This window comes from Xanthomonas sp. WHRI 1810A (assembly GCF_040202885.1).
Taxonomy (GTDB): domain Bacteria; phylum Pseudomonadota; class Gammaproteobacteria; order Pseudomonadales; family Pseudomonadaceae; genus Aquipseudomonas.
This window is the reverse complement of record NZ_JBEGED010000002.1, coordinates 1-57671: the sequence shown is the minus strand read 5'-3', so window position 1 is coordinate 57671 and position 57671 is coordinate 1. Positions and strand designations below refer to the sequence as shown.

Genomic DNA, 57671 nt, shown 5'->3' with positions numbered 1-57671 from the left:
TCAGCCGAGCGTGCGATCACGCAGCCATCGTTGTTGCTCAACACGACAATCGGCGTGTGGCGAAGGTCGGGCCGGAAGACTCTCTCGCAGCTGGCATAGAAGCTGTTGCAGTCAATCAGCGCGAAGGCGGGCTCAAGCCTTTTCATGACTGCGCACGCTGAATGTCACGACGCCCCAGATTTGCAGCTCTTCGCCTTCCATAAGGTACCTGGACGGGTAACGGGGGTTCTCGGATTTCAGAATGACCTGGCCGCATTCTTTGCCCAGCCGTTTGCACACTGGCTCAGAATCCACGGCGGCAATGACGATGTGGCCGGGCTCCGCCTCCAGCGAGCGATCCACGATGGCGAGGTCGCCAGGGAAAATACCCACCCCCGTCATGCTGTCGCCTTCGATCCGGACGAGGTAGATATGCGGGGCCCTCATGCCGAGCAGCTCATCCAGTGAAATCTTTTGCTCAAGATGATCAGCGGCAGGATTGGGAAACCCGGCAGGCACGCGGTAGGAATAAAGCGGTAGCTCGAAGTCGCTGCTGGCAAGCGGGCCAAGGAACGTGATCATGAGGATAATGCCGGATACTGTATATGCGTACAGTTAACCGGCAAATGGTGTGTCGGTCAATCTCCGGCTGGCGTAGAGTCGACGGGGGGTATCTGGCCGAAGTGGGCAAACGGGCGCCGGTTGGGCAGGATGCCGGCCAGCCCGGTCTCGACGAGCACACAGTGACCCACACACCTGACCCCGGAATGGTCGGCCACTGGCCGAATCCGCCGCGCAACATTTAGGGGCATCCCAGGAGGCCTGATGAGTCTGGACACACACCTGAAAGATGAAACGGGGTCGCCGCCCCAGGAAGGCTGGTTTTCGGCTGAGCATCGCGCTCGCCTGGAGACGCTCATCGCCAAGCTTAAAACGAGCGATACCCGAGAAGGTGTCTCGCGGTACCACGCGATGGCCGAAGGCTATTTGCTTGGGCTTCTCGACTGTTACCACGTGAATGAGGCCCATCACGATGCGGTCAGGCAATACCTTCACACCCTGGTCGTTGCGCGCTTGAAGACCGTAAAACCAAGCGCCCGCAGATAGCCCGGAACGCCACGACACTGTGGGAGGGAGCTTGCTCGCGAAGCATTCCCGCCAGCGAAAACGCTCGGCATGCTCAGGGCAATCGCTCCTGAAGCAACGCGTTCTTGATGATCACCAGCATCGATTCGATGTCCTGGGTCCAGTCGGCCGTGCCGCTGATGCGCAGGTGTTGTTGGTGCAGGCCGCGCACGCTGAACAGTTCACCGGGCGCCACCACGATGCGCCGTTCCAGCAGGCGCTCGAAGACCCGCGCCATGTCCACCCGGTGCATGCTGTGCAGCCAGATCGTGGCGCCGCCCTGCGGTTTATCGAAGCTCACCTCCTCGCCCAGAAAGTGCTCGACCATCGCCCCGAGGTTTTCCATTCGCAGCGCCAGGGCCCGGCGCAACAGCTGCAAATGGCTGTCCAGTTGCCCGCCGCTGCACAGGCGCGCGATAGCCTTCTGACGGATGAAGGGCAGACGGAAGGAGCGCAACAGAAACTGCTGATGCCACATGTCCCGGGAGTGACGGCTGAGCAGGTAACCGAACGGCGCTTCCAGGCCGATCAACCGGTCGAAGGTGCCGATGATCAACAGCCGCTCGGGGTCGATCAGGTCACGCAAACGGCCGTGCGTGGGTTCAAAACACAGCTCACTGTGGCTGTCGTTTTCCAGCACCCACAGCCGGTGGCTGTTGAGCAGGCCTGCGAGGGTCTGGCGATGCCCGTCGGCCTGAATCTGGCCGCGCACCGGGTCCAGCTGCGAGGACAGGATCGCCAGCTTGATGTCTTCGGTCAGCAGCACGTCCTGCAACCGGTCCAGGTCCATGTGGCCGTCGGCCCCAGCGGCGATTTCGACCACGCGGATGTTGAACGCCTGCAAGGTGCGCAAGATGCTCCAGCCACAGGGCGACTCCACCAGCACTGCGCTGCCTGCCAGTTGCAGCGCTTCGAGCACGGTTTTCAGGATGCCGGTCTTGTCCGGGCCGAGGAAGACGTTGTCCGGGTGCCAGCAATGCTGCGTGGAACAGGTGTAGCGCGCCGCCAGTGCGGTGCGCAGTTCGATGTCGCCAAACGGCTGGAAGCGCGGGTCCGGCTGGCACGGGTATTGGCGCATCAGCTCGCGTTCCAGATTCAGCAACGGGCCATCCAGCGACTGCAACAACGTTGGCTCATCGGCGCCGAACACAAACATGTCGGGGCGCCGGGCGCTGGCGTGGTAGCGGCCGAGCAGATCGTCACCTTCGCAGGCCACGTCATGACACGGGCTGGGCAAGGCGTAATAGCCGGACTTGGGCACCGAACAGATCCGGCCCTCTTTTTCGAGTAATGAATAGGCGCTCTGCACCGTCGAGATCGACACCCGCAGCCGTCGCGCCAGCAGCCGCAGGGACGGCAGGCGCACGGCCGGGCCGGTGTGGTGTTCATTGATCAGGCGCAGCAGGTAGCGGTACACCAACTGGTAGGCGAAATCGGTCTTGTTATGGTTCATGCAGGTCACCCGTTCATGCGCCAGGCGCAAGGTCCATGGGAAGGCGTTGAAAGCGCGGCCGCACACATCCTTCGCTGCAGCGCCGTGGGGCTCAGCGTCGGGAAACGAGATCGCCGAGGCCGTGGTCGGTTTCCGGGTCCAGGGTCAGAATCTGGCGTTTGTCCGGGTCGCTGGCGCGCACATGGGCGATGATCGACTGGTCATCGTTGAAGTCCACGCGCTGCTTGCGATACAGGTTTTGCAGGCCCTTGAGGCTCAGGCCGCTGATCTCCACCAGCCACTGCACCACCTGCTCCGGCGCGGCCCGCCCGGACAAGGCTTTGTGCAGATCGCCGAGCGCCACCAGCATGCCGGGGTGCCAACGCCGCAGGAACGGCTCAAGCCGGGCGCCGCCATCGACAAAGGGCGCGAACAGCAGGCACACCAGCTGCGCCTCGCTCAGACCGAATGCTTCCTGCGCGTAGTCCGCCGCCAAAGTGCGGCGTACCGCCAGCTTCTCAGGGTCGTCATAGGCAGCCATCGCCAGGTCGATCAGGCGGCGCGGCAAGCGCTTGCGCCGCATCAGGGTTTTCGCCAGTTCCAGATATTCGGCGATGCCCTGCGCGTAGTCCCGCCCCTGCACGTACTCGGCCTTGAGGCCATGCATGTGCGCCATGAGCATAGGGTTGGCGCAATCGGACTCGGTGAAGCTGAACGCCAGGTCGTCGAAGCGAAAGCCGAGGAAATCGGTCAGCATCGCCCAGTGGTCATGCGCGCGGCTGTCCACCAGGTCGGCCACGGACACCAGCGTCGGGGTGATGGCTTTGTTGGGGTAGCCCAGGGGGCGCGCCATGAAACCCGGCGGCTGCACATCCTCGCCATACAGCTCGCGGTAATAGGCGCGGCTGACGTTGTCGATGGTTTTCAGGGCACCGTTGAACGTCTGCCTTTTCCAGTCGAAGATGGGCTGGCCGGTGCGTTGCGCCAGACGCATGATCCAGGTCGCGTAGTGCTTCTGTTCCCTGAGCGAGTCACCGTTGAGCACGGCGTCCACGCCCTCACCCCAGCACGCCGCGCGCCCGAGGAATTCGGCCATGCCCAGGTAGCAGCTGTTGCAAAATGTGGTGCGCCCGTCCCCTGCGGTAAGGTGGCCGCTGAGCAGCATGTCGGAGCGGTTCTGCTCGCGCCCGGCGGTGGAGAACGGCAAGTCGCGCTCGAAAGGCTGGACGTATTGATGATCCACCACCAGCAGTTCGACCCGGGGGTCGTCGTGCATGAACAGCGCCGAGTAACAGCGGTGGATGTTGTCCATCACCGCCGCAGTCATCCCGGCATGGCGCATATTGGCAACCCTCAGCTTGAACGTGTGCGGCGATCGGCCGGCGATGCTCAGTTGTGCGGCGCGCAGAAAGGCCAGGGTGTAGGCGCTGTCCTTGCCGCCACTGAAAGCGATCAACACGGTGAAATGGCCGATCCGCTCGATGCCGCCGGCGGCCACGATCAAGTGCTGGATCAGTAACTGAAGCGCGGTGCGTTCTGCGCGATCAAGAAACCCGAGCAGGCGCTGCAGGACTTGTTGGTAGACATAACTCATTGCCTGATCATGAATGGAACTCATAGCTTCATACCTGCATAACAAACATCAGCGTTGGGTATCGACGCAGCGAGTTGCTTATGGCAATCCCTGACGGTGAGAGACACAGTCGACACCGAGCCATACCGGTGATATCGGTAAGTTGTTGGGGAGTTACTAGCGATCATTGACCGGAGTATTGGAAAGGGCTGTTTTCGAACCGGTCGGTGGAGGTATCCACCACGCCAGATACAGACGCCCTGCCCCGCAACGCCTGAGCGCGCGGCGTCGCGTATGCCGTTCAAGCGCAACCGAGTGTGAAAGCAATACGAGCATGACTCATTCCTTGAGCGTTGATCTGCGAACTATTATCGGTGCCGGCCAGACAAATACAAGGTACAGACTGGCGATACAACACCACTCAGCTTTCGCAATAATTGCCGGCGTTATAAACAGTGTTTTAAACAATAGGGGGTTAAACGCCGACGTATTAAACGCGTGCATCTACTAATAAAGGCAAATGTTTAATCATTTTAAACACGCAAACAAAAAAGCCTTCCTGTAACAGCGGGAAGGCTTTGAGGGGGTTGGCCTGGGGGTGACGGGTCAATGTCGGGAAACTGACACTGGGTCCTCAACGTCGATGCCTGGCCGGAGACATCGATGAACATGCAATCAAACCAGCGCGATGAAGTGCGCTCAGACAGGCTCGACTTCGAGCACTGCACGGCCGCCTACGGGGCAGCCATCCATGTAACGGTGCGCTTGAACGATGTCGGCAAACGCAAAGACCCGCGTGATTTGCGGTACAAGCACCCGGTCGCCGGTCATCTGGTTGATATCGCGCAAAGCACGTTGCAGCGCTTCTTCATCCTGGCAGATACCCAGTTCCGGTTTACCCGTGAAGTTACCCACGCAGTGAACGAAAAACTGAATGTTCTTCTGGAACGCGGCGCAGGCCGGGAACGGCGTCTGGTTGCCACCTTGCAGACCGTACAGCACCAGGCTGCCCCGGGGTGCAAGCACATCGCCCAGAATCGACATCTGCGGACCGCCCAGACCGTCGAACACCACGTCCACACCCCGATTGCCGGTGTATTTGTTGATCGCCATCAACAGGTCCTGGTCTTCAGTGACCACGACTTTGTCGGCGCCCAGGGACATCAGGTATTCACGGTTGCTTTCAGTCTTGGTGGCCGCGATGACCTTGACGCCCAGCGCCTTGCCCAGTTGCACGAAGGCAGGGCCGACACAGCGGCTGGCATCGGTCACCAGCGCGGTTTGACCGGGCTTGACCTTGGCCAGATCGACGTAGGCAAAGTAGGCGATCAGAAACGGCGTGTAGTGAACGCTGGCCTCGATGGGCGACAGCACGTCCGGGTAACGGGTGACCGACGTGCGGGGCAGCACGATGGATTCGCCGTAGACCGGGTGAGTATTGGGATCGGCCGATGGAAAGCTGGCGACCTTGTCGCCCACCTTCAGGTCGTTGACGCCTTCACCGAGGGCGGTAACGACGCCTGCCATTTCAGAACCGAGGCCGGCGGGTAAACGCGCCTGAGAAGAAGCCAGGTTCTGGCGCCACAGTACGTCGTACCATGAAACGCCGATGGCCTGCACCCGCACCTGGACTTCGCCGGGTGCAGGCGTCGCGGCAGGATGCTCTTCGACTTTGAGCACCTCGGCCGGGCCAAATTGGTGGAAACGGATCGTGCGGGACATTTCGAACCTCGCCTTATGGACCTTGATGCCATGAACTCTATAGGGGCTTTGCCGGGAAGACCATCAGTGGCTATTAATAGTCGACATGCCTGTCATCGATTCTGTTACGAAATGTCATTGATGTTTAATCAAAAGCCAATATCCACCCGTACCGCCCGGTCATTGTTGGCATCTGAGCAGCACATTGCAAGCCGCCGTCCGATATCCGGGACGGCGTCGGATGGACTGGACCGGAACACGCTGTAGGTCCGACAGGGCTGGATTGTCCCTGTCATATCAATTTGTCGATGCAGCGACCCGGTGTTTGCTCGTACTATTGATAACTGAGCTCACGTACCCGCGCTGATACACGGCGCAGACGGATCACTGCATCGCCCCACGGCCCGAGACTTCCCGTAATGAATCGTAACGACCTGCGTCGCGTCGACCTCAATTTGCTCATCGTCTTCGAAACCCTCATGCACGAACGCAGCGTCACCCGCGCGGCGGAAAAACTGTTCCTCGGCCAGCCGGCCATCAGCGCTGCGCTCTCGCGTCTGCGCGGTCTGTTCGATGACCCCTTGTTCGTGCGCACCGGGCGCAGCATGGAACCGACCGCGCGGGCGATCGAGATTTTCGGCCTGCTGTCCCCTGCCCTCGACTCGATTTCCACCGCCGTCAGCCGCGCCGCCGACTTCGACCCCGCCACCAGCACCACGGTGTTCCGCATCGGCTTGTCCGACGATGCCGAATTCGCGTTGCTGCCCGCACTGCTCAAGCGCCTTCGCTCCGAAGCACCGGGGATCGTGCTGGTGGTGCGTCGGGTCAACTACATCCTGATGCCGGCGCTGCTCTCGTCGGGGGAGATCTCCATCGGCGTCAGCTACACCAACGACCTGCCCGCCAACGCCAAACGCAAAGTCCTGCGCCGCAGCCGGCCCATGCTCCTGCGCGCCGACAGCATGCCGGGGGCCATGTCCCTGGACGACTTCTGCGAGCGCCCCCACGCGCTGGTGTCCTTCGCCGGCGACCTGGGCGGCTTCATCGATGAATACCTGGAAAAACTCGGTCGCAAGCGCCACGTCGTACTGGCCGTGCCGCAATTCAATGGCCTGGCAACTCTGCTCGCCGGCACCGACATCATCGCCACCGTGCCGGACTACGCCGCCGCCGTACTCACCGCCGCAGGCGGCGTCCGCGCCGAAGAAGTCCCTGTCGAATCCCGCACCTTCGAGCTGCACATGGCCTGGCGCGGCTCGCAGGACAACGACCCGGGTGAGCGCTGGTTGCGCTCGCGTATTCAGATGTTTTTTGGCGATCCGGACAGCCTCTAAACCTCAGCGCAACAACCCGACATTCTCATCAATGCGCTGCTGGATGGTCTGCAGCGTTTCCTGGGTAATCGCTTGCGGGTACATCCGTTGAGCCAGCGAGGCAAACCGACTGGCTTCGTCGCAGATCCGGTCAATGATGCCACCGGCAATCGCTTCGGACACTTCCGCTTCGTTCGCCAGGCGCAGCAGGCTCTCTCGATTGATCGCCAACGCCTCGCCCATCACGTCCATCTGGTGGTATCCGCCGGGCCCCTCGCAGAAGGTCACGTCGTAAGCGGGTGCCAGCTTCCAGGCGCCGGACGCGGACATGACATAAGCGAAGTTCTTGGGATGGTCGTCGCGGTTGTTGAAGGCGACGTTGAACACCGCGCGTTCAAAGGCGAGCCTCTTCTCTCGCACATCATTGGTACACAGCTGGGTCGCCCGCAGGAAATTGACGTAGTCCAGAACTCCCGGTGATTTGAAATCGGCGCCGGTGAACGCCGCCAGGCTCTGCATCGGTATGCGCAGACCGTCGTGGCGGTCAAAGCGTTGCGTGGCGAAGGCCGTCATGCCGCCCGGTAGACTGAAATACTGGGTGTTTGCCGTCTGTATGCCGCACGCCCGCAAACACTCGGCGTAGACCATCTCGATAGCGCATACCTCGGGATGCTCGTCTCTGGCGGGAAACTTGACCAGCCAAGCTTCGAAACCCGGCGTAACAACGGTGGTAAACGCTGCGCTCTGCGGATCGCGATAAAGCAAAACCTTGGGCCTGGCGCCTTGCGGGGAGCCGCCGACCAGCAACAACTGCTGCAGGAATTCGCCACCTTCGCCTTTTTGAACGTCCTGAACTTCGGCGGCGAGCACATCAAGGCTCACAGGCCCGTGGGACGCCAACCCTTCCGGGGCCACAGGCTCGAATGACATAGCCCCCATGGAGTTGCTGCCCAGAAAAGCCAGCCGGTCCAAAGGGCCTGTCCGGGCCACATTGAGCCCACGGCGCCTGAACAGCCGGTCCATCAACAGCATGCCCCATCCGTCTGGCAATGCGTCATACACAGGGCCCGGCAAACCCAGCTGATGGGCCGGGAACCCTCTGCGTAAAACGTCTCCCGCCAACGGCAGGGTATAGGACGACAACTCCAGGCCCCGGCGTTTTGCCTCGGTGCTGTACTCGAACATGATCTGCGGGCGGCCGGTGATGGCTGTCGTTGAAACCAGCGTGCCCCAGAGCCAGTGCTCGCCCCAACCGTCGTAATACACATTTACCTGCTCAAGCATTGTCGGGCTTCCCCTTTTTAATACGGTGCCGCGTGGCCGCGTGCTCATAGCGGCGGATGTCATCGAGGCTGTCCAGCGTCGGCAGGAACAGCCCTTCCAGCTCCTTGGTCCGTCCCAGCACCATCGCCACGCGCACCACGGCCTCGAAACCGACATTGCGCCCTGCTTCAAGATTCGACACGGTATTGATACCGAGGCCCGCGCGTCCGGCGACCTCCGCTTGCGTCATCTGCAGCGCCAGGCGCTCCGAGCGCAAGCGTTCGCACAGTCGCTTGAGAATTTCATCCGGTTTACTGAAGCTCAAATCCAACATGGGGTCTGCTCTGCTGGCATTTGTCGAATGCCGATTATAGTCAAGCAGGCTTCACTGGCGAATATAAATCCCATATATCCAATATAAAACCAGATATTTGCCTTTAAACCACTTTTTAATGGATTTATAGAAGGGACCTCCCAGGATCAGGTCTGCTTGCGTTTGCGCCCGGGAGCCAGTTGCCTGCGACTATCGATGCTTGTGCAACGACCCAGACACATCCATATTGAACGCCGCAAACCCGACGGAGTCTGAACCTGCATTCAGGTCTAGACGACCTTGTCACCGGCCATATCATTAAGACTGATAGTTACCTTCGGTTTATTCGATTCGTGCAATACCAGACGCCAGAACAGAATCCGCCCATCTCAACAAATGTCGGCGGATTTTTTCATGGTTCAGTCACTTACTCCTTTGCGCTATCCCCTTGCCGCGTTGGCCTTGGTTGTCATCAGTGCCTGCGGCAAGACGCCCGAGGCAACGGTGGCGCCAGCAGCCGCGAAAGTCAGCGTCGCCAAGGTGCTGGAACAGCCCATCAACGAGTGGGACGAAGTGACCGCTCGGCTGGAGGCACCGGAGACCGTTCAGGTCCGGCCGCGGGTTTCCGGTCAGATCGACGCCGTCGCATTTACCGACGGTGAACTGGTGAAGAAAGGCGATCTGCTGTTCCAGATCGATCCGCGCCCTTTCCAGGCAGATGTCGACCGCCTGCAGGCGCAACTGCAACAAGCCCGGGCAACGGCGTCCAACAGCGCCAACGAAGCCCAACGCGGCGAGCGTTTGCGCAGCAACAATGCGATCTCGGCGGAACTCGCGGACTCGCGCAACACCAACGCGCAGGAATCCAAGGCCGCCGTTGCCGCCATTCAGGCGCAACTAGATCTGGCCAGACTCAACCTCAGCTTCACCCGCGTGACCGCGCCCATCTCTGGCCGCGTCAGCCGTGCGGAAATCACCGCCGGTAACATCGTCACCGCCGACACCACTCCGCTGACCAGCCTGGTCTCCACCGACAGGGTCTACGCCTACTTCGACGCCGACGAGCGCGTGTTCCTCAAGTACAACCAGCTGGCACGCGATGGCAAGCGCGGGCAGACCACGCCGGTGTACATGGGCCTGTCCAACGAAAGTGACAACCCGCACCTGGGTCAGATGAACTTCGTCGACAACCAGGTCAACCCGAAGACCGGCACCATCCGCGGCCGCGCCGTCTTCGACAACAGCAAGGGCGACTACACCCCAGGCCTGTATGCGCGCCTGAAGCTGGTGGGCAGCGGCACGTACTCGGCGATGCTGATCAAGGACGAAGCGGTCGGCACCGACCTGGGCAAGAAATTCGTGCTGGTGGTCGACAAGGACAACAAGGCCATTTACCGCACCGTTGACCTGGGGCCGAAGCTCGAAGGCCTGCGCATCGTACGCAGCGGCCTGGCCAAGGATGACCGCATCGTCGTCAACGGCCTGCAGCGCGTGCGTCCGGGCACTCCGATTGACCCGCAGGACACGCCGATGGCCAGCGACCAGACCCTCGCCGCCCTGCAACAACAACGTCAAGCATTCGAAGCCAGCAATCAGCCCAAGGCGCAATCCAAGTCGGATGCCAAGGTCGCTACTGCTACGCCACGCGGCTAAGGGACATTTCCGATGAATTTTTCCAGATTCTTTATCACACGGCCGATCTTCGCAGCGGTGCTCTCGCTGTTGATCCTGATCGCCGGTGCGATCTCGCTGTTCCAGCTGCCCATCAGTGAATACCCGGAAGTCGTGCCGCCCACCGTAGTGGTACGCGCCAACTTCCCGGGGGCCAACCCGAAAGTGATCGGCGAAACCGTGGCCGCGCCGCTTGAACAGGCCATCACCGGCGTCGAGAAGATGCTGTACATGTCTTCGCAGGCGACGTCCGATGGCAAGCTGACGCTGACCATCACCTTCGCCCTGGGCACCGACCTGGACAATGCCCAGGTGCAGGTGCAGAACCGCGTGACGCGGACCGAGCCCAAGCTTCCCGAGGAAGTGACGCGCATCGGTATCACCGTCGACAAGGCCTCGCCGGACCTGACCATGGTGGTCCACCTGACCTCCCCGGACAAACGCTACGACATGCTGTACCTGTCCAACTACGCGGTGCTCAACATCAAGGATGAGCTGGCGCGACTGGGCGGTGTAGGTGACGTGCAGCTGTTCGGCATGGGCGATTACTCGCTGCGTGTCTGGCTCGATCCGAACAAGACCGCTTCGCGTAACCTGACCGCCACCGACGTGGTCAACGCCATTCGCGAGCAGAACCGTCAAGTGGCCGCCGGCCAGTTGGGCGCGCCGCCCTCGCCTTCGGCCACCAGTTTCCAGATGTCGATCAACACCCAGGGCCGTCTGGTCAATGAGGAAGAGTTCGAGAACATCGTGGTCCGCGCAGGCCCTGACGGCGAGATCACCCGCGTCAAAGACATCGCCCGCGTCGAGCTGGGCTCCAACCAGTACGCCCTGCGCTCGCTGCTGAACAACCAGCCGGCGGTGGCCATTCCGATCTTCCAGCGCCCCGGCTCCAACGCCATCGACATCTCCAACGATGTGCGCGCTGAGATGGAGGTGCTCAAGAAGAGCTTCCCGGAAGGCATGGACTACAGCATCGTCTATGACCCGACGATCTTCGTGCGCGGTTCCATCGAAGCGGTGGTTCACACCCTGTTCGAAGCGCTGATCCTCGTGGTGCTGGTGGTGATCCTGTTCCTGCAGACCTGGCGCGCCTCGATCATCCCGTTGGTGGCGGTGCCGGTGTCGTTGATCGGTACCTTCGCGGTCATGCACCTGTTCGGCTTCTCCCTCAACGCCCTGTCGCTGTTCGGACTGGTGCTGGCGATCGGGATCGTGGTCGACGACGCCATCGTGGTGGTGGAAAACGTCGAGCGAAACATAGAGCTGGGGCATGAGCCCATGGAGGCCACGCAGATCGCCATGCGGGAGGTGACGGGTCCGATCATCGCCACGGCGCTGGTGCTGTGTGCGGTGTTCGTGCCGGCAGCATTCATTTCCGGGCTGACCGGGCAGTTCTATAAGCAGTTCGCCCTGACCATTGCGATCTCTACGGTGATCTCGGCGTTTAACTCGCTGACCCTGTCACCCGCACTGGCCGCGGTCCTGCTGCGCAGTCACGACGCACCCAAAGACCGTTTCTCGCGCTTCCTCGATAAAGTGCTGGGCGGCTGGTTGTTCCGTCCGTTCAACCGCTTCTTCGTCAAAGCCAGCCATGGCTATGTGAGCTCGGTGGCCCGGGTGATCCGGGTCAGCGGCGTGGCCCTGGTGGTCTACGCAGGTCTGATCGTCCTGACCTGGATGGGGTTCTCTTCCACGCCGACCGGTTTCGTGCCGGCGCAGGACAAACAGTACCTGGTGGCGTTTGCCCAGCTGCCGGATGCCGCGAGCCTGGACCGCACCGAAGACGTGATCAAGCAGATGTCCGAGATCGCCCTCAAGCAACCGGGCGTGGAAAACGCCATTGCGTTCCCCGGCCTGTCGATCAACGGCTTCACCAACAGCCCCAATTCCGGCATCGTCTTCGTCGCCCTCAAACCGTTCGAAGACCGCAAGCTGGCCAGTGAATCGGCCGGCGCCATTGCCGGCGCTTTGAACGGAAAATACGGCGCGATCCAGGAAGCCTACATGGCGATCTTCCCGCCGCCGCCGGTACAGGGGCTCGGCACCATCGGTGGTTTCCGCCTGCAGATCGAGGACCGGGGCAACCTGGGTTACGACGAGCTTTATAAAGAGACGATGAACATCATCACCAAGAGCCGCAGCGTGCCGGAACTGGCGGGACTGTTCACCAGCTACACGGTGAACGTGCCCCAGGTCGATGCAGCCATCGACCGTGAAAAGGCCAAGACCCACGGCGTGCCGATCAGCGACATCTTCGACACCCTGCAGGTCTATCTGGGCTCGCTGTATGCCAACGACTTCAACCGTTTTGGCCGCACCTATCAGGTCAACGTTCAGGCCGAGCAACAGTTCCGCCAGGACGCCGAGCAGATCGGTCAGTTGAAAGTGCGCAACAACCTGGGCGAGATGATCCCCCTGGCCACGTTGCTCAAAGTCACCGACACCTCCGGTCCCGACCGCGTGATGCACTACAACGGCTTCATCACGGCCGAGATCAACGGTGCCGCAGGTCCGGGCTACAGCTCCGGCCAGGCGCAGGTCGCCGTGGAAAAACTGCTCAAGGAAGAATTGCCCAACGGCATGACGTACGAGTGGACCGACCTGACGTACCAACAGATCCTGTCGGGCAACACCGCGTTGCTGGTCTTCCCGCTCTGCGTGCTGCTGGCGTTCCTGGTACTGGCTGCCCTGTATGAAAGCTGGAGCCTGCCACTGGCGGTGATCCTGATCGTACCGATGACCCTGCTCTCGGCCATCGCCGGGGTGATCATTGCCGGCAGTGACAACAACATCTTCACCCAGATCGGACTGATCGTACTGGTGGGTCTGGCGTGTAAAAACGCGATCCTCATCGTCGAGTTCGCCAAGGATGAACAGGACAAGGGCAAGACCCCACTGGAGGCCGTGCTGGAAGCGTGCCGTCTGCGTCTGCGGCCGATCCTGATGACCTCGTTCGCCTTCATCATGGGTGTCGTGCCGCTGGTGTTGTCCAGCGGTGCCGGTGCCGAGATGCGTCATGCCATGGGCGTGGCGGTGTTCTCCGGGATGCTCGGGGTGACCTTCTTCGGCCTGCTGCTCACGCCAGTGTTCTATGTCCTGATCCGTAACTACGTGGAACGCAAAGAGGCACGCAAAGCGGCCCGGGCTCAACGCGTTCAGACCATCTCGCCGGAGGCGCATTAATGAAGGCTGTCAAACTCTTCCTGCCGAGCCTGCTGGTCCTGGCGCTGGCGGCGTGCACCGTCGGCCCTGACTACAAGACGCCGGAACCCGCCGCGGCCAATATCAAGGCCGCCGCGATGAGCAAGTACGATCGCGATCACACCGAGATCCTCTGGTGGCGGCAGTTCGACGACCCGACCCTGAACAAGCTGGTGGCTGAATCGCTGCAAGGCAACCGCGAACTGCGCGTCGCCTTCGCCCGCCTGAAAGCGTCCCGCGCCATCCGTGATGACATCAGCAACGATGCCATGCCGGTGGTCACCAGCCGCGCCAGCAGTGAGATCGGTCGCGGCCAGGTGCCCGGTCAGACCGAGAACCGGATCAACCAGGAGCGCTATGACCTGGGGCTGGACATGGCCTGGGAAATTGACCTGTTCGGGCGCATCCAGCGTGAACTGGAAGCCAGCGAGGCCGATCAGCAGGCAGCCGAAGCCAATCTGTATCAGCTGCAGGTGTCGATGATCGCCGAGCTGGTGGACGCTTATGGTCAGCTGCGTGGCGCTCAACTGCGTGAGCGCATTGCCCGGGACAACCTGAAAAACCAGCAGGATTCGCAAGGCGTGACCACGCAACTGCGTGACGAAGGCGTGGGCAACGAGCTGGACGTGGTGCGTGCCGATGCGCGGCTGGCGGCGGTAGAAGCCACCATCCCGCAACTGCAGGCGGAACAGGTGCGCGAGAAAAACCGCATCGCCACGCTGCTGGGCGAGCGGGCTGACACCATGAGCATTGACCTGAGCCCGACCCGGCTGCCGGCAATCGCCAAGGCGCTGCCCATCGGCGACCCGACCAAGTTGCTGCACAACCGGCCGGACGTGCTGAATGCCGAACGGCAACTGGCGGCGCAAACCGCACGGATTGGCGTGCAGACGGCCGATCTGTTCCCCCGGGTCAGCCTGACCGGGTTCCTGGGCTTCACCGCCGGGCGCGGTTCGCAACTGGGCTCCAGCGCGGCGCAAGCCTGGGGCCTGGGCCCGAGCATCACCTGGGCGGCATTTGACCTGGGCAGCGTCCGGGCGCGGATTCGTGGCGCCAATGCCGATGCCGAAGGCGCACTGGCAAATTACGAACAGCAAGTGCTGCTGGCGCTGGAAGAGACCGAAAACGCGTTCAGCGACTACGACAAGCGCCAGCAACGCCTCGTGTCGCTGGTGCGTCAGAGCGAGTCGAGCCGTTCGGCCGCCAATCTGGCGAGCATCCAGTACAAGGAAGGGGTCGCTGACTTCCTCGTCCTGCTGGACGCCGAACGCGAGCGCCTAGCCGCCGAAGACACCCAGGCCCAGGCCGAAATCGAGGTCTACCGCGGCATCGTCGCCATCTACAAAGCGTTGGGCGGCGGCTGGCAGCCAAACGCCTGACCACTCCACCCCGCCGCACCCCGCCCCGCGCCCACACAGCGCGGGGCTTTTTTTTTGCGCCGCAGAAACCTGTAGGAGCGCGTGTGGCCGCAAATCACGTGGGAGCGGACCTGTCCGCGAAGGGGCCGGGGCATTCCACATATCTCCTTGGTCTGTACCATTGCATTCGCGGACAGGTCCGCTCCCACCTTGCGAACTCGGTTCAACTCTGTTTGACACCCGACGGTGACTCCCCGAAGCTGCTGGGCCACAGAGAGGGGAATCAACATGTCTAAAACGCCGACCCCAGGCCCGTTGTCTGCGCTTACACGCCGCCCTCAGTGGCGCATTGCGCTGGCGGTCGCGTTGCTGCTGGCCCTGTTGATCGGGGGGTGGTTGATTCATCGGGCCTGGAATGCCGCGCCGACCGTCGCGCCCCCCAGTCACAACTACGCCGAAGCACTGGAACTGGCGCACAACGGCAAACCGGGGGCTGCCCGGGTCTTGTATCAGCAGTTGGGCCGTACCGACCTGTCGGACATCCGCCGCGCAGGCCTGCTCACCGAGCTGGCCAATTACCCCAGCCCGCAGGCCCTCAAGCTGCTCAAGGCAGAGCTCAGGCAACCGCAAGCCCTGAGCCAGCAAGCGGCCATCGACGCCGTCAGCGCCATGGTGCCCGCCTCGCAACTGAGCCTGTTGTTCGGCCCCCTGCTGGAAGACCCGGATCAGACCGTGCGTTTCAGTGCGGCCAAAGCGCTGCTGGGCCTGACCCCGGACGACGTCGGCCTGTACTTCGGTCCGTTGCAGGTGGTGGCGGAAGAATTGGAGACAGCGCTTGCGGCCCAGCCCCCCAACGGGGAAAGCCAGATTCAGCTGGCACGGCTGTACATGATCACCGGCGCCCGGCAAAAGGCGGTGGACGCCCTGGCGCTGGCGCTCACCCTGGAACCCGACAACCTGCAGGCCGGCCTGGCGCAGGTGGACCTGCTGGACCAACAGGGCCAAGCCGACCGCTCACGCCAGCAATTGGCGCAACTGCTGCAGAAGCACCCGCACGCCTCGTTGCTCCAGCACGCACTGGGCCAGTGGCTGCTGCGCCACGGCCAGCACGAGTACGCCCTCCTCGCGTTGGCCAAGGCGGTGGAGCTTGAACCCGAAAACACCGACTACCGCTACGACCTGGCCGTGGCGCTTCACGACCTGGAGCAACTGGAACCGGCGCAGCGCCAGCTCGAAGACATCCTGCAACGGCAACCCGCCAACCGACGGGCACGGGTGCTGCTGATTCATTACTGGAAAGAAAGCGGTCAGTTGCAAAAAGTGCAGGTATTGCTGGCGGAGCTCGAGCAGCAGAACCCCGATGACCCTGTGCTGCAACAAGGTCTGTAGCGAGCAGCCGGTGAACACACGCCGTCGTTAGTTTCCAAATACAGCCTAGTTTCGGAAATTACTTACAACTCGCTTCTGCATTCAGCTCGTTTTTTGTCAGGGGACCCTTACTATTAATGCGATCTTCATAGAATGAAATTGCAGAAAGAGTGTTTTCTAACTGAAAAAAAACGTGCATGATTTGCCCGCAGCCCAACAACTACCCTTCCCCACTGACATGCAGCTGACAGTCCATCGTTAGTTTCCTTGCCTGATCAACCAGTCGGGTCCCGGGGTAGAAAACACAATGAGCGCAATACCGTTCACAGAGTTCAGGTCCTTGCGCCGGGCTGACAACAGCCATTCACCGCGGAGTAAATTATTTGTCCAGACTTGCCGAGTTTCGTGCAGCAGAAAAAGCCCTTCAGGAGCAGCTTGCCCAGCTGGAAAACCTGAAGAATGACGCCGGACTGAAAAAGGAGATCGAATTCGAGCACAAACTGCAGAACTTGATGACCACCTACAACAAAAGCCTGCGTGACATCATCGCGATCCTCGACCCGTATTCAGCGGCGTCCGCGCCAGCGCCGACAGGCCCGAAACGCCGACGCGCCCGGGTCGTCAAGGTTTACCAGAACCCGCACACCGGTGAGCTGATCGAAACCAAGGGCGGCAATCACCGCGGCCTGAAATCCTGGAAAGAGCAATACGGCGTCGCCACCGTCGATTCCTGGTTGCGTGGTTGATTTTATTGTCTACATTGACGCCATATAAAAGTCCCGCGCGCCGGGGCTTTTTATTGACGCTGTTAATACATCACTTCGCCAACGACAGCTTCATACCCGGCAACAGCGCACACTAACATCGGCGTTCCGTTCAAGTTCGTTCAAGTGTTAATTGCGCGTACATCCAAACAAATGCAAAGCGGTTAGTGGATGCCGTATTCAAATGATTGGCGCTTGATCGATTCACAGAGATGTGGCGGTTGATACTTTGCAGGTGTCTGCGTACATGTGGTTGGCAACATCCTGCACCAACGGTCGCCATTCAACACAATACCTGCACTTTCTTCACGTATTTTTCACACGCGGTCTTACATGATGGCTACAGCTAAAGGATTAGCACCCCATGCCCGCTTCGGCGGGCCTCTTTTTGCCTGCGATTTGACAACTAGCGGCGTGTTTCAGGGCGCTGTGTTCAACTGCAGACTGTCCCGGATACGCATGACTTCATCCTTATGGGTGGCATAACCCGTCGCAGACCCCGCATAGGAAAGCGCCCATGCTTTCTCTTTGCTGGCGGCCGCGACCAGCGTCTGTGTCATCACATGCACCCCGCTTTGCGTGATGGTGCAGGTGGTCTCCATGGCGGGCATGCCGCTGAGCGTGCCTGATTTCATCTGCGTGCAGACGCTCTGAAAGCCACTCCGGGCGAAGTTGACCTGCACCGCCTTGCGCATCTCCAGCAAGACACCCTGCACATTCACCGCATGCCCCGTTTGCAACGGCGACTGGGTCAGCTCGACGACCATCGCCGGATCTCCGTTTTCATCGTTCTTCACGGCACGCTGGCGAACCTGTCCCGTGGCTGGACTCCCTGCAGCATTCGATTGAGCGTCCGCCGACGGCAAGGGCTCGACCTCCCACCCGGCGGGCCAGACAATCAGCGCATCGTCTGCCTGGGCGCAGGTCATGCCAATCAGCAGAAAAACAGCTGCCAACGAAATATTGCAGTGCAGAGAAGCCATGGTCGGTACCTGGGCGGCGGGCCGGAAAGTGTGAGGCAGCCAAACCGGCGGAACAAGGGCAAAGCGACGGTTTATCGGGATAAGCGTTTGGCGCGTCGCCTTCGGGCCCGTATCATTTGCGTCTGTTCCCCTCTCTCTAATGTCCACCTGGAGCCATCCATGAGCTTGACCGACCTCAACACCCTGGCCGGCGTCACCGCAGCGCCGGAAGCCGCCACCCAGCAATTCGTGTTCAACCACACCATGCTGCGTGTCAAAGACGCCACCGCTTCCCTAGACTTCTACACCCGCGTGCTGGGCTTCAGCCTCGTTGAAAAACGCGACTTTCCGGAAGCCGAATTCAGCCTGTACTTCCTGGCGCTAGTGGACAAGCAGCAGATCCCTGAAGACGACGCGGCGCGCAACGTGTGGATGAAAGGCATTCCGGGGATCCTGGAACTGACCCACAACCACGGCACCGAAAAAGACCCATCGTTCAGCTACCACAACGGCAACACCGACCCGCGCGGCTTCGGCCACATCTGCATCTCCGTGCCGGACGTGCATGTGGCGTGCGAACGCTTTGAAACCCTGGGCGTGGATTTCCAGAAACGCCTGGCCGACGGCCGCATGAACAGCCTGGCGTTCATCAAGGACCCGGACGGCTACTGGGTCGAGATCATTCAGCCAACGCCGGTTAAGTAACAAGCGCCTGTTGGAGCGAGGCTTGCCCGCGAAGTGGACAACGCGGTCTTTACTGCATTGATCGTTCCTCACGCTCCGCGTGGGAATGCATCCTTTGACGCTCCGCGTCACACGGGCGCGGAGCGCCGTGATCGGCTTTACCACGAAGAGCGTGGGAACGATCATCAAGCTCTCTCCCACGGTGCAGCACAAAAAAAACCTCATGATCGCTCATGAGGTTTTTTTGTGGCTGAGGCCGTTCGGGTTTACCAGTTCATAAGGATCACGCCGGTGCGCTGGTGCGGATCAGGTGGTCGAAGGCGCTCAGCGACGCTTTGGCGCCCTCGCCCACGGCAATCACGATCTGCTTGTACGGCACCGTGGTCACGTCACCGGCGGCGAAGATGCCCGGGATCGAGGTTTCACCGCGCTGATCGATCACGATCTCGCCGCGTGGAGACAGTTCGATCGTGCCCTTGAGCCACTCAGTGTTGGGCAACAGACCGATCTGGACGAAGATCCCTTCCAGCTCGACCATGATCTCTTCGCCAGTGATGCGGTTCTGATAGCGCAGGCCGTTGACCTTCTGACCGTCGCCGGTGACTTCGGTGGTCAGCGCGCTGGTCAGGACGGTTACGTTCGGCAGGCTGTGCAGCTTGCGTTGCAGTACGGCATCGGCGCGCAGGCTGCTGTCGAACTCGAGCAACGTCACGTGGGACACGATACCCGCCAGGTCGATGGCCGCTTCCACGCCGGAGTTACCGCCGCCGATCACCGAAACGCGCTTGCCCTTGAACAACGGACCGTCGCAGTGCGGGCAGTACGCCACGCCCTTGTTGCGGTATTGCTGCTCACCCGGCACGTTCATTTCTCTCCAGCGTGCGCCAGTGGCGAGAATGACCGTCTTGGATTTCAGGATCGCGCCGCTGGCGAATTTGACCTGATGCAGTTCACCCACCTTGCCGGGGATCAGTTGATCGCCGCGCTGCAGGTTCATGATGTCGACTTCGTATTCTTTGACGTGCTCTTCCAGCGCGACGGCCAGTTTCGGCCCTTCGGTGTGCTGAACGGAGATGAAGTTCTCGATGGCCATGGTGTCCAGCACCTGACCGCCGAAACGCTCGGCTGCGACGCCGGTGCGGATGCCTTTACGGGCGGCGTAGATCGCTGCGGACGAACCGGCTGGACCACCGCCGACCACCAGCACGTCGAAGGCTTCCTTGGCGTTGAGTTTTTCAGCCTGGCGGTCACCGGCGCTGGTGTCGATCTTCGCCAGGATTTCTTCCAGGTTCATACGGCCCTGGGCAAACAGTTCGCCGTTCAGGTAGATGCTCGGTACCGACATGATCTGGCGTTCAGTCACTTCGGCCTGGAACAGGCTGCCTTCTACCGCCACGTGCTGCACGTTCGGGTTGAGGACTGCCAGCAGGTTCAGCGCCTGGACCACGTCCGGGCAGTTCTGGCAGCTCAGGGAGAAGTAGGTTTCGAACTTGAACTCGCCGGTCAGGGAGCGCGCTTGCTCGATCGTGTCTTCAGTGGCTTTGGACGGGTAACCGCCCACTTGCAGCAGCGCCAGCACCAGGGAGGTGAATTCGTGACCCATGGGCAGGCCGGCAAAGCGCAGGCTGATATTTTCGCCCGGGCTGTTGAGGGCGAACGATGGCGTACGTGCGTCAGTGCCATCGGTTTTCAGGGTAATGCGATTGGAGCTGGCAACGATGTCGTTGAGCAGCGACAGCATTTCCTGGGATTTGGCCCCGTCGTCAAGGGACGCGACGATATCGATGGGGCGAGTGATGCGCTCCAGGTACGATTTCATTTGTGCTTTGAGATTGGCGTCCAACATGAGGCGGCTTCCTTTTCAAAGAAAATTAAAAAATAAAAAGATTTCAGTGTTCAAAAAAAAACGCCCGAACGGAGACCGCCCGGGCGTTTTGGGGGCGATGCAGATTACGTGCTCAAGAGCTCATCGCTCCCAGTCCGATAGACAAGGACTTAGATCTTGCCGATCAGGTCAAGGGACGGTGCCAGAGTGGCCTCGCCTTCTTGCCATTTGGCAGGGCAGACTTCGCCCGGGTGAGCAGCAACGTACTGAGCGGCCTTGATCTTGCGCAGCAGCTCGGAAGCGTCACGGCCAACGCCGCCATCGTTCAGTTCAACGATTTTGATCTGGCCTTCGGGGTTGATCACGAAGGTGCCACGGTCAGCCAGACCAGCTTCTTCGATCAGTACGTCGAAGTTGCGGGAGATGGTCAGGGTCGGGTCACCGATCATGGTGTATTTGATTTTGCCGATAGCAGGCGAGGTGTTGTGCCATGCAGCGTGGGCAAAGTGGGTGTCGGTGGAAACGCTGTAGATTTCAACGCCCAGCTTCTGGAAAGCTTCGTAGCTGTCAGCCAGGTCTTCCAGTTCGGTAGGGCAAACAAAGGTGAAGTCAGCCGGGTAGAAGAACACTACAGACCATTTGCCTTTCAAGTCTGCGTCCGACACTTCTACGAAGTCGCCGTTACGATAAGCAGTTGCCTGAAACGGTTTTACTTGGCTGTTAATGATAGGCATCGGATGAATCTCCTTAGGGGTTATGAATTCGATGGGAAGGATACTACGCAAAAGCGTGCGCATGGGCTCATTGGCAAAGCTGATGCGCACGATTGGTTTTGACTATAAAAGATGTTTATTAATAGAAGAAAACTGTCTGAGCCCTTGGCAACGTTTTTTCCAGGCGGTCTGGCGTGCAGGATGGCTGACACCGCCCCGGTCATTCCTCCTCGATCAACCCCCGCACGCGCTGGGCCAGATCATCGATGCTGAACGGTTTGGTCAGCAGCGCCATGCCTTCGGCGAGGACGTCGGCCCGCACCTGAGAGGTCCGCGCGTAGCCGGTGACGAACAGCACCTTGAGCCCCGGACGCTGCTGGCGGGCGAGTTCGGCCAGCTCCCGGCCATCCATGCCCGGCAACCCGACGTCGCTCACCAGCAAGTCGATACGTCCCTCACCCTGCAGGTGCGCCAGTGCGGATGGTCCATCCGCGGCAGCCAGTACCACATACCCCAATTCACTCAGCACATCGACCACCAGCATGCGCACGTCAGGTTCGTCTTCCACCACGAGAATCCGCTCACCCTGGCTGGCCCGACAGGGCGCCGGCCGCGCTTCCGCGACCGCGAGGGGCAGGTCCGGCTCAGCGTGGCACGGCAGGTACAACTCGATGCGCGTCCCTTGCGCCACCGCGCTGTGCAGCTGCACCCGGCCGCCGGTCTGGCTCATGAAGCCATAGACCATCGACAGCCCCAGCCCCGTCCCCTGCCCGATCGGCTTGGTGGTGAAGAACGGATCGAACGCACAGGCAATGACGTCGGGCGGCATGCCGCAGCCGGTGTCCTGCACCGTCAGCCGCACAAAATCCCCTGCGACCAGACCTTCCGGGGTGCCGTCCAGCGCGACCACGTCGGTCCGGATCAACAGGCGACCGCCGTCGGGCATCGCATCCCTGGCGTTGATCACCAGGTTCAACAGCGCATTCTCCAGTTGATGCTCGTCGGTATTGGTCAGGCGCGGATCGCTGCTCAGGTCGATTTCCAGCTCGATGTTCTCACCCAGGGTGCGGCGCAGCAGCTCCTCCATGGACAGCACCATGCGCTTGACCTGCACCGGCTGCGGGTTGAGCGACTGACGCCGGGCAAACGCCAGCAGGCGATGGGTGAGCGATGCCGCACGATTGGCCGAGCCCATGGCGGCATCGATGTAGCGATCGATTTCCGAGACGCGACCGGCGGCCACCCGGCGCCGGATCAGGTCCAGAGCACCGAGCACGCCGGTGAGCATGTTGTTGAAATCGTGGGCAATGCCGCCGGTGAGCTGGCCGATGGCATCCATTTTCTGTGCGTGGCGCAACGCCTCTTCCGCTTGGGCACGCTCGCTCATTTCCACCTGCAACCGCTCGTTGGCCGTGGCCAGCTCCCGGGTGCGGGCGGCGACACGCTGCTCAAGGCTCTCGTTGAGTTCGCGCAGCGCCTCTTCGGCATTGACTTGGGCGGTGATGTCGGTGCTGGTGCCCAGCCAGTAAGTGATGCGCCCTTCGTCGTCGCGAATCGGCAAGGCTCGGGACAGGAACCAGCGATAAAGCCCGTCCTGACCGCGCAACGGAAAGGTGTCTTCCCACAGCGAACCGGTGGCAAAGCAGCGGCTCAGGCGTGCAGTGACCCGCTCGATGTGGTCGGGATGATGCAGCGAGCGCCAGCCCAGGGCGAGCATCGCCTCAAGCGAGGTGCCGGTGTAGCTGTACCAGCGCGCGTTGTACCAATAGTGCTTGCCGGCAGGATCGGCGATCCACGCCAGTTGGCTCATGTTGTCGGCGAGGGTGCGAAACTGCCGTTCACTCTCGGTCAGCGCCTGAGCCGGCGGGATGGGGGTGTCGTCGGGTCCGACGCGGTTCAAGGGCATGGATGCCGGCAAACTCATGTTGTCCAAAAAGGGGTCCTTCCTTTCTTTGTGTTGTCGACCCCGGCCTCGTCCATGACGCCGGGGTGTTTACAGTGACGCCCGGTGTCAGCGAGTGGCGGTACGCATGGTCACGAATTCTTCCGCAGCGGTAGGATGCACACCGATGGTGTCGTCGAAAATGCGCTTGGTCGCGCCGGCCTTGATCGCAATGGCCAGGCTCTGCACGATCTCGCCGGCATCCGGGCCGACCATATGGCAACCCAGCACTTTGTCGGTTTTGGCGTCCACCACCAGCTTCATCAACGTGCGCTCCTGATCGTCGGTCAGGCTCAGCTTCATCGGTCGGAAACGGCTCTCGAAAATCTGCACCTCGTGCCCGGCCTTTTTCGCATCTTCCTCAGTCAAGCCGACCGTGCCGATATTGGGCAGGCTAAACACAGCAGTGGGGATGTGATCATAGTCCACCGGGCGGAACTCATCGGGTTTGAACAGGCGACGCGCCACAGCCATGCCTTCTGCCAATGCCACCGGGGTCAGCTGAACGCGACCGATCACGTCGCCCAGGGCAATAATCGACGGTTCGCTGGTCTGGTAGTCATCGTTGACCTTGACGAAGCCATTGTCGTCGAGCTCGACGTTGACCGTCTCCAGGCCCAAGTTGTCGAGCATCGGACGCCGGCCGGTGGCATAGAACACCAGGTCGGTGTTCATCGAGCGACCATCCTTCAAGCCCAGTTGCAGCGTGCCGTCGGCCAGCTTTTCGATGCTAGCGATGTCGGTGTTGAACTGGATATCCAGGCCGTGCTTGGTCAGCTCTTCGTGCAAGTGCGTACGCACGCTACCGTCGAAGCCCCGCAGGAACAATTCTCGCCGGTACATCAGCGTGGTTTCGGCACCCAGGCCGTTGAAGATCGAGGCGAATTCCACCGCGATGTAACCGCCGCCGACCACGACGATGCGCTTGGGCAGCTTGTCCAGGAAAAACGCTTCGTTCGAAGTGATGACGTGCTCGCTGCCCGGGAACTGCGGCACGTGAGGCCAGCCACCGGTGGCGATCAGAATGTGTTCGGCAGTGTGCACCTGGCCGTTGATTTCAACTTCATGGGGGCCGCGCAGTTTGGCGTGGCCTTCCATCAGCGTCACGCCGCTGTTGACCAGCAGCTTGCGGTAGATGTCGTTGAGGCGATGAATTTCCCGGTCCTTGTTGGCGATCAGGGTCGCCCAGTCGAAGGACGGTTCACCCAGGGTCCAGCCGAACCCTTTGGCGTGACCGAATTCTTCGGAGAAGTTGGCGCCATACACCAGGAATTTCTTGGGTACGCAGCCGACGTTGACGCAGGTGCCGCCCAGATAACGGCTCTCGGCCACCGCCACCCGCGCACCGAAACCGGCGGCAAAGCGCCCGGCACGCACGCCACCGGAACCGGCGCCAATTACAAACAGGTCGAAGTCGTAGGCCATCATTTTCTCCTTAACGGTGCGCTAGCATAACCGCTAAACCACTGTTGGTCAGCGCTGCAGGACAGAAACGACAAAGCCACCCGGAGGTGGCTTTGTCCTGCATACAGCTGCGTGGCAAAAGCCGGTGCAGCTGCTACCGCATGCCGCTTACAGTTCTTTGTAGAAGTGTTCGAAGCAGAAGTTGGTGGCTTCAACGTAGCCTGCCGCACCGCCGCAATCGAAGCGCTGACCCTTGAATTTGTAGGCCAGCACGTTGCCTTCAGCAGCCTGCTTCATCAGGGCATCGGTGATCTGGATCTCACCGCCTTTGCCTGGCTCGGTCTGCTCGATCTTCTCGAAAATATCGGGCGTCAGGATGTAGCGGCCGATGATCGCCATGTTGGTTGGCGCATCTTCAGGCTTTGGCTTTTCAACCATGTTGGACACACGGAACAGGCCCGGCTTGATCTCTTCACCGGCGATGATGCCGTACTTGTGAGTCTGATCGGCAGGCACTTCCTGGATGGCGACGATGGAGCACTTGTAGTGATTGTGCAGCTTGACCATCTGCTCCAGGACGCCGTCACCTTCGGTGTTGACGCACAAGTCATCGGCCAGGACCACGGCAAAGGCTTCGTTGCCGATCAGCGGACGGCCGCTGAGGATAGCGTGGCCCAGGCCTTTCATTTCGGTCTGACGGGTGTAGGAGAAGCTGCACTCGTCGATCAGCTTGCGGATGCCGACCAGGTATTTCTCTTTGTCGGTGCCCTTGATCTGGTGCTCAAGCTCGTAGCTGATATCGAAGTGGTCTTCCAGCGCGCGTTTGCCACGGCCTGTGACGATGGAGATTTCAGTCAGGCCGGCGGCCAGGGCTTCTTCCACGCCATATTGGATCAGTGGCTTGTTTACAACTGCCAGCATCTCTTTGGGCATGGCTTTGGTCGCTGGCAAAAAGCGAGTGCCGTAACCGGCTGCAGGGAACAAGCATTTCTTGATCATATGAGTCCTTGATAAGGCTTTTGGGGGTGTTGCGGCGCAGTCTAATCAGGCGGCGGTTGCCTTACAATGCTCGCCACTGGCCGTTTGATGCCATGGTAGAGGAGTCTGAGCGAAGATAGTTCCGCGCGGGCTGTGAATACGATGAGCGACCGCTCAAGTCGATGACATCTCCAGGGGCAAGCGTAGCCGTTCGGCGCCTTGTTACGTAAGAAATTTCTCACATGCCGCGTCCGGTGACGCCCCAGGCGACAGGTTCATGTCCGGGCCTTATGATGCGCAGCCTTTCCCCTGAACGAGATGGATACATGTCGGACGTAAAAACTGTAAACGGTTACCAGATCAAGAAGCTGGCAGACAACCAGTGGTGGGTCTGCGGGCTGGGCGACGAAGCCGTTGCCGGGCCGTTCCCCACTGAAAGCCTGGCGGTCGAAGTGGCCGCCGTGTTCGAAGACACCCCAGCGCCCCGCCGCCGCTCCGACCCGAAAAACTGACGCTGATCGCCGGGACGGCGCAGGCCATAAATGATTTCGGTGATGCCGGAACGATGGCACTGCCCACCAGTCGAAGAAACGCTGTCACCGACCCTCTCCCGGCCCTCATCACGAAGCATTCGAACATGACCAAGATTTTGTCGCTTATCGCAGTACTGGGCCTGACCGGCTGCGCTACCGCTGAAAACACCTACATGAAAAACGGCGCCCAGGGCCTGAGCATCGATTGCTCCGGCGAGGCGATGTCATGGGCCGCCTGTTACGAGAAGGCTGACGCGTCCTGCGCGGGCACCGGCTACAACATCATCAGCACCGACGGCACGCCGCAGCCTAAGGAAAGCGACAAGACCCTGGGGGTCGATGTCGGCAACTACAAGACCCGCAGCCTGCTGGTCAGCTGCAAGTAACCGGTCGGGCCGCCGCCAGCGCGACGGTGGCGCCACCACCTGCGCTGACGCGGGCTTGCATCAACCTTCGCCGGAAATGCACGCCGTGGCAGCGCGCTGCACATCCTTCGGCCGCATCGGCACGTTACTGATGCGCTCGTAGACCTTGATCGAGCTGCCGCTGGAACGCGGTTCGATGTCGACGATGGCGGCAGGGTCACCCTGGATCAACTTTTGCGGAACGATGATTCGCAGCCCTTCATGACGCGGTTCAAGTTGGGAAGGCTTGCGACTGTCTGCAATCTTGTGCAGAAAACACTCGGCATATTCCTTCGGGTTCTTGCCTGACATGACGCTCATTGTTGCGGGTGTGTGTTCGATATCGGCGACCGTGGCACAGCCAGTCATCGCAAGAGCCAGAATAACAACAGCCAGTTTCATACAATCCCTCCAGTAAAGGTGCTTACGACAGGCCGATGCACGATAAAATCCCTCCGGATTGCACTTTCGATTGAAAACAACGCAAAAAAACGTCGGCAACGACAACGGCCTGGCGACTGCATGTTATCGTTTCGGGCTTTGAAGAATTAGTTAATTTGCGGAGAGATCCATGAAATTCGTACACCAGCGCGAGCACCTCAACGAAGACGATCTGGTCGTCATCGAATGCTCGCAACTCTGCAATATACGTTTGATGAGCGACGCCAATTTTCGCAGCTTCAAAAACGGCGGTCGCCACACTTACCACGGCGGCGCCTTTGACACCTTCCCCGCCAAGATCAATGTACCGAGCAGCGGTTTCTGGAACATCACCATCGACACCGCCGGACGCAAAATGGACAGCAACGGTGGGCGCAAGACTACGTTCACCCATTCGATCAAGATCGTGCGTCGCTCGTCCTCCCGCCTGAGCTGATTCAGGCCATTCAACACCGGGCTGTGTGAAATATTTGTCTCCGGACGCAGCCCGACAGGAGTTTTTTGTGACAGCCCCTACCCCGACCGTGAAATACGCCATCAGCTACAAACTGAATGGCGAGCGCCGCTTCGAATTTGCGCAATTGCAATCGCCGTCCGCCGAAGAAGCCAAGGCTGCGCTGGAAAAAATGCACAGCCAGAGCGACGACGTGATCACTGAAGTCAAAGTCAGCAAGGCGCTCTGACCGCCACTCGGCACGCGCCAAAGGTGGACACCATGATGCAACGCAAAGGCGAGACACCCGCCACCCTCGATCTGTTTGCCGACGACACTCCGCAACCGCCCGCCACGGAACAGATCGGCCCCTGTTCCTTTGTGTTTCGTGGCTTCGCCCTGCCCTTGATCGATCGGCTGTTACCGGCCCTGGAATCGGTGCTGCAGCAGGCGCCCTTCCGGCACATGGTCACCCCCGGCGGCTTTACAATGTCCGTGGGCCTGAGCAGTTGCGGCGAGTTTGGCTGGACCACTGACCGCAGCGGTTACCAGTACACCGCGCTCGACCCGCAAACCGGCCAGCCCTGGCCCGACATGCCCGCAGTCATGCACGAGCTGGCCCGGACCGCAGCGGCAGCCGCAGGCTTTCCCGACTTCGATCCGGATGCGTGCCTGATCAACCGCTACATCCCCGGCGCAAAAATGTCGCTGCACCAGGACAAGGACGAACACGGCCTGCAGTGGCCGGTGGTGTCGGTGTCACTGGGGCTGGCGGCAATGTTTCTGTTCGGTGGCGATGCACGCAGTGACAAGACGCAGAAAGTGCCGTTGTTTCACGGCGATGTGGTGGTGTGGGGCGGCGTGGACCGCCTGCGTTTTCATGGCGTGATGCCGATCAAGCAAGGGAGCCACCCGCAGTTGGGCGAACAACGAATCAACTTTACCTTCCGCAAGGCGCGGTAGGCGTTTTGCATCTGACGGGTAGGAGCTGACGAGCCCCAGCGAGGCTGCGATGCGGTGTATCAGTCAGAACATTCATGGCTGATACACCGTGATCGCAGCCTCGCTCGGGCTCGTCAGCTCCTACAGGGTTTGGGGTCGCTTATACGCTATTCGCCGTAGCGCGGGTCTTCACGGGGCACACCACGCGGTTCAGGTTGAGCGCGGTGTTGATGATGCCGATGTGGCTGAACGCCTGGGGGAAATTGCCCAGCATCCGCTGATTGCGCGGGTCGTATTGCTCGGCCAGCAGGCCCAGGTCATTGCTCAACCCGCACAAGCGCTCGAACAGCGCTTGCGCTTCCTCTTCACGCCCAAGCAGTACGTACACGTCGGCCAGCCAGAACGAACACACCAGGAACGTCCCTTCGCTGCCGGACACGCCATCCACGCTGCGGTCACTGTCGTAACGCAGCAACAAGCCGTCCTGCATCAAGGCTCGCTCGATCTCCGCCACAGTGCCCACCACCCGTGGATCGTCCACCGGCAAAAAGCCTGTCAGTGCAATCTGCAGCAGGCTGGCATCCACCGCTTTGGAACCGTAGGTCTGCACGAAGCTGCCCAACTGCGCGTCGTAGCCGTTGGCGCAGACATCCGCGTGAATCTCGTTGGCCACGGCGCGGTAATGCAGGCCACGGGCGCGTTCTTCTTCATCGTCGCTCTGGGCCAGCACTCCGGCGTTGCGGTCGAAGGACACCCAGGCCATGACTTTGGAGTGGGTGAAATGCCGTGGCTCGGAGCGAATCTCCCAGATGCCCGCATCGGGCAGATGCCAGACGTTTTCCAGGAACGGCATGATGACTTTCTGGATTTCAGTACTGCGCGGCAAGCGCGGCAGACCGCTCTTGAGCGCCTGGGTCATGGCGTCCGCCACCTCGCCGTAGACGTCCAGTTGCATCTGCGTGGCCGCGCCGTTGCCGACCCGCACCGGTCGCGATGCCTCGTAACCGGCCAGCCACGGCAGCTCGTATTCGGGCAGCCGTCGTTCGCCGGCCAGCCCGTACATGATCTGGATTTGTTCGGGGTTGCCGGCGATGGAGCGCAGCAGCCAGTTGCGCCAGGCGGTGGCCTCTTCGAAGTAGCCGAGGTTCATGAACGCCAGCAAGGTCATGGTCGCATCCCGCAGCCAGCAGAACCGGTAATCCCAGTTCCGCTCACCGCCCAGCTGCTCCGGCAACGAGGTCGTAACCGCCGCGACGATGCCCCCGGTAGGCGCGAAGGTCATGGCCTTGAGGGTGATCAGTGAACGCTTGACCTGCGCCGTCCATGGCCCGACTTCCGGGCAACGATCGGAAAACGCCAGCCAGAATTGCTCGGTCTGTTCCAGCGCACGTTGTGCGTCAAACGCTTCACGCATTTTTTCGTGGGACGGCTGCCAGGCCAGGGTGAACGCACCCCGCTGCCCGGCTTCGACCCGAAAGCGGCTTTGCGTGTGGTGATCGGTCGGGCGCAGCTCGGCGGGGGTTCGCAGCACCAGCATGTCGGGGCCGGCGACGGCGGTCAGGGTGTGGGCATCCCGGGTCTCGACCCACGGTACGGTGCTGCCGTAATCGAAGCGGATCGCCAGGTCCATGCCGAAATCGACCCAGCCTTCGAGCCCGACGATCATGCGCGCCACGCTGTTCTCATTCTCCATGGGCATGAAGTCAATGAGCACCGCGCGGCCGGTGTCAGTAGTGAAGACTGTTTCCAGAATCAGCGTGCCGTCGCGGTAGGCGCGCTCGACCTGGGTGTTCGGGTCCAGCGGGGCAATTTTCCAGCGCCCGTTGTCGACATCGCCCAGCAACGCAGCGAAACAGGCCGGGGCGTCGAAGCGCGGGAAGCACAGCCAGTCCAGCGAGCCGTCACGGGAGACCAGAGCGGCCGTCCGGCAGTTGCCGAGCAGCGCGTAATCTTCAATCAATACCGCCATGGAATGAACATGCCTCTTTTGAATGCCGCGCGGATCGGACGACCGGTCACCTGTCGCTTCCTGCATTCCCTGTAGGAGCGAACTTGTTCGCGAAGACGTCAGTGAACCAGACAAAGCGCTGGCGTTTGAAACATCGCATTCGCGGACAGGTCCGCTCCCACGTTGACGGATTTACAGTGGTTTACGCGGCAACACGTATCGCTCGATCGCCATCGCCACGCCGTCTTCCAGGTTGCTGGCCGTCACGTGGGTGGCGTGAGCCTTGACCTCGCTCTCCGCCTGCCCCATCGCAATGGACAGCCCGGCCTTGAGGAACATCGCCACGTCGTTGCCCGCATCACCGATGGCCGCCGTGTGCGCCAACGGCACGCCCAGGGCTTCGGCAAGGTCGATCAACGCGGTACCCTTGTTGGCGTCCAGCGCTGTCACATCCAGGTAGTACGACTGCGAACGGGCCGCCCGCGCATGCTCGACGATCAGCGGATTGAGCTGGGCCTCAAGACGCTTGAGCAGCTCGAAATCCTTGCTGGCGGCGACGATCTTGTCGATCCGGTCCAGGTAAGGCTCGAAGCTGTCGACCTGGACGTAGTCATAGCCCAGCGTGCCGCGCTCGTGGCCGACGTAATCGCCGTCCGGGTCGAGCAACAGCCATTGATCGTCGGCGAACACCCACGCTGCCACCGGCTGCGTGGCAAACAGCGCAAGGCTGGTACGCGCCGCGACCGGATCGATGCGATGGGCTTTGAGCAGGCTGCCGTCGGGGTTGATGATGTTGGCGCCATTGAACGCCACGGTGGGCAAATCGATACCCAGCGCTTCGATCTGCTGACGCATCGCCCGCGGCGGACGGCTGCTGGCAACGGAAAAATGCACACCGGCAGCGCGCAGTTGCGCAACAGCGTCGATATTAGCCTGACTCAGGCTGTGATCGGGCCGCAAGAGCGTGCCGTCTATGTCGGAGAGCATGAACCGGACGAGGGACTGCGTCGCGCCACTCATCCCAGTTGCTGCCAGCTGTGACCGTCGCGCGCCAGCAGTTCATCCGCTGCCGCAGGACCGTCTTCGCCGGCCTGATAGGTCTCCACGCGCGGGTCCTTGGCCCACGCATCAATGAACGGCTGCACCGCCCGCCAGCCGTTTTCGATGTTGTCGGCGCGCTGGAACAAGGTCTGGTCGCCGGTCATACAGTCGTAGATCAGGGTTTCATACCCGGTGGACGGCTGCATTTCGAAGAAGTCCTTGTAGGCAAAGCCCATCTCGATGGTCTGGGTGTCCAGGGTCGGCCCCGGTTTCTTCGCCTGCAGGTCGAACCACATGCCTTCGTCGGGCTGGATCTGGATCTTCAGGAAGTTGGGCGCGACGCGGTCAATGTCGGTGTCACGAAACTGCGAGTACGGCGCAGGCTTGAAGCAGATGGCGATTTCGGTGTCGCGCACGCTCATGCGCTTGCCGGTTCGCAGGTAAAACGGCACGCCCACCCAGCGCCAGTTATCGACCATCACTTTGAGGGCGACGTAGGTTTCGGTGGTGCTGTCGGGCGCGACGCGGTCTTCCTCGCGGTAGCCCGGCACGCTCTTGGCGCCCACGGTGCTTTCGGTGTACTGAGCGCGCACCGAGTTGGCCAGCGCTTCCATCTCCGACCACGGACGAATGGCGCCGATGACCTTGGCCTTCTCGCCACGCACCGCGTCGGCACCGAAGGCAGCCGGCGGCTCCATGGCCACCATCGCCAGCAACTGGAACAGGTGATTGGGCACCATGTCCCGCAAGGCGCCGGTGGTTTCGTAAAAACTGCCGCGGGTTTCAACGCCCACGGTCTCGGCCGCCGTGATCTGCACGTGATCGATGTAATGGTTGTTCCAGAACGCTTCGAACAGGCCGTTGGAAAAACGGCTGACCAAGATGTTCTGCACGGTTTCCTTGCCCAGGTAGTGGTCGATCCGGTAAATCTGCTTTTCGGTCATGACCTTGAGCAAGCAGCTGTTAAGCGCGACCGCACTGGGCAGGTCGTGGCCGAACGGTTTTTCGATCACGACGCGGCGGAAATAGTCATCGCCCTCGCCGCCTTCACCCTCGACCATCAACCCCGACGATCCCAGGCGCTTGGCGCATTCCATAAAGAAGCGCGGCGCGGTCGCCAGGTAGAACACGGCGTTGCGGGTGCCGGTGCTTTCGATCTTGGCGGCGATGTCGGCGTAGGTCGAGTCATCCAGAAAATCACCCTGAATGTAGGTGATCCGCTCGGCGAGACTGCCCCACAGCGCAGGGTCCAGCGGCTCCTTGCCGCCTTCGGCGACTTTGCCGGCCGCCTCCTGGCGAATGAAATCCTCGAGCTTTTTGGCGAAATCGGCGTCGCTGATGGCGTTGTGGTCAACGCCGACGATGTGCAGATTTTCCCCCACCAGACCGTCGCGGGTCAGGTTGTACAGCGCCGGCATCAGCAGACGCTTGACCAGATCCCCGTGAGCACCGAACAGGAACAACGTCGTGGACGGCGCAACCTTGGCTTTGTGCTTGCTTCGGGATATCCCCATTATTTTGGTTCCTTGTGACCACCAAAACCGAAACGCATGGCCGACAGCATCTTGTCGCCGTACGTGCTTTGTTGACGGGAGCGGAAACGCGCAAACAGCGAAGTCGACAGCACCGGCACCGGTACGGCCTGCTCCATGGCGGCTTCGATGGTCCAGCGGCCTTCACCGCTGTCGGCCACAGAACCGGAATAAGCATTGAGCTGCGGATCGGTGGCCAGTGCGTCGGCAGTCAGGTCCAGCAGCCAGGACGAAACCACGCTGCCGCGACGCCAGACTTCGGCGATGTCGCCCAGGTTCAGGTCGAAGCGCTGCTCAGCCGGCAGGTTGTCGGAGTTCTTGGTCTTGAGGATGTCGAAACCTTCGGCGAAGGCCTGCATCATTCCGTATTCGATGCCGTTGTGGATCATCTTCACGAAATGGCCCGCGCCCGGTGGGCCGGCGTGGATGTAACCGTGCTCGGCGCGAGGGTCGGCATCCTTGGCGCGGTCAACGGTGCGCGGGATGTTGCCCAGGCCCGGCGCCAGCGTCTTGAACAGTGGATCGAGGCGCTCGACCACGTCGGTCTCGCCGCCGATCATCATGCAGTAACCGCGCTCCAGGCCCCACACGCCGCCGGACGTGCCGACGTCGACGTAGTGCAGCTGTTTGTCCTTGAGTGCGACGGAGCGACGAATGTCGTCCTTATAGAAGGTGTTGCCGCCGTCGATGATCACGTCATCCGGCTCGAGCATTTCGCTCAGCACGTTGATGGTGTCTTCGGTGGGCGCGCCGGCAGGCAACATGACCCAGATGGCGCGAGGCTTATCCAGCGCAGCGACCAGTGCGGCGAGGTCGTTGGCTGGCGTCGAACCTTCGTTCGCAAGCGCGGTGCGAGACTGCTCATCGCGATCATAGACCACAGTCGTGTGGCCATTGAGCATCAGTCGACGTGCGATGTTGCCGCCCATGCGGCCTAGTCCAACAATCCCGAGTTGCATGTAGAGGTGCTCCTTGATTCGAAATAAGGTGCCTCATTTTATAACCCAGTGCCGCTTGTAGGGTTAGTCCGGTGAGGCAGACGAAGGTTTCCGGGTGAATTTTGTTTCATGTCTGAGGACACAAGAGCGTCAAGCTTGCGCCATGACGCCCTTTTTCGCGATCAAGAAACGTTCGCGACATTAAAAAATAAAAAAGTTCCTTTTTCGTGCAAAAGAAATCAGACTTTGCGCCGATAGAGGTATGAGCAGGGACAATTCGGATCACGACAGTCGCTGCTTGAACCTTCTGAAGTTGAACCCGCCATTTGCGAGGTAAGCAATGGGCACTGTATTGATGACACCACAAACGCTGTACGTAACCATCCGCCGTGACGAGCTACGCCAGCTCAAGGAAGACCGTGCGATGCTGCAAAAGAAGGTTGAAAACCTGACCTTGCTGCTGCAACAGGCTCACCTGACCGGCCCTGGCAACGCACTGCAGGCGTGACATCAGCGCTTCACCCTGTACGCCCGTATCCCGTGGCAAGCCCGATCAGCTGGCTTGCCCCTGTCGACACCGCTTCTGCTCCCCTCTCCTTGAAAACCAATCCGCGCGTCCTGCTTTTCCCCTGCGCTGTCGCTCGCTACTCCGACCTGAAACATCCCGCAACGTTCCCGCTCACCGTTTGCTGCCCCCTGCCCGATAACCCGACATTCCTGTGACGGGAACATGACAGTTTTTTCACTTTTGGCTCCCCATACTCCGCGCCCTTGAGGGTTGGACGCCTTGATTCAATGCGCGTCGAAGGTGACATGTTGCCTGCCGGACATTGGATCGGTCGTCTGAACGATATCTGTGGTGGAGCGTTTGATGGCAATTTCAAAACGGAGTGCTAAAACTCCGAGCGGGTTTGACTGGGCTGGCCTGGCCTGGCTGTTTTTCTTCTTCTGGTATTTCTCGGGCATCACCCAACTGCTGATCCAACTGACCGACACGTCGGGGTTCGCCGGCTTTCGCCAGGCTTTCGTCCTGAGCGGCATCTGGCTGGCGCCGATGTTGCTGTTTCCGAAAAAGACCCGCGTGATGGCCGCCGTGATCGGCGTTGTGCTCTGGGCCTGCTCGATGGCTGCCCTGGGGTATTTCTTCATCTACCAGCAGGAGTTTTCCCAGAGCGTCATCTTCATCATGTTCGAATCGAACGTGTCGGAAGCCGGCGAGTACATGACCCAGTACTTTGCCTGGTGGATCGTGCTGGCGTTCATCGCCCACACTGCGTTCGCGATTTTCCTGTGGACCCGCCTGCGCCCGGTCTACCTGCCCCGGGGCCGCGCCTGGGTCGTGGCCACCGCCCTGCTGGTGGCGATCATCGGCTACCCGCTGGCCAAACAGATGGCCCGGCATGACGACGTTGCCTCGGGCCTTGAGGCTTTTGAATCGCGCATCGAGCCTGCGGTGCCATGGCAGATGCTGGTGGCGTACCACCGCTACACCCAGCAACTGGACAACATGCAAGGTATGCTCGCCAGCAGCAGCAACATCGCGCCGCTGAAAAACCTCAATGACCAGCAGGCCAATCTGCCGACGACTCTGGTGCTGGTGATCGGCGAATCCACCAACCGCCAACACATGCACCTGTACGGCTACCCGCGCCAGACCACGCCCAACCTTGACCAACTCAAGGATCAGCTGGAAGTTTTCACCAACGTGATCACGCCCCGCCCGTACACCATCGAAGCGCTGCAGCAGGTGCTGACCTTTGCGGATGAGGAATCACCGGACCTCTATTTGAAGACACCGTCCATTGTCAGCGTCATGAAGCAAGCCGGGTACAAGACCTTCTGGATCACCAACCAGCAGACCATGACCAAGCGCAACACCATGTTGACGACCTTCTCCGAACAGGCCGACGAGCAGGTGTACCTGAACAACAACCGCAACCAGAACGCCCGCCAGTACGACGGTGACGTGATTGCGCCGTTCGCCAAGGCACTGGACGACGCCGCGCCACGCAAGCTGATCGTGGTCCATTTGCTGGGCACGCACATGGCCTATCAATACCGCTACCCGCCGTCTTTCGAGCAGTTCACCGGCCGTGAAGGCGTGCCGGCGGGCATCGATGACAGCAAGCTGCCGCTGTACAACAGCTACGACAACGCGGTGCTGTACAACGATTTCGTGGTCTCCAGTCTGATCAAGACCTACAGCAAGGCCGACCCCAATGGCTTTTTGTTGTACCTCTCCGACCACGGCGAAGACGTGTACGACTCGCCCGGGCATAACGTGCTGGGCCGCAACGAAGCCAAACCCACGATCCCGATGTACACCGTACCCTTTATCGCGTACGCCTCGCCGAAATGGAAAGCGAGCCACGACTGGAATTTCGACAGCATCAAGGACCGCCCGTACAGCAGCTCACAACTGATTCACACCTGGTCTCAATTGGCGGGACTCAGCTTTGATGAACTGGACACCACCAAGAGCCTGGTCAGTTTCGACTTCAAGGAACGTCCGCGCCTGATCGGTGACCCGTACGGGCCACGGGGCTTGAGCGACTTCGCGCACATGGAGAAGCCCGCTGTGCCGTTCACCCAGCCGCCGGAAGTGGCGGTGAAGTAAAAACGCCGCGCCCTGGAACGACAAAAGGCCTGCGCGATGCAGGCCTTTTTTTGTGTCATTCCACCTGCAAATATCACATCACCGTGGGAGCGGACCTGTCCGCGAATGCAATCTGCCAGGCGCCGGGGGTGTATCGGGCCCACTGACGTCTTCGCGGACAGGTCCGCTCCCACAATGACTGCGCCCGACCTCCCCCTCGCGCCGGACGCTGATCCTACAAAAAAGGCAGCATCACGCCTTGCGCAACAACACCCGCGTCACGCGTCGTTCGCGGACCTGCACCACCTTCAGATGCCAGCCCTGGGCCTGCAGTTCATCACCGATCACCGGCAGGCGATCCAGCAGGCTCACCACAAGGCCCGCCAGGGTCTGGTAATCCTCGGTGGCGGCGGCTTTGAAACCCGTGCGTTCGCGCAGGCGGTCCAGGTTCATGGCGGCGTTGACCAGCACCCCGTCACCCTCTTCCACCAGGTCCGGCCCCTCGAGTTCGCTAGCGTCCGGCAGCTGGCCGGCAATCGATTCGAGAATGTCGGTCATGGTCAGCAGGCCGGTGAAGTCGCCGAATTCGTTGACCACGAACGCAATGTGCGTCGATTCGCTGCGCATCTGCTCCAACGCGTTGAGGATCGAGAAGCTGTCCAGCAGGTTGATGGCCTTGCGCGACAGGTGCTCGAGGTTCGGTTGCTTGCCCGCCAAAAGCTCGTTCAGCAGCTCCTTTTTGTGCAGGAAACCCAGCGGCTCCTCAATGCGACCGGCGCGGATCAACGGCAGGCGCGAGTAGGACGACTGCATCAACTGCTGGCGAATGGTGTCCGGGTCGTCCGCCAGGTCGATGCAGTCGATGTCGTTGCGCACCGTCATCACCGAGCGAATCGGACGCTCGGCCAGCTGCAGCACGCCGCTGATCATCACCCGCTCGCGTCGATCGAACACCACCTGATCGGCACCGCCCTCCAGCATGTCGGCGATCTCTTCGCCCACCTCGTCGGCGCCGGGTTTGCGTCCGCCCAGCAAGCGCAACACCGCATGGGCTGTGCGTTCACGCAACGGCAAACTGCCGTGGTGGTGACGCTTGCGCCGCGACCGGGCCAACTGATTGAACAGCTCGATCAGGATCGAGAAACCAATGGCCGCGTACAGATAGCCCTTGGGAATGTGGAAGCCCAGGCCGTCGGCGGTGAGGCTGAAGCCGATCATCATCAAAAAGCCCAGGCACAACATGATCACCGTGGGGTGCGCGTTGACGAAATTCGTCAGCGGCTTGCTGGCGATGATCATGATGCCGATGGAGAACACCACCGCGATCATCATCACCGACAGGTGCTCCACCATGCCTACCGCGGTGATCACGGCGTCCAGGGAGAACACCGCATCGAGCACCACGATCTGCGCGACGATGGGCCAGAACACTGCGTAGGACGCGCTGCCGGATTTTTGCGCGACATGCCCTTCCAGCCGCTCGTGCAGTTCCATGGTGGCCTTGAACAGCAAGAACACACCGCCGAACAGCATGATCAGGTCGCGACCGGAAAACGTTTTGCCGAAGACTTCCAGCAACGGCTCAGTCAGCGTCACCATCCACGAGATGCTGGCCAGTAAGCCCAGGCGCATGATCAGCGCCAGGGACAGGCCGATCACCCGGGCCCGGTCGCGCTGCTCGGGCGGCAACTTGTCCGCCAGGATCGCGATGAACACCAGGTTGTCGATACCCAGCACCAGCTCCAGAACAATCAGCGTCAACAGGCCCAGCCAGGCCGTGGGGTCTGCAATCCATTCCATGGGTCAGGCGTCCTTGATCGGTGAGGTAAAGACTGCGGGCACGGCACAACACACCGCGCGTGGAAGCGTGGCGCGGTCAGCGGGATCAGGGCAGGAAGCGAGGGCGTCAGGGATGCGACAGCGGGATGACAAAACGTGATGCCCATTCAACGAATGGAAGGGGCAACTGGGAGGTTCCAGTGAAAGTGACATGGGCGTCCAGAAATCAATACGGGACGCGATCCTACCCCTGCAGCGGAAAAAACTGACAGCTGAGAACTGTTACAAATTCTTCAGCGGCTCCGACCTGTAGGAGCGAACTTGTTCGCGAAAGCGTTCAACCTGACACACCCTGTCGTCCGCTTCGCCAACAAGTTGGCTCCTACAGAAGCGTTACAACGCCTTCTGCCAGAACAACGCCCGGCCCATCTTCGGATCAAGGGTGTAGTCGTCAAAACCCAGTTTGCGGTACGCGCCCTGGGCCACGGCGTTGCCCTCCAGCACTTCCAGAGTGATCTTGCAGCAGCCGCGCTGGCGGGCGATTTCCTCGACCTTCATCAGCATTTTCTGGCTGATGCCCTGGCCTCGGTAAGCCGCGATCACTGCCACGTCATGCACGTTGACCAGTGGCCGGCAGGCGAAGGTCGAGAACCCTTCGAAGCAATTGACCAGCCCCACCGGCTCACCGGCAATGAACGCCAGGACGCTGAACGCATGGGGCCGCTTGGCCAATTCCAGGGCCAGTTGCTGGCGCGTGTCCATGGAGAGGGACTGGCCACCCCCCATGACATCTTCAGCGTATTGATTGAGTACAAAGCCGATCGCTTGCGCATGGACCGGGTTGGTGTAGCTGGCTTGCAGTACCAGAACCTCTGGGGTTTCCATTTCCATCCTCTACCGCTCAGTGCTGTTCAGGCGACGTGAAAGCCTCGGGCGTCCACGTGCCGCAGGGCGAAGATTCTAACGCGCCACGCGCAAAAATGGTCCGAGACATATGTAGGAAACGTCTCCGCCGCAAGGGACATGCACCTGATTCGCACCGAATCGGCACAGTAGCCGCACCGACAAGAGGCACTCATTCCTTTTTCCGTTTCAGTGGCTGAGACGACCACCCTGCAAACCACTAGACGAGGCTGTGCACGTTTTTGATTGTCAAACAATCCGACCAATGGTCGCAGGCCCGTTTTGAACAACCGGCTGCTCTAATAGAGGGCATTTCTGCGACCTCCAGACGATTGCCGAAGCCGTGACACTTCCTACAAACGGCTTCTATGCCACGTGCCAGACATTTCCGAGAAAAAAAGGCGAAACTTCTACAAATGGCCTGGGTCAGGGTATTAGAGCGCCTATGCTGTTGCATCAAGCCCGAGCAGAGGCCGCCTTTACCCCGTCCAGTCACTAAGCAGTCGGTAAATGGGTATCGATCTTGCGTAGGACTTGTGTGCCTGGCCATAGGACATGGCCATTAAATGCTCAAGTGCTGTATCAACACTGTATCGAACTGGAGAAAAAGATGATTAGTGCCGCTGTCAAAACCCAGAAGGGAGAGAGTTTTAATCAGCCGGCCAGCGAGCTGACCCATCTGCCGGTCTTCGCAACGACGAGCGTGCCCGCGCTGCAACTGCCTCCTGTTCAACCAGGGATGTCTATGGCGAACCGGAAGAAAGTCCTGTTCGTGACATCGGAAATGGCCGACCTGGTGAAAACCGGCGGTCTGGGTGATGTGTCTGCTGCACTGCCGCGCGCCATGCGCCACTTGCACGATGTACGCGTGCTGATTCCCGGCTATCCACAGGTCATCAATAGCGGAAACCCGATTTACATCATCAGCGAACTCAATGGCCACGCCGCCTTGCCCCCTTGCAAGATCGGCCGTATGGACATGAAGGACGGGCTGGTGATCTATGTGTTGATTTGCCCGGAACTGTACGAACGTGAAGGCACGCCCTACGGCGACAACCAGGGCCGCGACTGGTCGGACAACCATATCCGCTTCGCGCGCCTGGGCCTTGCCGCTGCTGAATTCGCCGCCGGCGCGGTGAAGACGCAGTGGTGCCCCGAGCTGGTTCATGCCCACGACTGGCCTGCCGGTCTGGCCCCTGCCTATATGAAGTGGCGCGGGCAGACGACGCCGAGCATTTTCACCATTCACAACCTGGCGTATCAGGGCTTTGTCAGCACGGCGTCGAGCCGCGAGCTGGGCATTCCTGATTCGGCCCTGGGTCCCGATGGCATGGAGTTCTACGGCAAGCTGTCTTTTATCAAGGCCGGCATGGCGTATTCGAGCCACATCACCACCGTCAGCGCGACCTACGCCAAGGAAATCACCACACCTGAATTCGGCTGTGGCCTGGAAGGCTTTCTGCAGAGCAAGGCCGACCTTGGCAAGCTCAGCGGCATTCCCAACGGCATCGATGAAAGCTGGGACGCGGCCACCGACGACCACCTGATCTGCCGCTTTGCGCCCAACGAATGGACGCGCAAGGAAATCAACGCTGATTACGTGCGTGAACTCTTTGAACTCGAGCCGTCAACCGGTCCTCTATTTGCTGTGGTGTCGCGTCTGGTTTACCAAAAGGGTCTGGACCTGACCATCAGCGTTGCCGAGCACATCGTCAACAACGGCGGACAGATCGCGATTATCGGTCGTGGCGAGCCGGAAGAAGAAGACGCCATGCGTGAGCTGGCTGCCCGGTTTCCCGGTCAGATCAGCGTGCGGGTCGGCTTCAACGAAACCGACGCCCGGCGCATGTTTGCCGGCAGCGATTTTCTGTTGATGCCATCGCGCTACGAGCCTTGCGGCTTGAGCCAGATGTACGCCCAGCGATTCGGCTCTTTGCCGATCGCGCGCAAGACGGGCGGCCTGGCCGACACCATCGAAGACGGTTGCACGGGCTTTTTGTTTGATGAGTCCACCGTAGAAAGTTACGCCGAAGCCCTGACCCGTGCATTCAAGGTCTTCGCCCATCCGCAGCTTCTCAATGCCATGCGCTGCCGTGCAATGGCTGCCCCGTTCGACTGGCACAAAGCAGTTGAACCGTATGCTGACCTTTATCAGGAACTTCTGAAGAAGAACGTGGGTGTTTCGCTGCAATACTGATTGATGAATTGACTACAAGGGGTAACGGATGCCTTCGCGCACGGATGAGAACTGGCGCCACGGCGCCACTCTGCTGGATTCCGATCACACCCGGTTCGCCCTCTGGGCGCCGGACGCTTATTACGTCAGTGTCGAGACCGAGGATGGCCAGTCATTGGCCATGCTGCCCCAGACTGACGGCTGGTTTGTCCTCGAAACGCGCTGCCCGGCGGGCACGCGTTACCGCTTCAAAATCGACGAAAACCTCGAAGTACCTGACCCGGCGTCCCGGGCTCAGGTCGGCGATGTGCATGGCTACAGCGTCGTCGTCGATCCTGATGCCTATCAATGGCAACACCAGGCCTGGACCGGTCGGCCCTGGCATGAAGCGGTCATCTATGAACTGCACGTGGGTTCCCTGGGCGGTTATGCCGCTGTCGAGGGCCTGTTGGCGCGCCTGGCCGAAACCGGCGTCACCGCCATCGAACTGATGCCGCTGGCGCAGTTCCCGGGCGACCGCAATTGGGGCTACGACGGTGTCCTGCCCTATGCGCCGCAATCTTCGTACGGCACGCCGGAGCAGTTGAAGCACCTGATCGACGCCGCTCACGGTGTGGGTCTCGCGGTCGTGCTGGACGTGGTCTACAACCACTTCGGTCCTGACGGCAATTACCTGAACGCCTACGCCAAGGAATTCTTCCGCAGCGACAAGAAAACCCCGTGGGGCGACGCCATTGATTTCCGTCGCCGGGAAGTGCGGGATTTCTTCATCAACAACGCGTTGATGTGGCTGCTGGAATACCGCTTCGACGGGCTGCGGCTGGACGCTGTGCACGCCATCGAGGACGCGACCTTTCTCCATGAGTTTGCCGAACGAATTCGCGAGCAAGTGGAAGACCCGCGCCACGTGTGGTTGATGCTGGAGAACGAATTCAACGAAGCCCATCGCCTGGAAAAAGGCTTTGACGCCCAGTGGAACGACGACGGCCACAACACCCTGCACGTGCTGCTGACCGGCGAAACCGACGCGTACTACACCGACTTCGCCGAACAGCCGACCCACAAGCTGGCACGTCTGCTCAGTGAAGGCTTCGTGTATCAGGGTGAAGCCACCCGTCACGGCCACAACCGTGGCGAGCCCAGCGGTCATTTGCCACCGAGCGCGTTCGTCCTCTTCCTGCAGAACCATGACCAGATCGGCAACCGTGCAATGGGCGAACGGCTGGTGCAGATCAGCCCTGCCCCTGCGTTACGTGCCGCCACCGCCTTGCTGTTGCTGTCGCCGATGATTCCGATGCTGTTCATGGGTGACGAATGGGGCGCCAGTGAGCCGTTCCTGTTCTTCACCGATTTCCACGACGAACTGGCCGATGCCGTGCGCGAAGGCCGTCGCGGAGAATTTGCCGATTTCGCTGCGTTCGCCGACGAAGAACAACGCAAGCGCATTCCCGACCCGAATGCCCTGTCGACCTTCGACGCATCGCGTCCTGCGTTTGATGCCGTGTACCTGGAAACCGACAAAGGCACCGACCATCAAAGCTGGCTGGCCCTGTACCGCGAACTGCTGCAGATCCGTCATCGCGACATCGTGCCGCGCATTCCCGGCGCCATGGCGTTGGGCACCGATGTGCTGGGCGACAAAGCCGTCTCGGCACGCTGGCGCATGGGCGATGGCAGCACGCTGCGTATCGAGCTGAACCTGAGCGAGCATGCGCTGCTGACGCAGGAGTACACCGCCACGCAGATCCTGTTCGAGTCGCACGCTAAATCCGCAGAACTTTCCCAGCAAGGCAGCCTCAATCCCTACACGGTCGTTGTCAGCCTGACTGCCCGTGACGTGTTGGAGGAACAGGATGAGCAATGAGCAACTTGAAATGCTGGCCGCTGAAGCAGGGCTGTCGGTCGACTGGACAGATGCCAACGACCGGCCCCAGCGCGTCAGTCCCGAGGTGCTGCGCAAGGTCCTCGCCGGCCTGGGCTACCCGGCCGAGGATGACGAACAGATCACGGCCAGCCTGAAACAGCTGGAAGCTGAAAGCCAGACCCGCACCGCTCCACCCCTGCTGACCGTGGACCACGGCAGCAACCTTGACCTGTCGGCCTGGTTTGAACCGGAAACGCCATTTACGCTGGAGCTCGAAGACGGTTCGCGGCTCGATGCCAGACTGACCGCCAACGCCGCGCTGCCGGCGCTGGCCACCGTGGGCTATCAACAGCTGACCATTGCCGGTCAGCACCTGACCATCGCTGTAGCGCCGAAAACCAGCTACACCATGGCCATGGCCACCCACAGCGAGCTTCCTCGCGCCTGGGGACTCACCGCGCAGCTGTATGCGTTGCGCCGTGAAGGCGATGGCGGCTTCGGCGACACCCAGGCACTGGAGATCTTTGCCCGCTCTGCCGGAGAACGCGGCGTCGCGGCCATTGCCATCAGCCCGGTGCACGCGATGTTCGCCACCGGCAGCGAAAACTTCAGCCCGTATTCGCCGTCCAGTCGTTTGTTTCTCAATGCGCTGTACGCCGCACCCGGCGCCATTCTCGGCGATCGCGCAGTGCGTACCGCCGTTGAAGAAACAGGCCTGGGTGAAGAACTCAAACGCCTGGAAGCCTTGCCCCTGATCGATTGGCCCTCGGCTGCAGCGGCGAAGTGGACATTGCTGCGCGCGTTGTACAGCGCCTTCACCGCCACCGATCACCCGCTCAACGAAGACTTCAACAGCTTCCGTCACGCGGGCGGGGAAGCGCTGATCAACCATTGCCGCTTCGAAGCCCTGCGCGATCAGAGCGAAAAGCTGGGCATCAGCAACAACTGGCATGAATGGCCGGACGCCTACAAAAACCCGCGCAGCAAGGACATCGACAGCTTTGCCAATGAGCACAGTGACCTGGTGGGTTTCCACGCGTTCGCCCAGTGGCTGATTGCGCGTGGCCTGGAACGCGCGCAGACAGCGGCGCGCACCAGCGGCATGGCTATCGGCCTGATCGGTGACCTGGCCGTCGGCGCCGACGGCTCGGGCAGCCAGGCCTGGAGCCGGCAAGACGAATTGCTCTCGGAACTGACCGTAGGCGCACCGCCTGACATCCTCAATCAGTCCGGCCAAAGCTGGGGCATCTCGGCGTTCTCGCCCAACGGCCTCAAGCGCAACGGCTTCCGCGCGTTCATCGAAATGCTGCGGGCCAACTTCGCCCACGCCGGTGGCCTGCGCATCGACCACGTCATGGCCCTGCAGCGCCTGTGGGTGGTGCCGATGGATTCGCCGCCCAGTGAGGGCGCGTACCTGAACTTCCCGCTGGACGACATGCTGCGCCTGCTGTGCCTGGAATCCTGGCGGCACAAGGCGGTGGTGCTGGGTGAAGACCTGGGCACCGTGCCGGAAGGGCTGCATGAAAAACTCTCGACCCGGGGCATCCTGGGCATGCGGGTCCTGTTGTTCGAACAGGAAGACGGGGTGTTCAAGCCGATCACGCAATGGTCCAACGACGCACTCGCCACTACCAGCACCCACGACCTGCCGACCCTCAAGGGCTGGCTGACCGAAAAGGACATCAACCTGAACGCCGAACTGGGCCAGGTCGATGCCGACGCCGAGCGCACCTGGCGTCAGAGTCGTGCCCGTGAACGTCAGGGCCTGCTGGATGTGCTGACCTACAACTACAGCCTCAAAAACCCGACTGACAGTGACATCATCGATGCCAGCGTCTGTTACCTGGGGCATACCCCCGCGCCTTTGGTTCTTTTACCTATGGAGGATGCCTTGGGCATCGAAGAACAATCCAACCTGCCTGGCACCATCGACACCCACCCCAACTGGCGTCGTCGTCTGCCGGGTGACAGCGGCGCGTTGCTGGACAACATCGATGCCGCCCGCCGCCTCGAGTTATTGGCCGCTGCGCGTCAGCAATCAGCGGAGCGTGACCAATGAGTGCCGCCCTGCCCCCTGTCAAATCGTTGCGCGCCACCCAGCGCCTGCAGTTTCACAAAGACTTCACCCTGGACGACGCCGTCAAGCTGGTGCCGTACTTTTCCAGCCTCGGCATCAGCCACATTTACGCCTCGCCATTGCTCACGGCGCGTGCCGGTTCGATGCACGGTTACGATGTGGTCGACCCCCGCGTCATCAACCCGGAACTGGGCGGCGAACCCGCGCTGCGCCGGTTGGTCGCTGCCCTGCGTGAGCACGGCATGGGCCTGATTCTGGACATCGTGTCCAACCACATGGCGGTCGGCGGTTCCGACAACCCCTGGTGGCTGGACCTGATGGAATGGGGTCAACGCAGCCCGTACGCGAAGTTCTTCGACATCCAGTGGAATTCCCCCGACCCGCTGCTCAAGGGCCAATTGCTTTTGCCGTTCCTCAGTTCCGACTACGGCACGGTGTTGCAGGCCGGCGATCTGAAGCTGTGCGTGGACGCCGAACAGGGCAGTTTCCGGGTCGAGCATTACCAGCACCATTTCCCGATCAATCCGGGCACGTACGCCCCGCTGCTCGATGCCGCTGGCGAACCACAATTGCACGAACTGGCGCAACGCTTCGCCGCGCTGGACCAGTACCCGCAAGCCTATGAGCGCGCGCGTCAGGCCAAGGCCGAGCTGGCCGACGTGCTCAAGCAGCAACCGGCCCTGATCAAGGCGCTGGAAAAAGGTTTCGAGCGCTTCGACGGTCGTACGCCGGAAGGCTTCAAGGCGTTTCACCGGTTGCTGGAACAGCAGGATTACCGCCTGGCGAGCTGGCGGACCTCGGGCGACGACATCAACTGGCGGCGCTTCTTCGACATCAACGAGCTGGGCGGCCTGCGGGTCGAGCGGCCGGCGGTGTTCGAAGCCACCCACGGCAAGATTTTCGAACTGATCAGTGAAGGCCTGGTAGATGGCCTGCGCATCGATCACATCGACGGCCTGGCCGACCCGCGCGGCTATTGCCGTCGCTTGCACCGTCGGGTGCAGAGCCTGCTGCCCAAGCGTCCCGCCGGTACCGAGCTTGCGCACCTGCCGATCTTCGTCGAGAAGATCCTCGGCCCGGACGAGCAACTGCACGAAGACTGGAGCGTGGACGGCACCACCGGCTACGAATTCATGAACCAGGTGTCGCTGCTGCAACACGATCCCAAGGGTGAAGCGGTCTTGGGTGAGTTGTGGAGTCGCATCAGCGGCCGCACCGCAGACTTCAATCAGGAAGTGCTGGAAGCCCGCGACCTGGTGCTTCACGGCACCCTGGCCGGGGATTTCGAAAACGTCGCCCAAGCGCTGCTGCAAGTGGCACGCAGCGACGTCATGAGCCGCGACCTGACCTTCGGTGCGATCCGTCGCGCGTTGCTGGCGCTGGTGGTAAATTTCCCGATCTACCGCACCTACATCAGCGCCTGCGGCCGTTCGGAAGAAGACGACCGCTATTTCCAGCAGGCCATGACCGGCGCGCGCACGATGCTCAGCGAAGGCGACTGGCCGGTGCTGGACTACCTGCAGCTGTGGCTGGGTGGCGAGCGCCTGCGTTGGTTCCCGCTGGGCCCGTTGCGCGACCTGCGCCGCAAGGCCTGCACCCGCTTCCAGCAGCTCACCTCGCCGGTGGCGGCCAAGTCGGTGGAAGACACCTCGTTCTACCGTTCCGCCGTGCTGCTGTCGCGCAACGATGTGGGCTTCCACCCGCAACATTTCAGCGCACCGGTCAGTGATTTCGATGAGGCCTGCATCAAGCGTCATGAGGCCTTCCCGGAGAACCTGCTGACCACCGCGACCCACGACCACAAACGTGGCGAGGACACCCGTACCCGTCTGGCCGTGCTCAGCGAATGCGCGCCGTGGTATGCCGAGCAGGTGGAGCGCTGGTTGCAACTGTCCGCGCCGCTCAAGGGCGAAGACGTTGCCATCAGCCCTGGCGACGAGCTGATGCTGTATCAGGCGTTGCTGGGCAGCTGGCCGCTGGACCTCAATGGCGAAAGCGAATCGGAGGACTACCTCAAGCGCCTCGTTCAGTGGCAGGAAAAGGCCCTGCGCGAAGCCAAGTTGCAGAGCAGCTGGAGCGCCGCCAACGAGCCCTATGAAACAGCGTGCCGCGAGTTCCTGAGCGCCTTGTTGCTCAAGCCCGAAGGCCTGGCACTGCGTCAGTCCATCGGTGCGACGGCCAATCGGATCGCTACCGCTGGTGCGTTGAACAGTCTGGCGCAAACTTTGCTGCGATTGACCGTGCCCGGTGTACCTGATCTGTATCAGGGCACTGAGTTCTGGGATTTCAGTCTGGTGGATCCGGACAACCGTCGTCCGGTGGATTACCCCGCGCGCGAACGTGCGCTGAGTGAATCCGTACCCGTCACCGACCTGCTCTCCCAGTGGCACGATGGCCGCATCAAGCAGGCCGTGATCGCGCAAGCGCTGCAGGTGCGCAACGATCATCCCGACCTGTTCAGTGACGGCGTTTATCAACCGCTTGAAGTGCTCGGGCAGCACGCCGAACACGTGATGGCATTTGCGCGGATACACGAAGATACGCGGGCTATTGTTGTAGTGCCCCGTCTGTTCAATGAACTATTGGGCACTGCACAAACTCCATTCATCAACGCTGCAAATTGGGGCGATACACGAATTACCTTGCCGTTCACTGATTCGGATCTAAATTGGAAGGGACTTTTTTCACAGTCCATAGTCACAACCAACAAGGAGATGTTCCTCAGTGCAGCGCTCAAGGAATTTTCTGTAAACCTGCTTATTCAAACCTTGTAATACCCGGGAGTGTCGAGATGAGTGCCGACGAGAAAAAGATTAAGGATTTCGCTTATCAGATCTGGAAATCAGAAGGCGAACCGCACGGTCAGGATGAGCGTCACTGGGAAATGGCGCAAAAGCTAGCCAAGGCTGAGGCTTCGGCCCCAGGCAAAGCGGCTGCCGGCAAGTCCACCAAGGCCAAAGCGTCCAAGGCGGACAGCAAGGCCGAGCCTAAATCTGCCGCGAAGCCGGCGGCCAAAGCCGCAGCCAAGCCTGCAGCCAAGGCAGCCCCTGCTGCTCCGGCCGCCAAGAAGGCTGAAAAGCCGGCTGCGAAGCCTGCGGCCAAGGCTGAGCCAAAACCGGCCGCCAAGCCCAAGGCTGCTTCAGGTTCGACAGGATCGGCGACTTCCGCTCCGGCCAAACCGGCCAGCAAGCCCGCCGCCAAACCAGCTGCCAAAAAGCCTGCCGCCAAGCCACCCGCAGCCTGATTGCCCTCTCGATTCAGAGCGCACACGCAGCGGTGATTCACGACCGCAGAAACGACCTGTCACACCGTCGTTTTCTGCGGTCATTTTAAAACCTGTTTTAACCAATGGCGCGGCCCACGGCTGCGACAAAGGCCCCGTTCGCCTTCAGGAAATCATTCGACGTCAGGAATCAACATGAGCAAGCAAGAAGCCAAACCCGCAGAAAAAGCGACACAGAATGACTCTCCGAAGGCCGACGCGCCGGACGTGGTCCCCAGCCGTATCCGTGAAGGCCTGCCCTTCCCGCTCGGCGCCAACTGGGACGGGCTGGGGGTCAACTTCGCGTTGTTCTCCGCGCACGCCACCAAGGTTGAGCTGTGCCTGTTCGACTCCACCGGCGAGATCGAACTGGAGCGCATCGAGCTTCCCGAATACACCGACGAAATTTTCCACGGTTACCTGCCAGACGCCCACCCAGGCCAGGTCTACGGCTATCGCGTCTACGGTCCGTATGACCCGCAGAACGGCCATCGCTTCAACCACAACAAATTGCTGATTGACCCGTACGCCAAGCAACTGGTGGGCGAACTCAAGTGGTCCGAAGCCTTGTTCGGCTACACCATCGGTCACCCCGATGACGACCTCAGCTTCGACGAACGCGACAGCGCGCCGTTCGTGCCCAAGTGCAAAGTCATCGACCCGGCCTATTCCTGGGGCCGCGATCAGCGGGCCAATGTGCCGTGGGACAAGACGATTTTCTACGAGACCCACACCCGCGGTTACACCATGCGCCATCCGGACGTCCCGGATGAGCTCAAAGGTACGTTCTCGGGCCTGAAGGTCGCGTCGGTCATCCAGCACATCAAGAGCCTGGGTGTGTCTTCGGTTGAATTGCTCCCGGTCCATGCCTTCGTCAACGACCAGCATTTGCTGGAAAAAGGCATGACCAACTACTGGGGCTACAACACCATCGCGTTCTTCGCCCCGGACCCGCGCTTCCTGGCCCATGGCAAGATTGCCGAGTTCAAGGAAATGGTCGCGCACATGCACCATGCCGGGCTCGAAGTGATCCTGGACGTGGTCTATAACCACACCGCAGAAGGCAACGAGCGCGGCCCGACCCTGTCCATGCGCGGGATCGACAACGCCTCCTACTACCGCCTGATGCCCGATGACAAGCGCTACTACATCAACGACTCCGGCACCGGCAACACCCTGGACCTGAGCCACCCGTGCGTGCTGCAGATGGTCACTGACTCCCTGCGCTACTGGGCGAGCGAAATGCACGTCGACGGCTTCCGCTTCGACCTGGCCACCATCCTCGGCCGTTACCACGACGGTTTCGACGAGCGTCACAGTTTCCTCGTGGCCTGCCGTCAGGACCCGGTCCTGAGCCAGGTCAAGCTGATCGCCGAGCCATGGGACTGCGGTCCGGGCGGTTATCAGGTCGGCGGCTTCCCGCCAGGCTGGGCAGAGTGGAACGACAAGTTCCGCGACACCGTGCGCGCCTTCTGGAAAGGCGATGAAGGCCAATTGTCTGACTTCGCCAACCGCATGACGGCCTCGGGCAACATGTTCAATCAGCGCGGTCGCCGCCCGTACTCGTCGGTGAACTTCATCACCGCCCACGACGGCTTCACCCTGCACGACCTGGTGTCGTACAACGAGAAGCACAACGAGGACAACGACGAAGGCAACCAGGACGGCAGCAACGACAACCGTTCGTGGAACTGCGGCGTCGAAGGTCCGACCGACGATCCGGCCATCAACGAGCTGCGCCTGCGTCAGATGCGCAACTTCTTCTCGACCCTGCTGCTGGCTCAAGGCACGCCGATGATGGTGGCCGGTGACGAGTTCGCCCGCACCCAACACGGCAACAACAACGCCTATTGCCAGGACAGCGAAATTGGCTGGGTCAACTGGGACCTGGACGAAGACGGCAAGGCGCTGCTCAAGTTCGTCAAGCGCCTGATCAAGTTGCGCCTGAGCTACCCGATCCTGCGTCGCGGCCGTTTTCTGGTCGGCGATTACAACGAGGAACTGGGGGTTAAGGACGTCACCTGGCTGTCGCCGGACGGCAGCGAGATGAGCGTCGAGCAGTGGGAGGACGCCAACTCGCGTTGCCTGGGCATGTTGATGGATGGCCGCGCACAGGAAACCGGTATCCGTCGTCGCGGTTCCGAAGCGACCCTGCTGCTGGTGGTCAACTCGCACCACGAAGGCGTCAACTTCACCTTCCCCGAAGTACCGGAAGGCTCCCACTTCACCTGCCTGATCGATACCAATCAGCCGGATGTGAAAGGCAAGGAGCAGTTCGATTTCGGCAACGAGTACACCATCACCCCGCGTTCGCTGGTGTTGTTCGAACTGCAGAAAGAAGAGCAGGCATGAGCCGGGCGCTGAGCGAGTTTCTTGCCCAGCGCACGCAGCGACTCGACAGTCCGCAGGCTCTGGGCGAGTGCCTTCGGGCACTGGTCCATGAGCAGCTTGCCAGCCTGCCGCCACCTGGCGGCGGGCACACGCTTGAGCGCTGGCGCAGTTTGGCCAGCGTGGCGGCCCATGATCTGGGCCTGTGCAAACTCTACGAAGGTCACACCGACGCCCTGGCGATCATGGCCGAGCTGAAAAGCTCGGTGGTGCCGTCCGGCAGTACATGGGGCATGTGGGCGGCTGAACCGCCCCAGGCCCGCGTCACTCTTTCCGGCAACAGCACGGACGTTCGCATGGACGGCCGCAAGGCCTGGTGTTCAGGTGCCGCTGTGCTGAGCCACGCATTAATGACCTGCTGGGATGACCAGGGACGGCAGCAACTGGTTGCCGTTGCCCTCGATCAACCCGGCGTCACGATTACCTCCGACGGCTGGTGCGCTGTCGGCATGGGCGCCACGGCCAGCGTCGAGGTGCGGTTTGACGACGCCCTCGGGCGGACCGTCGGCGAACCGGGCGGTTACCTGTCCCGCCCCGGCTTCTGGCAGGGCGGCATCGGCATCGCCGCGTGCTGGTATGGCGCGGCCGGTGCGATCGCCGAACGCCTGCATCAGGCCTGTCAGCGCCGCGAAGAACCCCACGCGCTGGCCCACCTGGGCGCCGTGGACACCGCGTTGTTCAGCGCCGCGCAGGTGCTGCACAACGCGGCGCGCGCGGTGGACCAACAGCCGCTGGCAGACGCCCAATGGCTGGCCCGCCGTTGCCGCGCGGTCGTCGAACAGGCCACGCAGCAGGTCATCGAACACGTGGGCCGCGCCTTGGGTGCCGGCCCGTATTGCAAGGATGCGCAGTTCGCCCGGCTGATGGCCGACCTGCCGGTGTTCCTGCGCCAGAGTCACGCCGAACGCGATCTGGCGGCGCTGGGCCATGGGCTCGCGACGTCCTCACTGGATTCCACTCCCCCGCTGCGCAGTGTGACGGCGGGGCCGTGGTCGTTATGAGTAGCGCTTATGAGTGACAACCCTATCGTTGGCAACGGCACTTCGCTGCACGCCTGGCAAGGCTCCGGCAAACTGGCGGCGGTCCCGGTGATCGGCGCTGATTTGCTGGTGCCCGCCGGCTCGCGGGCGGTGATCGTTGCGCCGCATCCCGATGATGAAATCCTCGGGTTTGGCGGCTTGATGCAACAGCTGACGCAGCTGGGACGCCCCATGGAGCTGATCTCGGTGACCGACGGCAGCGCCAGCCATCCCGGTTCCCAAGCGTGGACGGCGGAGCGCCTGAGCGTCATCCGTCCGCAGGAAAGCGTCGAAGCGGTCAAGCGCCTCGACGTTCCGCTGCACAGCCTGCAATGGATTCGCGGCGGGTTCGTCGACAGCGCGGTGGCCACGCAGGAAGTCCAGTTGGTGACGTTTCTGCAGCGGTATCTGCGCCCGACCGACGTGGTGTTCTGCACCTGGCGTCACGACGGGCACACCGATCACGAAGCCGTTGGCCGTGCCTGCGCAGTGGCGACTGCGGCAGTTGGTGCGCAATTGCATGAAGTGCCGATCTGGGCCTGGCACTGGGCTGACCCCGAAGATCCACGGCTGCCGTGGGAGCGGGCGCGCAAAATCCTCCTGGCGCCTGAAACCATTGCCCGCAAGCGCCACGCGGCCCACGCGTTTGCCAGTCAGTTGCAGGGTGATCCGCTGATCGGCCTGGAACCGGTGCTGCCGCCCCATGTGCTGGAGCGCCTGATGCAATCGTTCGAAGTGGTGTTCCTGTGACCGGTCTGCACAACGACAGCGTGGCCGATGACTATTTCGACCAGCTGTTCGAAAACAACGATGACCCTTGGGCGTTCAAGCAGCGCTGGTACGAGCGCCGCAAACGCGCGCTGACCCTGGCCGCCCTGCCCCGTGAACGCTATGCACGGATCTTCGAACCGGGTTGCGCCAACGGTGAACTGAGTGCTGAACTGGCCACCCGCTGCGACCGCTTTGTGGGTTGCGACACGGCCGCTGCAGCCGTCGAACTGGCCCGTGCGCGGCTGGCGGATTTCCCGCGGGCGCAGGTGTTACAGGCCCGCCTCCCGCAGCAGTGGCCCGAAGGCCGCTTCGACCTCATCGTGTTCAGCGAACTGGGTTACTACCTGAGCCTGAACGACCTGAATAGCTGGATCGACCGCGCGCTGGGGTCTCTCACCGATGACGGTCAGGTCCTCGCCTGCCACTGGCGCACCCCCATCGACGGCTGCCCCCTCACCGCCGAGCAAGTCCACGACACCCTCGAACAACGCCTCGGCCTGCACCGCGCGCTCAGCCATCAGGAAAGCGACTTCCTCCTGGACGTCTGGGCGCGGGAACCGATGTCGGTGGCGCAGAAGGAAGGGTTGCGCTGAGGTCGGTACATCCGGTGCATCTGTGGCGATTGATCCGTCGCCATCGCGGGCAAGCGCGCTCCTACAGCTGATCCCGGCAATTGCACGCGTCCACGTCGAACACAAACGTGTTGATCGTGCCCACGCTCCGCGAGGGCGCGCCATTCAAGACGCTCCGCGTCCGGCTTTTGATTCTGGCCGAAGGCCGTGGGAGCTGGCTTGTCCTGCGATGGGCCGCGCAGCCGTCATGAAACCATTCGCCCCAGGTGTGACAGGCCATACCGCGTTCACGGGGTCTGCTGCCGCTACGCGCCAGATCGCGGGACAAGCCACGCTCCTACGCCCTCCGGGCAGAAGCAAAATGCGGTGCCCTTTGTGCCTACCGCAGACCGTATGCGCGGGGGCTGATTGATCGTGCCAACGCTCCGCGAGGGCACGCCATTCATGACGCTCCGCGCCCGGCTTTTGATTCTGGCCGAAGGCCGTGGGAGCTGGCTTGTCCTGTGATTGGCTGCGAAGCCGTCATGAAACCATTCGCCCCAGGTGTCACAGGCCATACCGCGTTCACGGGGTCTGCTGCCGCTACGCGCCAGATCCCGGGACAAGCCACGCTCCTACGCCCTCCGGGCAGAAGCAAAATGCGATGCCCTTTATGCTGACCGCAGACCGTAAGCGCGGGGCTGATTGATCGTGCCCACGCTCCGCGCGGGCACGCCGTTCATAACGCTCCGCGTCCGGCTTTTGATTCTGGTCGAAGGCCGTGGGAGCGCAGCTTGCTCGCGATGGGCCGCGAAGCGGCCCCGAAACCATTCGCCCCAGGTGTCACAGGCCATACCGCATTCACGGGGTCTGCTGCCGCTACGCGCCAGATCGCGGGACAAGCCACGCGCCTACGCCCTCCGGGCAGAAGCAAAATGCGGTGCCCTTTATGCTGACCGCAGACCGTAAGCGCGGGGGCTGATTGATCGTGCCAACGCTCCGCGAGGGCACGCCATTCATGACGCTCCGCGCCCGGCTTTTGATTCTGGCCGAAGGCCGTGGGAGCGCAGCTTGCTCGCGATGGGCCGCGAAGCGGCCCCGAAACCAGACGACCGAGGTGCGTCAGACAAACCGCGTGGAAACCATCAAGCTGCGCAAATTATTCCTGATGCACCGCCGTCTGCATCCCCGCCGTGCTCAGCGGTGAGCCCAGGGCGTTGCCGAAAAAGCGCACGGCTTCGGCGCTGAGGGTGCGGTGGATGTCTTCACGGTCGACGCCGACGGCATCGGTGCACAACACCGGGGTGGTCGCGCGCTGCTCGTCGTCACACGGCGCCATGAACACGAAGTGCCCTGCCCCGGCCAGCAATTTGAAATCCGACACCTCCGGCAGCTTGCGCGCCAAGGCCTCGGCGTTCTTGTCGATGGCCAGCAGTTCGTCGCCGTCGCCGCTGTACAGCAACACCGGGACATGCACGTCAGCCAGCGTGTGCCGTCCGAACATCAAACCCAGCGGCGCCATCAGCATCAGCGCGCCCACCCGGGGATCCGCCTGAGCGTGCAGGTCATCGCGGTCGGCCAGCAATTCGCCTTGGGTCTTGCAGGCGTCACGGTCCTGGGGACGTTCGAGGCAATACTGCCGCAAGCGCTGCAGATCCGGTTGCGCACCGGCCAGGATCAAGGCCGTCTCGCCCCCGGCGGAATATCCGATCACGCCGACACGGCGGGCACTGATGTAAGGCGAGAGCATGGGATCGAGCAAGGCCGCGCTGATCGCTTCGGAGACCTGCAACGGCCGGCCGTACAGATTGCTCAGGCTGCCAAGGCGGCTGTGATCGAGGTAGTTGTCGCCCGGATGGAACACCGCCACCACCACAAACCCTTGCCGCGCGAGTGACGTCGCCAGATCGTGCTGGGCCAGAGGCGTGCCGGTGTTGCCGTGGGACAGCATGAGCAACGGGAAGTGGCCCATGGCAATCTTCGCGTTCTCGCCCGCCTCGATTCGATACCCCTGAACCTTGGTGACCTGCTCGTCGTCCGTGGACGGATAAAAGGCGTAGGCGTGCATCGGCTGGGCATCCAGCGGATCGAGAAAATCCAGTTCGTGGAAGCCCACGCTCCAGGCGGTTTCCTGTGCACTGATCTGCACCGAAATCAGGCTGCTGAACAGGCTTAATACCATCGCTGCACAAAGACGCATCATCGCAATGCCCCCTACACCTGAAGTTCCGTATGCGGCCAGGCCTGACGCCGTGACCGTTATCCCTGCCGCGCCCCGCGAAACCGGGCCATCGCCCGCTTCCACGCCGTGCCCTTACAAGCTGAGAGTATTTGCTCGATCAATAAGTGCATAAGCCGGGCCAGACGGCGCTCAACTAAGCGACAACCGGTAAAACCGGCGACTTTTGATGGAGATCGGAAGTGGGCTCAGACGGGATATTACCCCCGGCCCCAGGAAAGTTTCGCGCAAAGAAACCGTCAAGCCTGTCGCCAGGCTGAACGTATCGCGCAAAAGCATAAAACCCCGCCACCCCAGTCGTGAGCCCGGGATGGCAGGGGTTTTGTCATCACCCGTTTAGACGCAGGTCGTGTGGACCTGTCAGGGCATCAGGCGAACAGCGTTTCTTCGATGTGCTTCTGCGCAGCGGTCAGGGCGTTGGCGCGTGGCTCTTCACCGTAAGCCAGGCCGTGGGCGCTGACGAATTGCAGATCGGTCACACCCAGAAAGCCAAACAGCACCTTGAGCAGTTCGTCCTGACCGGCGCTGGACGGTTGACCTGCATGCAGGCCGCCAGCGGTGGACACGATGATCACTTTCTTGCCGCTGCACAGGCCTTCCGGACCTGCCTCGGTGTAGCGGAAGGTGCGACCGGCGACGGTGATGCGGTCGATCCAGGCCTTCAACTGGCTCGGGATGGTGAAGTTGTACATCGGCGCGCCGATGACCAGGACGTCGGAGGAGAGAAACTCTTCCAGGATCGCTTCGTTGGTTTGCACTTCCTGCTTCTGCGCGGCGTCACGGCCTTCGACCGGGGTGCCGGCGGCTGCCAGGCTTGCACCGGAAAAGTGGCCCAGGGCGTCGCTGGCCAGATCGCGATAAACCACCTGCGTGTCGGGGTGGCCGGCCTGCCAGGCCTGGACCACGCTGCGGCTCAACTGACGCGACGCCGAGTGGTCGCCGAGGATGCTGGAATCGATATGCAAGAGCTTCATAAGGTACTTCCTGAGTGCGAATCGCCACGGGCGAGGAATGGCGATCATCCTACCGCGCAAAGCAATGGCTGATTAGTCACCAGAAATGCGATAGTTCGTCCCACTGACAGGACAATCGAGCTGAGCATGCAAGACCTTAACGATCTTTACTACTTTGCGAAGGTGGTCGAATCAGGCGGTTTCGCCGCCGCGGGTCGGGCCTTGGGCATCCCCAAGTCACGGCTGTCCCGGCGCATCGCGGAGCTGGAGATGCGCCTCAACACCAGCCTGCTGCAGCGCACTACGCGCAAACTGGCGCTGACCGCCGTGGGCGAGCGCTATCTGCAGCACTGCCAAGCGATGCTGCTGGAAGCGGAAATGGCGGATGAAGCCGTAGCCAGTCTGTCGGCCGAGCCACGGGGGCGTCTTCGGGTGTCGTGTCCGGTGGGGGTGACGCAATGGAACCTGGGCGCCGTTGTGGCGCGGTTTCTCACGCAGTTTCCGCAGGTGCAGCTGGAGATGCTGTTGGTGAATCGCCGGGTGGATCTGGTCAACGAAGGCATCGATGTGGCGATTCGGGTGCGGGACGTCGGGGATGAGGATCAGCACTTGATCGTGCGTCACCTGGCGCCTGCCTCGGCGGCGCTGGTGGCGGCGCCCTCTCTCTTGGCCGGCAGGCGGATTCTCACGCCGCAGGATCTGGCCAGCCTGCCGGTGCTGGGGGCCATCGAAGCGGACCGCAAGGTGCATTTTCAGTTGGTGCATGCCAGCGGCGAGCACTGTGAGGTGGCCCTCGAACCGCGACTGGCGACGGAGGATTTTACCTTGCGCAAAGCGGCGGCGCTGGCGGGGCTGGGGGTGACGATGTTGCCGATGATGCACGCGCATGGGGAGTTGGCCGATGGCAGTCTGATTCGGTTGTTGCCGCAGTGGTCGATGCCCAGCGGGAATCTGCAAGCGGCGTACACGCAGCGACGCGGTGCGCTGCCTGCGGTTCGGGCGTGGGTGGAGCATGTGACGGCGGAGTTTCGGGAGTTGAGAGGGACGTGATCGCAGGTTCGGGCTTGACGTGGGTTCGGGTTCACGCGATGCCCTGTAGGAGCTGACGAGCCTGAGCGAGGCTGCGATGCGGTGTGCCTGACACTCCTCGGAATTTGGACCGTGTGTATATCCGTTACCTAGGGTGTTGCCGATATCGGTTCCGCCCTTACGGCGGGTCACTTTTGGCAAAAGCGCCCCAAAAGTAACCAAAAACGCTTTGCTCCTGGTTTGGCCCTCCTTCGTCGGGTTCCCTCACTCCGGCGACGCT

47 protein-coding genes (1 of these 47 running past the window's edge) are annotated in these 57671 nt (G+C 61.4%); 25 read left to right on the top strand and 22 right to left on the bottom strand.

The genetic code is table 11. The features are described from left to right. On the bottom strand, positions 1-146 hold the 5' portion of the coding sequence (gene umuC, locus ABQX22_RS03555) for a translesion error-prone DNA polymerase V subunit UmuC (RefSeq protein WP_349796543.1). Its footprint begins 1135 nt before the window's first position; only the first 146 of its 1281 coding nucleotides appear in the window; it begins with the start codon at positions 144-146; its stop codon lies off the left edge, out of view. Next, positions 133-561 carry a LexA family protein gene (locus ABQX22_RS03550; RefSeq protein WP_349796541.1) on the bottom strand — a complete coding sequence of 143 codons (429 nt, stop codon included), beginning with the start codon at positions 559-561 and terminating at the stop codon, positions 133-135. The genes umuC and ABQX22_RS03550 overlap by 14 nt, the downstream gene beginning before the upstream one ends. A 243-nt stretch (positions 562-804) precedes the next feature. Between ABQX22_RS03550 and ABQX22_RS03545 the strand changes: the two genes are divergently transcribed. Further along, positions 805-1086, top strand: coding sequence for a hypothetical protein (locus ABQX22_RS03545; RefSeq protein WP_349796539.1), 282 nt, complete (start codon positions 805-807; stop codon positions 1084-1086). Between the two features lie 73 nt (positions 1087-1159). Here the strand turns inward: ABQX22_RS03545 and ABQX22_RS03540 are convergent, their stop codons facing one another. The 3 genes from ABQX22_RS03540 to ABQX22_RS03530 form a co-directional block, all read right to left on the bottom strand. Further along, entirely contained in the window at positions 1160-2557 is a 1398-nt protein-coding gene (locus ABQX22_RS03540; protein WP_349796537.1) for a GntR family transcriptional regulator, read from the bottom strand. A 91-nt stretch (positions 2558-2648) separates the two neighbouring features. Next, the gene (locus ABQX22_RS03535; RefSeq protein WP_349796535.1) at positions 2649-4154 is read right to left on the bottom strand and encodes a hypothetical protein; all 1506 of its coding nucleotides are present in this window, start codon (positions 4152-4154) and stop codon (positions 2649-2651) included. Positions 4155-4808: 654 nt separating this feature from the next. Then, a complete protein-coding gene (locus tag ABQX22_RS03530) occupies positions 4809-5831 on the bottom strand; it encodes a zinc-dependent alcohol dehydrogenase family protein (protein ID WP_349796533.1) in 1023 nt (340 codons plus the stop codon). Positions 5832-6229: 398 nt separating this feature from the next. Here ABQX22_RS03530 and ABQX22_RS03525 point away from each other — a divergent pair, with 398 nt between their 5' ends. After that, the gene (locus ABQX22_RS03525; protein WP_349796531.1) at positions 6230-7144 is read left to right on the top strand and encodes a LysR family transcriptional regulator; all 915 of its coding nucleotides are present in this window, start codon (positions 6230-6232) and stop codon (positions 7142-7144) included. A 3-nt stretch (positions 7145-7147) separates the two neighbouring features. On the opposite strand, the gene ABQX22_RS03520 is transcribed toward ABQX22_RS03525, so the two are convergent. Both ABQX22_RS03520 and ABQX22_RS03515 read right to left on the bottom strand, forming a co-directional pair. Beyond that, positions 7148-8407 carry a type II toxin-antitoxin system HipA family toxin gene (locus tag ABQX22_RS03520; RefSeq protein ID WP_349796529.1) on the bottom strand — a complete coding sequence of 420 codons (1260 nt, stop codon included), beginning with the start codon at positions 8405-8407 and terminating at the stop codon, positions 7148-7150. Continuing rightward, complete coding sequence (locus tag ABQX22_RS03515; RefSeq protein WP_349796527.1) at positions 8400-8720, bottom strand: helix-turn-helix domain-containing protein; 321 nt, start codon at positions 8718-8720, stop codon at positions 8400-8402. The genes ABQX22_RS03520 and ABQX22_RS03515 overlap by 8 nt, the downstream gene beginning before the upstream one ends. A 393-nt stretch (positions 8721-9113) precedes the next feature. Here ABQX22_RS03515 and mexE point away from each other — a divergent pair, with 393 nt between their 5' ends. The 5 genes from mexE to ABQX22_RS03490 all read left to right on the top strand — a co-directional run bounded on the left by mexE (position 9114) and on the right by ABQX22_RS03490 (position 17046). After that, the gene (gene mexE, locus ABQX22_RS03510) at positions 9114-10352 is read left to right on the top strand and encodes a multidrug efflux RND transporter periplasmic adaptor subunit MexE (protein WP_349796525.1); all 1239 of its coding nucleotides are present in this window, start codon (positions 9114-9116) and stop codon (positions 10350-10352) included. A 12-nt stretch (positions 10353-10364) separates the two neighbouring features. Beyond that, positions 10365-13556 carry an efflux RND transporter permease subunit gene (locus ABQX22_RS03505; RefSeq protein ID WP_349796523.1) on the top strand — a complete coding sequence of 1064 codons (3192 nt, stop codon included), beginning with the start codon at positions 10365-10367 and terminating at the stop codon, positions 13554-13556. After that, positions 13556-14953 (top strand): TolC family protein, encoded by a 1398-nt coding sequence (locus tag ABQX22_RS03500; protein ID WP_349796521.1) that lies wholly within the window; start codon positions 13556-13558, stop codon positions 14951-14953. Before ABQX22_RS03505 ends, ABQX22_RS03500 begins: the two co-directional genes overlap by 1 nt. A 267-nt stretch (positions 14954-15220) precedes the next feature. Then, positions 15221-16321 (top strand): hypothetical protein, encoded by a 1101-nt coding sequence (locus tag ABQX22_RS03495; RefSeq protein WP_349796519.1) that lies wholly within the window; start codon positions 15221-15223, stop codon positions 16319-16321. A 362-nt stretch (positions 16322-16683) separates the two neighbouring features. Beyond that, positions 16684-17046, top strand: coding sequence for a histone-like nucleoid-structuring protein, MvaT/MvaU family (locus tag ABQX22_RS03490; RefSeq protein ID WP_349796517.1), 363 nt, complete (start codon positions 16684-16686; stop codon positions 17044-17046). A 437-nt stretch (positions 17047-17483) separates the two neighbouring features. Here the strand turns inward: ABQX22_RS03490 and ABQX22_RS03485 are convergent, their stop codons facing one another. Continuing rightward, positions 17484-18047: a DUF4946 domain-containing protein gene (locus ABQX22_RS03485; RefSeq protein ID WP_349796515.1), complete on the bottom strand. Its 564-nt coding sequence runs from the start codon at positions 18045-18047 to the stop codon at positions 17484-17486. A gap of 159 nt (positions 18048-18206) precedes the next feature. Between ABQX22_RS03485 and gloA the strand changes: the two genes are divergently transcribed. Next, positions 18207-18731: a lactoylglutathione lyase gene (gene gloA, locus ABQX22_RS03480; protein ID WP_349796513.1), complete on the top strand. Its 525-nt coding sequence runs from the start codon at positions 18207-18209 to the stop codon at positions 18729-18731. Positions 18732-18993: 262 nt separating this feature from the next. On the opposite strand, the gene ahpF is transcribed toward gloA, so the two are convergent. The 5 genes from ahpF to galU all read right to left on the bottom strand — a co-directional run bounded on the left by ahpF (position 18994) and on the right by galU (position 25593). Beyond that, positions 18994-20556 (bottom strand): alkyl hydroperoxide reductase subunit F, encoded by a 1563-nt coding sequence (gene ahpF / locus ABQX22_RS03475; protein ID WP_349796511.1) that lies wholly within the window; start codon positions 20554-20556, stop codon positions 18994-18996. A 149-nt stretch (positions 20557-20705) separates the two neighbouring features. After that, positions 20706-21269 carry an alkyl hydroperoxide reductase subunit C gene (gene ahpC / locus ABQX22_RS03470; protein ID WP_349796509.1) on the bottom strand — a complete coding sequence of 188 codons (564 nt, stop codon included), beginning with the start codon at positions 21267-21269 and terminating at the stop codon, positions 20706-20708. A gap of 199 nt (positions 21270-21468) precedes the next feature. Then, complete coding sequence (locus ABQX22_RS03465) at positions 21469-23172, bottom strand: hybrid sensor histidine kinase/response regulator (RefSeq protein ID WP_349797521.1); 1704 nt, start codon at positions 23170-23172, stop codon at positions 21469-21471. Positions 23173-23259: 87 nt separating this feature from the next. Beyond that, positions 23260-24615 (bottom strand): glutathione-disulfide reductase, encoded by a 1356-nt coding sequence (gorA, locus tag ABQX22_RS03460; RefSeq protein ID WP_349796507.1) that lies wholly within the window; start codon positions 24613-24615, stop codon positions 23260-23262. A 147-nt stretch (positions 24616-24762) separates the two neighbouring features. Beyond that, entirely contained in the window at positions 24763-25593 is an 831-nt protein-coding gene (gene galU, locus ABQX22_RS03455; RefSeq protein WP_349796505.1) for a UTP--glucose-1-phosphate uridylyltransferase GalU, read from the bottom strand. A 305-nt stretch (positions 25594-25898) separates the two neighbouring features. On the opposite strand from galU, the gene ABQX22_RS03450 reads away from it, so the two are divergent. Together ABQX22_RS03450 and ABQX22_RS03445 are read left to right on the top strand one after the other, a co-directional pair. Next, positions 25899-26084, top strand: a complete 186-nt coding sequence (locus tag ABQX22_RS03450) for a hypothetical protein (RefSeq protein WP_349796503.1) — start codon at positions 25899-25901, stop codon at positions 26082-26084. Positions 26085-26209: 125 nt separating this feature from the next. Beyond that, entirely contained in the window at positions 26210-26491 is a 282-nt protein-coding gene (locus tag ABQX22_RS03445) for a hypothetical protein (protein WP_349796501.1), read from the top strand. A gap of 60 nt (positions 26492-26551) precedes the next feature. On the opposite strand, the gene ABQX22_RS03440 is transcribed toward ABQX22_RS03445, so the two are convergent. Then, complete coding sequence (locus ABQX22_RS03440; RefSeq protein ID WP_349796499.1) at positions 26552-26911, bottom strand: hypothetical protein; 360 nt, start codon at positions 26909-26911, stop codon at positions 26552-26554. 169 nt (positions 26912-27080) lie between these two features. Between ABQX22_RS03440 and ABQX22_RS03435 the strand changes: the two genes are divergently transcribed. From ABQX22_RS03435 to alkB, 3 genes are all read left to right on the top strand, one after another. Beyond that, complete coding sequence (locus tag ABQX22_RS03435) at positions 27081-27386, top strand: DUF1883 domain-containing protein (RefSeq protein ID WP_349796497.1); 306 nt, start codon at positions 27081-27083, stop codon at positions 27384-27386. Positions 27387-27453: 67 nt separating this feature from the next. Beyond that, positions 27454-27633 (top strand): hypothetical protein, encoded by a 180-nt coding sequence (locus ABQX22_RS03430; RefSeq protein WP_349796495.1) that lies wholly within the window; start codon positions 27454-27456, stop codon positions 27631-27633. A gap of 32 nt (positions 27634-27665) precedes the next feature. Next, positions 27666-28346 (top strand): DNA oxidative demethylase AlkB, encoded by a 681-nt coding sequence (gene alkB, locus ABQX22_RS03425; protein WP_349796493.1) that lies wholly within the window; start codon positions 27666-27668, stop codon positions 28344-28346. Between the two features lie 139 nt (positions 28347-28485). On the opposite strand, the gene ABQX22_RS03420 is transcribed toward alkB, so the two are convergent. The 4 genes from ABQX22_RS03420 to gnd all read right to left on the bottom strand — a co-directional run bounded on the left by ABQX22_RS03420 (position 28486) and on the right by gnd (position 33805). Continuing rightward, on the bottom strand, positions 28486-30294 hold the full coding sequence (locus ABQX22_RS03420; RefSeq protein ID WP_349796492.1) for a glycoside hydrolase family 15 protein: 1809 nt from the start codon (positions 30292-30294) through the stop codon (positions 28486-28488). Positions 30295-30465: 171 nt separating this feature from the next. Further along, positions 30466-31293, bottom strand: coding sequence for an HAD family hydrolase (locus ABQX22_RS03415; RefSeq protein WP_349796490.1), 828 nt, complete (start codon positions 31291-31293; stop codon positions 30466-30468). Further along, on the bottom strand, positions 31290-32828 hold the full coding sequence (zwf, locus tag ABQX22_RS03410; RefSeq protein WP_349796488.1) for a glucose-6-phosphate dehydrogenase: 1539 nt from the start codon (positions 32826-32828) through the stop codon (positions 31290-31292). The genes ABQX22_RS03415 and zwf overlap by 4 nt, the downstream gene beginning before the upstream one ends. Next, positions 32828-33805, bottom strand: coding sequence for a phosphogluconate dehydrogenase (NAD(+)-dependent, decarboxylating) (gene gnd, locus ABQX22_RS03405; RefSeq protein WP_349796486.1), 978 nt, complete (start codon positions 33803-33805; stop codon positions 32828-32830). Before gnd ends, zwf begins: the two co-directional genes overlap by 1 nt. A gap of 319 nt (positions 33806-34124) precedes the next feature. On the opposite strand from gnd, the gene ABQX22_RS03400 reads away from it, so the two are divergent. Both ABQX22_RS03400 and ABQX22_RS03395 read left to right on the top strand, forming a co-directional pair. Further along, the gene (locus ABQX22_RS03400) at positions 34125-34292 is read left to right on the top strand and encodes a DUF6026 family protein (RefSeq protein ID WP_349796484.1); all 168 of its coding nucleotides are present in this window, start codon (positions 34125-34127) and stop codon (positions 34290-34292) included. A gap of 363 nt (positions 34293-34655) precedes the next feature. Beyond that, positions 34656-36401 (top strand): phosphoethanolamine transferase CptA, encoded by a 1746-nt coding sequence (locus ABQX22_RS03395; protein ID WP_349796482.1) that lies wholly within the window; start codon positions 34656-34658, stop codon positions 36399-36401. 231 nt (positions 36402-36632) lie between these two features. On the opposite strand, the gene ABQX22_RS03390 is transcribed toward ABQX22_RS03395, so the two are convergent. After that, positions 36633-38180, bottom strand: a complete 1548-nt coding sequence (locus tag ABQX22_RS03390) for a TerC family protein (RefSeq protein WP_349796480.1) — start codon at positions 38178-38180, stop codon at positions 36633-36635. Positions 38181-38552: 372 nt separating this feature from the next. Further along, positions 38553-39044 (bottom strand): GNAT family N-acetyltransferase, encoded by a 492-nt coding sequence (locus ABQX22_RS03385; RefSeq protein ID WP_349796478.1) that lies wholly within the window; start codon positions 39042-39044, stop codon positions 38553-38555. A 628-nt stretch (positions 39045-39672) separates the two neighbouring features. Here ABQX22_RS03385 and glgA point away from each other — a divergent pair. The 9 genes from glgA (at position 39673) to ABQX22_RS03340 (ending at position 53212) form a co-directional block, all read left to right on the top strand. Next, positions 39673-41259, top strand: coding sequence for a glycogen synthase GlgA (gene glgA / locus ABQX22_RS03380; RefSeq protein ID WP_349796476.1), 1587 nt, complete (start codon positions 39673-39675; stop codon positions 41257-41259). Between the two features lie 28 nt (positions 41260-41287). Next, positions 41288-43102 (top strand): malto-oligosyltrehalose trehalohydrolase, encoded by a 1815-nt coding sequence (gene treZ, locus ABQX22_RS03375; protein ID WP_349796474.1) that lies wholly within the window; start codon positions 41288-41290, stop codon positions 43100-43102. Then, positions 43092-45161 carry a 4-alpha-glucanotransferase gene (gene malQ / locus ABQX22_RS03370; protein WP_349796472.1) on the top strand — a complete coding sequence of 690 codons (2070 nt, stop codon included), beginning with the start codon at positions 43092-43094 and terminating at the stop codon, positions 45159-45161. The genes treZ and malQ overlap by 11 nt, the downstream gene beginning before the upstream one ends. Further along, on the top strand, positions 45158-47953 hold the full coding sequence (locus ABQX22_RS03365; protein WP_349796470.1) for a malto-oligosyltrehalose synthase: 2796 nt from the start codon (positions 45158-45160) through the stop codon (positions 47951-47953). Before malQ ends, ABQX22_RS03365 begins: the two co-directional genes overlap by 4 nt. Positions 47954-47970: 17 nt before the next feature. Next, positions 47971-48423: a DUF2934 domain-containing protein gene (locus ABQX22_RS26870; protein ID WP_441005239.1), complete on the top strand. Its 453-nt coding sequence runs from the start codon at positions 47971-47973 to the stop codon at positions 48421-48423. Between the two features lie 174 nt (positions 48424-48597). Then, complete coding sequence (gene glgX, locus ABQX22_RS03355; RefSeq protein ID WP_349796468.1) at positions 48598-50793, top strand: glycogen debranching protein GlgX; 2196 nt, start codon at positions 48598-48600, stop codon at positions 50791-50793. Continuing rightward, positions 50790-51830: an acyl-CoA dehydrogenase family protein gene (locus tag ABQX22_RS03350; protein ID WP_349796466.1), complete on the top strand. Its 1041-nt coding sequence runs from the start codon at positions 50790-50792 to the stop codon at positions 51828-51830. Before glgX ends, ABQX22_RS03350 begins: the two co-directional genes overlap by 4 nt. A gap of 9 nt (positions 51831-51839) precedes the next feature. Next, on the top strand, positions 51840-52598 hold the full coding sequence (locus tag ABQX22_RS03345; protein WP_349796464.1) for a PIG-L deacetylase family protein: 759 nt from the start codon (positions 51840-51842) through the stop codon (positions 52596-52598). After that, positions 52595-53212 (top strand): class I SAM-dependent methyltransferase, encoded by a 618-nt coding sequence (locus ABQX22_RS03340; RefSeq protein WP_349796462.1) that lies wholly within the window; start codon positions 52595-52597, stop codon positions 53210-53212. Before ABQX22_RS03345 ends, ABQX22_RS03340 begins: the two co-directional genes overlap by 4 nt. 1117 nt (positions 53213-54329) lie before the next feature. On the opposite strand, the gene ABQX22_RS03335 is transcribed toward ABQX22_RS03340, so the two are convergent. Continuing rightward, entirely contained in the window at positions 54330-55373 is a 1044-nt protein-coding gene (locus tag ABQX22_RS03335; RefSeq protein WP_349796460.1) for an alpha/beta hydrolase family protein, read from the bottom strand. 404 nt (positions 55374-55777) lie between these two features. Further along, entirely contained in the window at positions 55778-56383 is a 606-nt protein-coding gene (locus tag ABQX22_RS03330; protein WP_349796458.1) for an FMN-dependent NADH-azoreductase, read from the bottom strand. Between the two features lie 126 nt (positions 56384-56509). On the opposite strand from ABQX22_RS03330, the gene ABQX22_RS03325 reads away from it, so the two are divergent. Next, positions 56510-57412, top strand: a complete 903-nt coding sequence (locus ABQX22_RS03325; RefSeq protein WP_349796456.1) for a LysR substrate-binding domain-containing protein — start codon at positions 56510-56512, stop codon at positions 57410-57412. Positions 57413-57671 lie beyond the last annotated feature (259 nt).

Bases quoted from the DNA above. Each gene is read 5' to 3' on its own strand.
- zwf (WP_349796488.1), bottom strand. From the start codon at position 32,828: ATGGGGATATCCCGAAGCAAGCACAAAGCCAAGGTTGCGCCGTCCACG.
- gloA (WP_349796513.1), top strand. From the start codon at position 18,207: ATGAGCTTGACCGACCTCAACACCCTGGCCGGCGTCACCGCAGCGCCG.
- gnd (WP_349796486.1), bottom strand. From the start codon at position 33,805: ATGCAACTCGGGATTGTTGGACTAGGCCGCATGGGCGGCAACATCGCA.
- mexE (WP_349796525.1), top strand. From the start codon at position 9,114: ATGGTTCAGTCACTTACTCCTTTGCGCTATCCCCTTGCCGCGTTGGCC.
- ABQX22_RS03350 (WP_349796466.1), top strand. From the start codon at position 50,790: ATGAGCCGGGCGCTGAGCGAGTTTCTTGCCCAGCGCACGCAGCGACTC.
- malQ (WP_349796472.1), top strand. From the start codon at position 43,092: ATGAGCAATGAGCAACTTGAAATGCTGGCCGCTGAAGCAGGGCTGTCG.
- ABQX22_RS03550 (WP_349796541.1), bottom strand. From the start codon at position 561: ATGATCACGTTCCTTGGCCCGCTTGCCAGCAGCGACTTCGAGCTACCG.
- ABQX22_RS03400 (WP_349796484.1), top strand. From the start codon at position 34,125: ATGGGCACTGTATTGATGACACCACAAACGCTGTACGTAACCATCCGC.
- ABQX22_RS03385 (WP_349796478.1), bottom strand. From the start codon at position 39,044: ATGGAAACCCCAGAGGTTCTGGTACTGCAAGCCAGCTACACCAACCCG.
- ABQX22_RS03345 (WP_349796464.1), top strand. From the start codon at position 51,840: ATGAGTGACAACCCTATCGTTGGCAACGGCACTTCGCTGCACGCCTGG.
- ABQX22_RS03390 (WP_349796480.1), bottom strand. From the start codon at position 38,180: ATGGAATGGATTGCAGACCCCACGGCCTGGCTGGGCCTGTTGACGCTG.
- alkB (WP_349796493.1), top strand. From the start codon at position 27,666: ATGATGCAACGCAAAGGCGAGACACCCGCCACCCTCGATCTGTTTGCC.
- ABQX22_RS03415 (WP_349796490.1), bottom strand. From the start codon at position 31,293: ATGAGTGGCGCGACGCAGTCCCTCGTCCGGTTCATGCTCTCCGACATA.
- ABQX22_RS03465 (WP_349797521.1), bottom strand. From the start codon at position 23,172: ATGAGTTTGCCGGCATCCATGCCCTTGAACCGCGTCGGACCCGACGAC.
- ABQX22_RS03545 (WP_349796539.1), top strand. From the start codon at position 805: ATGAGTCTGGACACACACCTGAAAGATGAAACGGGGTCGCCGCCCCAG.
- ahpC (WP_349796509.1), bottom strand. From the start codon at position 21,269: ATGCCTATCATTAACAGCCAAGTAAAACCGTTTCAGGCAACTGCTTAT.
- ABQX22_RS03335 (WP_349796460.1), bottom strand. From the start codon at position 55,373: ATGATGCGTCTTTGTGCAGCGATGGTATTAAGCCTGTTCAGCAGCCTG.
- ahpF (WP_349796511.1), bottom strand. From the start codon at position 20,556: ATGTTGGACGCCAATCTCAAAGCACAAATGAAATCGTACCTGGAGCGC.
- ABQX22_RS03440 (WP_349796499.1), bottom strand. From the start codon at position 26,911: ATGAAACTGGCTGTTGTTATTCTGGCTCTTGCGATGACTGGCTGTGCC.
- ABQX22_RS03540 (WP_349796537.1), bottom strand. From the start codon at position 2,557: ATGAACCATAACAAGACCGATTTCGCCTACCAGTTGGTGTACCGCTAC.
- ABQX22_RS26870 (WP_441005239.1), top strand. From the start codon at position 47,971: ATGAGTGCCGACGAGAAAAAGATTAAGGATTTCGCTTATCAGATCTGG.
- ABQX22_RS03520 (WP_349796529.1), bottom strand. From the start codon at position 8,407: ATGCTTGAGCAGGTAAATGTGTATTACGACGGTTGGGGCGAGCACTGG.
- ABQX22_RS03505 (WP_349796523.1), top strand. From the start codon at position 10,365: ATGAATTTTTCCAGATTCTTTATCACACGGCCGATCTTCGCAGCGGTG.
- ABQX22_RS03435 (WP_349796497.1), top strand. From the start codon at position 27,081: ATGAAATTCGTACACCAGCGCGAGCACCTCAACGAAGACGATCTGGTC.
- glgA (WP_349796476.1), top strand. From the start codon at position 39,673: ATGATTAGTGCCGCTGTCAAAACCCAGAAGGGAGAGAGTTTTAATCAG.
- ABQX22_RS03330 (WP_349796458.1), bottom strand. From the start codon at position 56,383: ATGAAGCTCTTGCATATCGATTCCAGCATCCTCGGCGACCACTCGGCG.
- ABQX22_RS03500 (WP_349796521.1), top strand. From the start codon at position 13,556: ATGAAGGCTGTCAAACTCTTCCTGCCGAGCCTGCTGGTCCTGGCGCTG.
- ABQX22_RS03530 (WP_349796533.1), bottom strand. From the start codon at position 5,831: ATGTCCCGCACGATCCGTTTCCACCAATTTGGCCCGGCCGAGGTGCTC.
- ABQX22_RS03515 (WP_349796527.1), bottom strand. From the start codon at position 8,720: ATGTTGGATTTGAGCTTCAGTAAACCGGATGAAATTCTCAAGCGACTG.
- ABQX22_RS03535 (WP_349796535.1), bottom strand. From the start codon at position 4,154: ATGAGTTCCATTCATGATCAGGCAATGAGTTATGTCTACCAACAAGTC.
- ABQX22_RS03325 (WP_349796456.1), top strand. From the start codon at position 56,510: ATGCAAGACCTTAACGATCTTTACTACTTTGCGAAGGTGGTCGAATCA.
- treZ (WP_349796474.1), top strand. From the start codon at position 41,288: ATGCCTTCGCGCACGGATGAGAACTGGCGCCACGGCGCCACTCTGCTG.
- ABQX22_RS03485 (WP_349796515.1), bottom strand. From the start codon at position 18,047: ATGGCTTCTCTGCACTGCAATATTTCGTTGGCAGCTGTTTTTCTGCTG.
- ABQX22_RS03525 (WP_349796531.1), top strand. From the start codon at position 6,230: ATGAATCGTAACGACCTGCGTCGCGTCGACCTCAATTTGCTCATCGTC.
- ABQX22_RS03450 (WP_349796503.1), top strand. From the start codon at position 25,899: ATGTCGGACGTAAAAACTGTAAACGGTTACCAGATCAAGAAGCTGGCA.
- galU (WP_349796505.1), bottom strand. From the start codon at position 25,593: ATGATCAAGAAATGCTTGTTCCCTGCAGCCGGTTACGGCACTCGCTTT.
- glgX (WP_349796468.1), top strand. From the start codon at position 48,598: ATGAGCAAGCAAGAAGCCAAACCCGCAGAAAAAGCGACACAGAATGAC.
- ABQX22_RS03395 (WP_349796482.1), top strand. From the start codon at position 34,656: ATGGCAATTTCAAAACGGAGTGCTAAAACTCCGAGCGGGTTTGACTGG.
- ABQX22_RS03495 (WP_349796519.1), top strand. From the start codon at position 15,221: ATGTCTAAAACGCCGACCCCAGGCCCGTTGTCTGCGCTTACACGCCGC.
- gorA (WP_349796507.1), bottom strand. From the start codon at position 24,615: ATGGCCTACGACTTCGACCTGTTTGTAATTGGCGCCGGTTCCGGTGGC.
- ABQX22_RS03365 (WP_349796470.1), top strand. From the start codon at position 45,158: ATGAGTGCCGCCCTGCCCCCTGTCAAATCGTTGCGCGCCACCCAGCGC.
- ABQX22_RS03420 (WP_349796492.1), bottom strand. From the start codon at position 30,294: ATGGCGGTATTGATTGAAGATTACGCGCTGCTCGGCAACTGCCGGACG.
- ABQX22_RS03445 (WP_349796501.1), top strand. From the start codon at position 26,210: ATGACCAAGATTTTGTCGCTTATCGCAGTACTGGGCCTGACCGGCTGC.